Consider the following 57671-nt stretch of genomic DNA (forward strand, 5'->3'; position numbering starts at 1 on the left):
CAAGACCATTTCCGACACCTACGCGCAACTGACGTATGAAAACTTCCTCACCGGCGTGATCGGCAAAGGCACCTACGTCAATGCCCGGACCGCAAAAGCATTGCCCAAGCAAAGCCATTCGCAATTGGCGAGCGCCGAAGTCATCGAGTCGTGGCGCAACCTGCCCGTGTTTTTGCGCCATCCGACACTGGAAGGCTCGCTGCGCTATGACTTCATCGGAGGAGCCACCAGCAAGGGCCAGTTTCCACAGGACGATTGGCGGCGCTGCACTTCCCACGCGCTGCGTAAGATGACCGGTTCCAAAGGCTTCTACAGTTTGCCAGAAGGCCTGCCGGCGCTGCGTAACGCGATCGCCCGGCACATCGCCTTTTCCCGTGGCGTGAACTGTCAGGACGAAGACGTGGTGGTGTGCAACGGCGCGCAACAGGCGCTGGACCTGATCTCCCGCGTGATGACTCGCCCCGGCAGCATCGTCGCCATGGAAGACCCCGGCTACCCGCCCGCGCGCCTGCTGTTTGGTACCCACGGCGCCACGGTGATCGGCGTGCCGGTCGACGCCGAAGGCCTTCAGGTCGACAAGATCCCGCTCGGTACGCAGCTGATTTATGTCACGCCGTCACATCAGTTTCCGCTGGGCATGCCGATGAGCCAGGCGCGGCGAGTGGCATTGCTGGAGCGCGCCTACGAGCTCGGCGCGATCATCATCGAGGACGATTACGATAGCGAATTCCGCTATGAAGGGCGGCCCACCGACTCCCTGCAAAGCATGGACGAGCGCGGAATCGTCGCCTACGTCGGGACCTTTTCGAAAACCTTGCTGCCGGAGTTGCGCCTCGGTTATGCGATCTTGCCGCCAGCGATTCTCGAAGCCGTGATCCAGGCCAAGCAACTCACCGACCGGCATACCTCCACCCTGCCCCAGTGGGCGCTGGCCAAGTTCATCGCCGAAGGCTGCCTGCTCAAGCATATTCGCCGGTGCCATACGATCTACGCCGGGCGTCGCGAGCGAATCCTGACGCGTGTGGCAGGTGACCTGTCCCCTTGGTTCGAAGCCATCCAAAGCACCGCCGGGTTTCACATGGTGCTTATGTGCAAAGTGCCTATCGATATGCCGTTGGTGATCGAACTGGCGAAAAAGGTTGAAGTGGGACTGTATTCCATCGAGGACTTCTACTACCAACAAGCGCCACGGGCCGGGCTTCTCATGGGCTTTGGCGCCATTGAAACCCTCGACATCGACACCGCCCTGGACCGTCTGCGGGACATTTTGCAGCAAGTCGCCTGACAGATTGGTCTGGGTTTTTATCCGGCGATTGGCTATTGGCGGTCCCAAGGTGCGGGCCTATCCTGCATAAGCGTTATCCCTCAATGAGCAGGATTCGTCCGGCCTGATTCAGGAGTGTGAGCAATGTCCAACGAAGTGATCAATACCGTAAAGGTGCAGGCCGCCGCCGGCCGCTCGGACGAACTGGGCAGGCAACTGCAAAAGATTGTCGAAACCCTGCGTGAACAACCGGGCTGCGAATCCTATATGGTCGACCGCTGCCCCGAAGACAGCAACCGCTGGCACGTCAGCGCCCGCTGGCAATCGGAAGCGGCCATGCAGATGCATTTCAACTGCCCTGAAGTCCAAGGCTTCATCGGTCTGATCGACAGCCGACTGGCCAACGCCGTCGACTTCAACAGCTTTCCTATCGTCTAGAGAGTCAGGTCCCGGCTTACGGTCATTCCTGCAGGGCAATGGGTACCCCTGCAAGAGCAGCCGCAAGCCGGGATCTTCACGTATCAAAGCCCGCAATTGGTCCCCTGTCCTTCTCGCAAATTGGCTGTTTGATTGCCGTCACTGCCGGACTAACGTTGTGCCTGACAACTAACCACCGCAGGTGATGAATCATGAGAGTTTTGCGTTTACTTGCTGCCCCGCTTGCCGTCTTCGCCCTGACCGTATCTGCCTCGACATTCGCCCACGACCCCTCGGAAAAAGTCACGATCCTGCAGGACGAAGTCCTCAAGAACGTCCCGGGCAAAAAGGCGCTGATGATCGAGGTCGATTACAAACCCGGCCAATCCTCCATCGCCCACAAACACGAAGGTACCGCCATGGCGTACGTGCTTTCGGGATCGATCGTTTCGCAGGTGAAAGGCGAGCAAGCGAAAACCTTCAAGGCCGGCGAGTATTGGTATGAACCGGCCGGGTCGGAGCATCTGGTCTCGAAAAATGCCAGCGCGACCAAGCCGGCCAAACTCCTGGTATTCATGGTGTTGTCCCCCGACGAGAAAGTGTTGATCCCCTTGGAAAACTGATAGCTGAGCGTACAGCCATAAATAAACAGGCCCGAATCTGACGTTCGGGCCTTTTTATTTCTCTACGCAATTAAACGAAACGATTTAAACCAAATAAAAACTATTGGCCACCTGATAAGTGCGGTTATTGGCTATTTCATTAAGTACCGACAGGTTTAGTCTGAAAACACCGCCGACTCGCTCGGCAACTTACACTTGGCGACTCAAGTTGTTTCACTGGAGAAACACCCATGAAACTTGCACTTGTCAGTACCTTGACGATCACCGCTGTTTTAACCGGATGTTCAATTCCCACCGCGCCAACCGCCGTTTCTTCACTCGACGGTGTCTTCACCGACCCCGTCAGCCGCAGCAGCGCCACCCATGTCGCCAGCGGCAGTCATGTATCGCTGGGCATCGTTTACAGCCGCAACACTCAGACCAACCGTGCCTATCTTCAGGACTACCAGGCGAATGCCGGCACCGGTTTCGGCCAGAGTCTGCTGGTGCAACCGATTCATGATGCCTACGTTGCCACCTCCAGGCCCGACATGGCGGTGGATTGGGTCAAGGCATCCTTGCAACGTCAGTTCGGTTCGGTAACCGTGTACCCGGACATGCAAAGCCTCAAGGTCGCGAAACCGGACATGGTGGCGATTGTCGACACCCGCAGCCAATTGATCACCTCGCGCAGTTCCGACGTCGAGGCCGATGTGAGTGCGGTTTTTTATGATGCCAACTTTAATTACATCGGGACTGCGCAAGGCCACGATGCCAAAGCATTGAGCCCGGTGTGGGCGGACTATAAACGCAGCGAAGAGATCGTGGCGGATATTAATGAACAGCAAAATGTGCAAGTTCGGGCATTGCAGAAGTTTGACCAGTCGCTCAGCAATTTATTGACCGGGCCGACAGATAAAGTATCGATGATTGATAATAATTCAAGTCGTAAGTTGTATTAAGGCTAATGGCCCCGTCGCGAGCAGGTTCGCTCCCACAATTTGAAATGCATTCCAATGTGGGAGCGAACCTGCTCGCGATGGGGCCTTATCAAACACCACAAAACCCAAAGCAGAAAAAAAGCCCCGCATCTCTCAATGCGGGGCTTTTTCATTCAGCGACTGATCAGGCCGCGGGCTCCAGTTCTGCACTGACAGTGGCAGCAACAGGCACTACCGCCTGCCCGCTCAACGCCAGATCCAGCAGTTCACGGTTGGCCACCGCGTACATGGCGTAATCAGTGCCGCTCGCGGCACGGATTTCCACCAGCATGGCGCGCCAGCGATCGATCATGCCGACGTGCTCTTCCATCCACAGCGCCAGTCGAGTTTCCACGTCCTGAGTGCCGTCGCCCTGTTGCAGGACGGAGATGGTGATCGCACGTTGCTGCCAGTCGACGTCATCGCGGAACGCTTCACGGGCCAGGGCCTGCCAGTTGTTTTCAACCGGCAGAGCGCTGATCTGTTGCAGGTACCAGGTGATGTCCAGCGCGCTGCCCACGGCGAAGTAGGCCTTGGCCACGTCCGCAGGGTTTTGGCCGGTCACGTCGGAGGCCTCGATGATCGGCAGCAGGGTGTACAGGTGCGAAGTGCCAGCCACCATGCGTGCGAGCAACTCCGGCACGCCGGCTTCGACGTACGCCTCGTAGCGGGCCTGCCAGTTCTCGTGGATCTCGCCGCTCAGCAGTTCGTCGAGCTTGAGCCCCAACTCTTTCAGATGCGGACCGAAATGCGCGACGTCACGGGCAGCGTTCTGCTCGTTGCGACGGGCACGCAGGAACCAGCGCGTAGCGCGACGGCCCAGGCGCATCAGTTCGTCCATCAGCTCCAGTTGAACGTCAGCGGAAACCTGGTAGTCCAGGGCTTCGATCTGACGGAACCAGTGCGGGAGATGGAAAATGTCACGCACGATCACGTAGGCACCGGCCACGTTCGCCGGGCTCATGCCGGTCGACTCTTTGAGTCGTTGAACGAAGGTGATGCCCATGTGGTTGACCAGATCGTTGGCGATCTGGGTGCTGACGATCTCACGCTTCAGACGGTGACGGCGCATGGCTTCGGAGAACTTGCTCACCAGGCTCGGTGGGAAAGCGGTTTCCATGTCGCGCGTCAGGTAGTCGTCGTCCGGCACACGGGAGTCCAACAACTGCGCCTTGAGGTCGATCTTGCTGTAGGAGATCAGCACCGACAGCTCGGCACGGGTCAGGCCATGGCCTTCCGCAAGACGCTCGTTGATCGCTTCTTCCGACGGCAGGAACTCGATGGCGCGATCCAGCTTGCCGCGGCCTTCCAGATCGTTCATCAGACGCTTGTATTCGGCAATCCGTACGAACGCACGGCGTGCCGCCAGGGACAGGGCCTGAGTCTGCTTGTAGTTGTTGCCCAGCACCAGGTTGCCGACTTCGTCGGTCATGCTCGCCAGCAACTGGTTACGTTGCTTGTCGGTCATGTCACCGGCCTGAACCACTTCGTTCAGCAGGATCTTGATGTTCACTTCGTGGTCGGAGCAGTCCACGCCACCGGCGTTGTCGATGAAGTCGGTGTTGGAACCGCCGCCATTGAGGCCGAATTCGACACGACCCAGCTGGGTCATGCCGAGGTTGCCGCCCTCGCCCACGACTTTGCAGCGCAGCTCGTTACCGTTCACGCGCAGCGCATCGTTGGCCTTGTCGCCGACATCGGCGTGGCTTTCGGTGCTGGCTTTGACGTAGGTGCCGATACCGCCGTTCCACAACAGGTCTACCGGCGCCTTGAGCAAGGCGTTCAGCAGTTCGGTCGGAGTCAGCTTGTCCGCTTGAATGTCGAAGCGCTCTTTCATCTGCGGGGAAATCGCGATGCTTTTCGCGCTACGGGAGAAGATCCCGCCGCCTTCGGACATGATGCTGGTGTCGTAATCCGACCATGCCGAACGCGGCAGATCGAACAGACGCTGACGCTCGGCGAAGCTGTTCGCAGGCTCAGGGTTCGGGTCGATGAAGATGTGCAGGTGGTTGAACGCAGCGACCAGTTGCAGCTTGTCGGACATCAGCAAGCCGTTACCGAACACGTCACCGGCCATGTCGCCGACGCCCACTACGGTGATGCTGTCTTCCTGGACATTGATGCCGCGTTCGCGGAAGTGACGTTGTACGCCCACCCACGCGCCCTTGGCGGTGATGCCCATTTTCTTGTGGTCGTAACCGGCAGAACCACCGGACGCGAACGCATCACCCAGCCAGAAGCCGTAGTCGATGGCGATGCCGTTGGCGATGTCGGAGAAGGTTGCAGTGCCCTTGTCCGCAGCGACCACCAGGTACGGGTCATCGTCGTCATGACGCACGACGTTGGCCGGCGGAACCAGCGCGCCGTCCTTCAGGTTGTCGGTGATGTCCAACAGGCCCGAAATGAAGATGCGGTAGCAGGCGATGCCCTCGGCCGCGATCTCGTCACGGCTGCCGCCCAGCGGCAGGCGACGCGGCAGGAAGCCGCCCTTCGCGCCCACTGGCACGATGACCGAGTTCTTCACTTGCTGGGCTTTTACCAGGCCCAGGACTTCGGTACGGAAGTCTTCTTCACGGTCGGACCAGCGCAGGCCACCGCGAGCGACGTTGCCGAAGCGCAGGTGCACGCCTTCGACGCGCGGCGAGTAAACGAAGATTTCGAACTTCGGAACCGGCTTCGGCAGTTCTGGAATCTGGTGCGGGTTGAACTTGAAGCTGAAGTAGGACTTGTTGTGCCCGTTTGCATCGGTCTGGTAGAAGTTGGTCCGCAGGGTCGCCTTGATCAGGTCCAGGTAGCGACGCAGGATACGGTCTTCGTTCAACACCTGGACGTCGTCCAGCGCGCTCAGGATCGCGTGTTCCAGGCGTTGCTGCTTGTCTTCCAGATCATCGCTGGTGAGCTTGCGCGCCAGGTAGAAACGGGTCTTGAACAACCGGGTCAGTTCGCGAGCGATGTCGGTGTGGTTGTTCAGGGTACTGGCGATGTAACCCAGGTCGAAGCCCAGACGAATCTGCTTCATGTAGCGGGCGTAGGCACGCAGCAGCGCCACATCACGCCATGGCAGGCCGGCGGTCAGCACCAGACGGTTGAACGCATCGTTCTCGGCATCGCCGCGCACGATGTGGACGAAAGCGTCCTGCAGGGTGTCGTTGAGTTGCTGGATGTCCAGTTCCAGGCCTTCGGCGGCGGTGAACGCGAAGTCGTGAATCCAGAACTCGCGGCCATTGGTGTGACGCAGGCGATACGGGAACTCACCCAGCACGCGCAGGCCGAGGTTTTCCAGGATCGGCAGCACGTCGGACAGTGCCAGCGGGGTATCGGCGTGGTACAGCTTGCAATGCAGCTCGCGCTGGCCGGATACCTGGCCCAGTGGCTGATAGAAGCTCATCACCAACGGGTTTTTTTCGCTCAGGCTCAGCAGGTGCTGCATGTCGACCACGGCCGAATGCGCAGCGAAACGCTCGCGGTAACCGGCCGGGAAGCCTTTCGGGAAATCCGCCAGCACGTTGGTACCGTGTGCTTCGCCGAAGCTTTCCACGACCAGGCTGGCGTAGTCGTCCTGCCAGCTGCGGCAGGCTTGTACCACTTCTTTTTCCAGCAGGACCGGGTCGATGTCCAGACGGTTTTTCGGATCGACGCGCAGAATCAGTTGCACGCGGGCCAGCACGGACTCGGAGAAGAATGTCCAGAACTCACAGTCCGAGGCTTTCAGGCGATCCATCAGCACTTGCTGGATCTTCTGGCGCACTTCGGTGGAGTAGATGTCACGCGGCACGTAGGCCAGGCAGTAGCAGAAACGACCGTACGGGTCTTTGCGCAGGAACACGCGGATCTTGTTCCGTTCCTGGATCTGCACGATCGACATCACAGTGCTGAACAGCTCGTCGACCGGGGTCTGGAACAGGTCATCACGGGGCAGCACTTCAACCACCTGCGCCAGTTCCTTGCCCAGGTGAGCCTTGGCCTGGAAGCCGGAGCGGCGTTCGATCTCTTCGACCTTGCGACGGATGTACGGGATGACCCGCACGCTCTCGCCATACACCGACGAGGTGTACAGGCCCATGAAACGGCATTCCTTGATGACCTTGCCGTCGGCGTCGATCTCGCGGATCGATACGTAATCCGGGTAAGCCGGACGGTGCACGCGGCTTGGGTGTGCAGCCTTGGCGAACGACAGCAGGGTCGGTTCGCGCAGGTAGTTCACGGCGTAGTCTTCGATGCGCAGGTCATCGTAGGTCAGGCCGGTGCGCAGCAGTTTGGTCAGGCCGAGGAAGGAATCCTGGTCGTAAACGATGTGGCCGCCGTCGGCTTCATCACGCACCACGAATTCTTCATAGCCCAGGAACGTGAAGTGGTTGCCCACCAGCCATTCCAGGAAGCTTTTGATTTCGGCTTTTTCTTCAGCGTCGACAGCGAACTGGCTGTTGTCCAGGCCGGTCAGGATTTCCTGGACCTTGGCTTTCATCGGCTCGAAATCGGCGACCGCGACGCGGACTTCACCGAGAACCTGCTCCAGCTCTTTGCTCAGGACGTTCAGTTCGGCCGTGTTCGCGCAACGGTCGATTTCCAGGTACATCAGGGATTCTTGCAGGATCCCTTCGCCCTGGGTGCCTTTCGGCAGGATTTCCAGCAATTCGCCCTTGCTGTCGCGACGCACGCTCAGCACTGTGGTTTGCAAGGTATGAATGCTGTAGCCGCGACGGTTCAGCTCGGTACGCACCGAGTCCACCAGGAATGGCAGGTCGTGGTGCAGCACTTCGACCGCGGTATGGGTCGACTGCCAGCCGTGGCGTTCGTAATCAGGGTTGTAGACGCGAACCTGTGGTTGCGCGTGATCGAAGCGCTCAAGCAGGCGCCACGCAGAAAGGGTACAGCCAGCGAGGTCGGACAGCCGACGCTGGGTCAACTCGTCCAGGGAAATGATGCCGAAGAATTGTTCAGCGAACAGCGCCACTTGTGGCAGTGCCTGTTCACTGATGTGCTGCGCCAGTGCCGCTTGCAGTTGGTGCTGGAAGTCGGCTTTGCTGGCTGCGGTGAAGAACGCCATCTGTGGTACTCCGCTTGGGCTTGTTATTGATGGAAGCGTCGCGTGCAAAACCCCTTTCGGGGCGATCCGTCACCCTGTTCCTGATTCTCGGGCAGAGGAAACAGGGTGACAGGTGGGTGAAGCTGGACGAGACACTCAGGTCACATTCACCTTCCATGAATGGGCATCTGCAAAAACGACTGGCGAACCTCTAGCGCAATGTCTTTACAGGTGCTCATCCGTTGCGCAGCTTAACGAGTGCGGCAAGGCCCGTGCTTGCAGCGCTGCGACATATTCGGTCATCGGCACGCAGCTCAAGGCCTGCGCATCGAACAACACTAGCAGCCGTGTAGGAAATTGGGCGTTTTATGCCCGGATTTGCGGCACATTCGTGCCAGAAATGACCAGCACCGCCCCGAATGTTCACGACACATTCTCTGACACTCGACCGAGCAGAAATTCCCGAGGGCTGGCAGAATTGCCTTTTGTTGTGTTCACAACGCTCGCCGAGCCAGGATTTCCCCATGCAAATGACCACCTCCCTGTTGATCGTCAACCCGTGTGACGAGGAAGAAGACAACATGGCCATGCTCGCCTGCCACAGCGATCAGGGTGAGATGTTCCTGATGAGCCGCTATCCCGACGAGGACGAGCTGGAGATCACCCTTGATGGCGAGCCTTCGACGCTGGACGGCGTGAAAGTGACGCTCAGCCCTACCCGGTTACTGATCGAAATCGCGGCGGCGGATGCGGATGCATTGAATGGCGATGATTCGCTGGAGATCATTCACAGTACCGATGCGAGTGATCTGGCTGAGGTGGAAGAAACGTTGCAGAACATTCTCAAAGGTACTGGCACCTATATCAGCCAGCTCTGAATTTCAGTAGCTGTACCGGCCTCGTCGCGAGCAGGCTCGCTTCCACAATCGATCGCGTTTTTTCCGACAGAACCCGGTCACTGTGACAGCGAGCCCGCTCGTGATGAGGCCCGAATCAACGACACCACTCCCCGACCCGCACAAATTTCCAACACTTTCACCCATCTATTCCCGCACTTTGCACAAAATGCCGTTAGTCGCCGCCCCCCGCGATGGATTAAAGTAACGCCCCCAGCCCTGGCGTTATTCGAACGTCTTCGGTCACCTTTCCAGGAACAGTCATCGATGGAACATCGTGAAGCGCTGCTCGCGCTGCGAACCTTTCTTTCAACGCAGATTCTCGGCCAGGAAAAACTCATCGAGCGCTTGCTCATCGCCTTGCTTGCCGACGGCCACATGCTGGTCGAGGGCGCGCCGGGCCTGGCCAAGACCAAAGCGATCAAAGAACTCGCCGAAGGCATCGAAGCCCAGTTCCATCGCATTCAGTTCACTCCCGACCTGTTGCCTGCCGACATCACCGGCACGGAAATCTATCGCCCGGAAACCGGCAGTTTCGTGTTCCAGCAAGGCCCGATCTTCCACAACCTGGTGTTGGCAGACGAAATCAACCGGGCCCCGGCCAAGGTTCAGTCGGCGCTGCTCGAAGCCATGGGCGAGCGGCAGGTCAGTGTCGGGCGCAGTACCTACGAGCTGTCGCCGCTGTTCCTGGTGATGGCCACGCAAAACCCGATCGAGCAGGAAGGCACCTATCCGCTGCCTGAAGCCCAGCTCGATCGCTTCCTGATGCATGTGAAAATCGGTTTCCCGGACGCGGCGGTCGAACGGCGCATCCTGCAACAAGCCCGTGGCGAAGCCTTGAACGGCGAGACCAAGCCCGAGCGCCGGGTCAGCCAGCAGGCCATTTTCGCCGCACGCAAGGAAATCCTCGGTCTGTACATGGCCGACGCCGTGGAGGAATACCTGGTGCAACTGGTCATGGCCACACGCACCCCGGCCAAGTTCGACCCGGAGATGGCCGAGTGGATCGCCTACGGCGCCAGCCCGCGTGGCTCGATTGCCCTCGACCGTTGTGCCCGGGCCCACGCCTGGCTGGCCGGTCGCGACTTCGTCAGCCCGGAAGACATTCAAGCCGTGCTGTTCGACGTGTTGCGCCACCGCATCATTCTTTCCTTTGAAGCCGAAGCCGCTGGCATCGACCAGGACCGGGTGGTCCAGCGGATTCTCGACGTTGTAGCCGTCGCTTGACCCCGATGAACGCCATCCTGCCGCCCGAGCCGGGCATCCGCGTCAGCCTCGCCGAGCTGATCGAGATGCGCCATCGTGTGCGTGAAGTGCAGTTGTTTTCCACGCCGAGCCAGCGCAGCCCGCTGATCGGCCTGCACCACTCCAAGCTGCGTGGCCGTGGCGTGGACTTCGACCAGGTGCGGGTCTATCAGGCCGGCGACGACGTACGCAGCATCGACTGGCGCGTCACCGCCCGCACACAGGAGCCGCACACCAAGCTGTTCCATGAAGAACGCGAGCGACCGATTTTCATTATGGTCGAGCAAAGCCGACGGCTGTTTTTCGGTTCAGGGCTGATGTTCAAATCGGTGCTCGCCGCCCAGGCCGCGAGCCTGATTGGCTGGGCTGCGCTCGGCCACAACGATCGCGTCGGCGGGCTGGTGTTCGGCGATACCGAACACTACGAAATCAAGCCCCGGCGCAGCAAACAGAGCCTGCTGCAATTTCTCAACCGACTGGTGCGTGTCAATCAGTCGTTGCACACCGAAAGCGAACAGAACCGCGATGCCCTCAACCTGGCCCTGCGTCGTGCCCGGGAGGTGCTGCGCCCCGGCAGCCTGGTAATCGTGATCTGCGACGAGCGCGCGTTGACCGAGGGCTCCGAACAGCAACTAAGCTTGCTGTCCCGCCATTGCGACCTGTTGCTGCTGCCGCTGTCCGATCCACTGGACCACGCCCTGCCCGCTGCCGGCCTTTTGCGGTTTGTCGAACGCGGCGCGCAGCTGGAACTCGACACGCTGAATTTCGACTTGCGCCAGACCTACCGCGCCCAGGCTGAAGCGCGCATCGCCCATTGGGAATTGCTCGCGCAAAAGCTTCGCGTATTGTTGATGCCCCTGAGCACCCAGAGCGAGATGGTCGAACAACTGCGCGAGTACCTGAACCCGCAGAAGCCGGGGAAACATCGATGAGCAGCCTCGATCAACTGCAACCGCTGATTTCCCCTCCTCCACCAGGCTTCTGGCCACCCGCGCCGGGCTGGTGGTTGTTGCTGCTGTTGCTGCCGCTGATCGGTTTCGGCCTGTGGAAGGCGCGGCGCTTCCTGCCCAACAAGCGCCCCATCGTGCGTGCCGAACAACCGCTGGACCCGGTACGCCTCGCCGCACTGGCGGAACTGGCGTTGATGCCCAAACCGTACGACGGCGCACCGGCCGGCGCCTGGCTGCAGCAGCTCAACGGCCTGCTCAAACGCCTGTGCCGCAACCATTACCCCTACAGCCAGAGCCACACCCTCAACGGGCGCAAATGGCTGGCATTCCTCGACAACCGCTGCCCGGCCGCCGGCCTGACGCGCTGGATGGTGTTGGTCGAAGGCGCTTACAAACCCGAATGCAAACTCGACGACAAGGCCATCGCCGGCCTGACGCAAGCCGTCGACACGTGGATTCGCAAACATGTTTGAGTTCGCCTGGCCTTGGATCTTCGCCCTGCTGCCGCTGCCCTGGTTAATGCGCATCGTGCTGCCGGTGGCCGACAGCGGCGAACCGGCGCTCAAAGTCAGTTTCCTCAGCGACCTCGAAGGCCTGGCCCGGCGTCGCGCTCGGGCCAATCTGCCGGCCTGGCGCCAGCAAGCGCCGTTCATGCTGCTGTGGCTGTTTTTGCTGATCGCCGCGGCGCGCCCGCAGTGGCTCGGCGAACCGTTACCCATTGCCGCCAGTGGCCGTGACCTGCTGGTGGCGGTGGACGTTTCCGGCTCCATGGACTTCCCCGACATGCAGTGGCGAGACGATGAAGTCAGCCGCCTGACGCTGGTGCAACATTTGCTCGGCGATTTTCTGGAGAGTCGCGAAGGCGACCGTGTCGGCCTGATCCTCTTCGGCAGCCGGGCGTATCTGCAGGCACCCCTGACGTTTGACCGGCGCACTGTGCGGGTCTGGCTCGACGAAGCGCGCATCGGTATCGCCGGCAAGAACACCGCCATCGGCGACGCTATCGGCCTCGCGATCAAACGCCTGCGCATGCGTCCGGCGCAAAGCCGCGTGCTGATTCTGGTGACGGACGGCGCCAATAACGGCGGCGAAATCGACCCGCTGACGGCAGCGCGGCTGGCGGCCAATGAAGGCGTGAAAATCTACCCGATCGGCATCGGCGCCGATCCCGAGGACAGCGGCACCGCAGCATTCCTCGGGATCAACCCGAGCCTGGACCTCGACGAACCTGCGTTGAAGGCCATCGCCACCGCCACGGGCGGCCAGTATTTCCGCGCTCGCGACGGCAAGGAGTTGCAAGCGATCAAGGAAACTCTCGATCAACTGGAGCCGGTGACTCAACAACCGACCCAGGCCCGTCCGGCCCAGACGTTGTATCACTGGCCGTTGGCGATAGCGCTGCTGTTGAGCATGCTGCTGGTCATCCGCGAACGCTGGCCGGACAACCCGTTGCAGCGTCTGTTTACCAGGGATCTGTTCTTGCAGACACCATTGCCTGACTGGCGCCAACGGCTCAAGCGCCTGCGCCTGCGGAGGCGCCGATGAGCGAACTGTGGCCTTACTGGTTCCGCCCTTGGTGGCTGCTGCTGTTGCCGCTGCTTGGCTGGTTGCTCTGGCAGCTCTGGCATCGGCAGAAGCGCGCCGGTCGCTGGCAGATGATTCTGCCACCCGCCTTTCATTCCGCGCTGCTCAGTGGCGGCAACGGACGCGAGAGCAAACTGCCGTGGGTCGCGCTCGGCGTAGCGTGGCTGTTAACGATACTGGCGCTGCTCGGACCGAGCTGGGAGCGTGTCGAGCAAACCAGTCAGAAACCGGCCGACCCGCTGGTGGTTATTCTGGAGCTGACCCCGGAAATGCTCGCCACCGACGTGACGCCTAACCGGCTGGAACAGGCCCGGCGCAAGCTGTTCGACCTGCTGCAGAATCGCAGCGACGCGCAGACCGCCATTGTTGTCTACGCAGGCAGCGCGCACACGCTGGTGCCGCTGTCGGATGACCTCTCCACCAGTCGTAATCTGCTGGATGCGCTCAAACCGTCGCTGATGCCCCTGGCCGGCCATCGCGCCGACCTTGCGGTGAACAAGGCCCTTGCGCTGTTGACTCAGAGTGCCTTGGGTGACGGCAGGATCCTGCTGGTCGGCTCGTCCTTGACCGACCTGGAACGCGAAGGGATTCAGCAGGCGCTGGACGGCAAGTCGACAGAATTCCTGATGCTCGGCATCGGCACCGCCGAAGGTGCGCCAATCACGCAGGAAGACGGCAGTTTCCTCAAGGACGATCAGGGCGCAATTCTGGTCCCGCACCTGGACGAGCCGAGCCTGAAAGCGTTCGTCAACGGCCTCGACGGGCGTTATCGCCATGGGGGGCTGGACGACGCCGACCTGCGCGCCCTCGGCCTGCTCGACGGTCCACGTCATCTGCGCAACGATGGCCAGACCTTGCGCCTCGATACCTGGGCCGATCAGGGTTACTGGCTGCTGTTGCCGTTGCTGCTGTTGGCAGCCTGCGCCGGTCGTCGCGGCTGGTTGTTCTGCCTGCCGTTGCTGTTCCTGTTTCCGCAACCGAGCTACGCCTTCGACTTTGAGGACTTGTGGCTGCGCCCGGATCAACAGGGGCTGCACCTGCTCAAGAAGAAGCGCCCCGCCGAAGCCGCGCAACACTTCGAAGATCGACAATGGCAAGGCGTCGCGCTCTATGAGTCCGGCGACTACAGCGGCGCCGCCCAGCGGTTCGCCGAAGGCAATGACGCCCACGCCCACTACAATCGTGGCAACGCGCTGGCAAAGAGCGGAGAGCTGGAAGCCGCGCTGGATGCTTACGAACAGGCGCTGGAACGTCAACCAGACCTGCGCCCGGCGCAGACCAACAAGGCCTTGGTGGAAAATCTGCTCAAACAGAAAAACACACCGCCCCCCGTCGAGCCGGACAAAACCGAAGGCGACGACACCGGAACCCCGCAGGAACCGCCGCCCGGCGCCGCCACCCAACCGTCGAACAGTGGCGAACCGAAGTCCGACGCCCAGACGGCTACACCCGATGCGGAACAGTCGGATACGACAGCCCCGCGCCCCGGCACCAATGAAGTGCCCGGCAGTGAGTTGGGCGACGAACAAAGCACCACCCCGCCATTGCGCCCGGCCGGCGATGCCATCGATGGCGAACAGCGTCAGGCGCTGGAGCAATGGCTGCGCAAGATTCCGGATGATCCGGGTGAATTGCTCAGACGCAAATTCTGGTACGAACAGCAACAACATCAGGATCAGGAAAAAACTCGATGACCCGCTTCACCGCTTTCTTGCTTGCCATGTTTCTCTGGACAGTTCAGGCCCAGGCTGCGGGGCTGGTCGCCAGTGTCGATCGCAGTCGCCTGAACTCCGGCGAGACGGTCGAGCTGACCCTGGAATCCAACGACGTGACGCAGTTCGGCAAGCCCGACCTGACGGCGCTGGAGCCGCTGTTCGACGTTCGCGGCACCCGCCAGGTCAACCAGTTGACCACCATTAACGGCGACAACCGCGCCACCACCCGCTGGATCATCACCCTGCTGCCGCGCCAGAACGGCAGCGTGGTGATTCCCACGTTGCAACTGGGCGACGCGCAAAGCCAGCCGATTACCCTGCAAGTGGTAGAAAGCGAAACCCAGGACAGCAAGAACAAGCTGGCGCCGGTGTTCATCGACGCCAGCCTCGATCAGAGCAGCGTGTACGTGCAGGCCCAGGCGATCCTGACCTTGCGCATCTACCATTCCGTTTCGCTGTACGACGACAGCAGCCTGACCCCGTTGCAGATTCCCGATGCGCGCATCGAGCAACTGGGTGAGTCGCGGACATACGAAAAAGACATCAACGGCCTGCGCCATGGCGTGATTGAACTGCGCTACGCGATCTACCCGCAACACAGCGGCCAGTTGATCATTCCGGCGCAGATTTTCAGCGCCACGCTGGTCGACGCCCAGCCGGCCCAGGACGCCGAATCCCAGGTGCCGAAGTCTGGCAAACTGATGCGCGTCAGCTCGGCCCAACTGCCGCTGACCGTCAAGGCAAAACCAGCCACCTATCCGGCTGACGTGCCTTGGTTACCGGCCCGCAGCCTGAGCTTGAGCGAGAGCTGGAACCCTGAGCCGGATCACGCGCAGGTGGGCGATTCGCTGACTCGCAGCCTGACCTTGAGGGCTGAAGGCCTGGCCAGTTCTCAACTGCCACCGTTGCCGGTGACCGATGTCAATGGCTTGCGCCGTTATCCGGATCAGCCGGTGCTGGTCAACCAGAACAGCGAGCGCGGCCTGATCGGCAGCCGTGAGGACCGTGAGGCGCTGGTGCCTGTTCGCGACGGTGACGTCGAGTTGCCGGCGGTGGAGGTCGTCTGGTGGAACACGTTCGAGGATCACCTGGAGCACACCAGCCTGCCGGCCCGGACCCTGCAAGTAGCGAACAATCCGGGATTGATGGTCGATAGCCCGGCGGGCATGCCGACGGTCATTTCCGCTGCCGACAACGAAGCACTCTGGTGGTGGAAACTCAGCACCGTGATGCTGGCCTGCACCACTCTGCTGGGCTTTGGCCTCTGGTGGCGCGCCCGCTGGCAACCGGCGATCCTGCGCGCGGCCCAGGCCGGCCCGAGCCCGCGCACCGTGCTCGACGACCTCAAGCGCGCCTGCCAAGCCAACGACCCCCACGCCACCCGTCAGGCCCTCGACGCCTGGGCCCGGCAACAACCGGAAACCCTGGCCGACATGGCGGCGCGATTTGTGCCGTTATCGGACGCGCTGGATGGTTTGAACGGGGCGCTGTACAGCGAAACTGGCCAGCATTGGCAGGGAGAAGAGTTGTGGCGCGCGATCAAGGCGATCCCGATTGCCGAGCGGGTTCATGATCCGGTCGGCGACAGTGGCCTGCCGCCGCTTTATCCGAAATAAACACTGCCCTGAGATGAAGAGAGCTTTTGTGGCGAGGGAGCTTGCTCCCGCTCGACTGCGCAGCAGTCGTAAATCAAGGCGACTCGGTGTATCAGAAAGATTGAAGGGGTCTGCTTCGCAGCCCAGCGGGAGCAAGCTCCCTCGCCACAGGTTTCGGCTTGATCAGATCCATCGAGCGATCAAATGTGTTTACCCGTAAACTCTCCCCCTTTTCGCCGCTGTCATTTTCCTCGCGGCTATTACCTCATTTCCTACGGAGCTCGCCTTGCGTCTGTTTCACACCTCCGACTGGCACCTTGGGCAGAGCCTGCACGGCCAGGACCGTGATTTCGAGCACGGTTGTTTCCTCGAGTGGCTGTTGCGCCAGTTGAAGCTGGACCAGCCCGATGTGCTGCTGATCGCCGGCGACATCTTCGACACGGTCAATCCACCGGTCAAAGCCCAGGAGCGCCTCTACGACTTCATCGTCAGCGCCCATGAACAACAACCGAAGCTGACCATCGTGATGATCGCCGGCAACCACGATTCAGGTTCGCGCATCGAACTGCCCGCACCGCTGATGCGTCGTTTGCGTACCCACGCTCTGGGTCGTGTGTTGTGGCTGGATGACGGGCAGCTCGACGCCGAGCGTTTGCTGCTGCCACTGCCGGACGCCAAGGGCAAAACTGTCGCCTGGTGCCTGGCGCTGCCGTTCCTGCGGCCTGCCGAAGTGACCGGCGCGCATCTGGGCGACAATTATCTGCGCGGGATCGGCCAGGTTCATGAATGGCTGATCGAAGCCGCCAACGCCAAGCGCAAGAAGGGCCAGGCGCTGATTGCCATCAGTCATGCGCACATGGCCGGCGGCTCGGTGTCGGAAGACTCCGAGCGCAGTCTGATCATCGGCAATGCTGAAGCGCTGCCTGCCAGCCTGTTCGGCCCGAGCATCAGCTACGTCGCCCTCGGTCATTTGCACAAGCCGCAGAAGGTCAACGGTGAAGAGCGCATTCGCTACAGCGGCTCGCCAATTCCATTGTCGTTCTCCGAAATCGGCTATCAGCATCAGATTCTCGATATCCAGCTCGACGGCGAAACCCTGGTCAGCGTGGAGCCGAAACTGATTCCCCGCGCCGTGAACCTGCAACGCGTCGGCCCCGCGCCCTTGGCCGAAATCCTCCTGCAACTCGCCGACCTGCCGAACATCGATCTGCTGGCGGATATTCAGCGTCAGCCATGGCTGGAAGTCCGGGTTCGCCTGGATGAGCCGCAACCCGATTTGCGCCACCAGGTGGAATCGGCCCTGCAAGGCAAAGCCGTGCGCCTGGTGCGCATCGCCGCTGAGTACGCGGGCAACGGCAGTCGCGATGGCGTCGATGACGGCGCCCCCCTGATCGAACTGGACCAACTCACCCCTCAGGAACTGTTCAGCCGCGCCTGGCTGGACAACTACGGCAGCGAGGTCGACGAGCAAACGCTGCAAGACTTTGCCGAGTTGTTGCAGGACGTGCAGATGGAGAGCGAACAGCCATGAAAATTCTCGCGATCCGCCTGAAAAACCTCGCCTCGTTGGCCGGGCCGTTTGAAATAGACTTCACCACCGAACCGCTGGCCAGCGCCGGTTTGTTCGCGATCACCGGGCCCACCGGCGCCGGCAAAAGCACCTTGCTCGATGCCTTGTGCCTGGCGCTGTTCGGCGCCGTGCCACGACTGAGCAACGCTCAAGCGTCGGCCAAGGCGCCGGACGCCGACGGCGAGATCAGCACCGGCGACCCTCGCACACTGCTGCGTCGCGGCACCGGTGAAGGCTATGCCGAGGTGGATTTCGTCGGCATCGATGGCCGCCGCTACCGCGCTCGCTGGGAAGCCAATCGCGCCCGGGAAAAGGCCGGCGGCAAGCTGCAAGCCAGCCGTCAGAGTTTGCGCGACATCGACCTGGATCAGCTGCTGGCCAGTCAGAAAGTCGAGTTCAAGGCCCAGCTCGAAGCCGTCCTTGGTTTGAACTTCGAGCAGTTCACCCGCGCCGTGTTGCTGGCCCAGAGTGAGTTCAGTGCGTTCCTCAAAGCCAATGACAACGAGCGCAGCGAACTGCTGGAAAAACTCACTGACACTGCGCTCTATACGCGCCTGGGTCGCCGCGCGTTCGACAAGACCAAAGAGGCCCGCGAAATCCACAAGCTGTTGCTGGATCAAGCCACCGGCGTCACACCGCTGGCGCCCGAAGCCCGTGCGGAGCTGGATGAACGCTTCAATGAGGCGCAGCAGCAACTCAAAAACCAACAGGCGCAACTCAAGCAATTAGAGCTGCAACACACGTGGCTGAAAGAGCTGCGCCAGTTGCAGGACGAACAGCTCAGCGCCACCGAACAACTGACCAGCGCCCAACAGGATTGGGAAAGCCTGGCCGGCGAACGCCTGAAGCTGACCCGCCTGGAACACCTGGCGCCCCAACGGCACCAGTTCGCCCGTCAGACCGAACTCAGTACCCGCCTCACGCCGCTGGCTGAGCAGATTCAGCAGCACACCCGGCAAGAACAGGAGTTGCAGGCGCGTCAGACGCAACTCGAACACAGTCTGGGCGCCGCGCAAACCGCGCTGGTCGAGGCGCAAAGCCAACACACATCAAGTGTGCCACTGCTGCGTCAGGCCTTTGAGGCGCAAAGCACCCTCGCCCGCCTGATCAAGGACACCGGCCTCAGTGCCGACCTCAAGCAGCAGGCAGAACTGGCCTGCTCTGAAGGCCAACAGACAATCCAAGGTTTGCTCGATCAGCAGAATCGGGTCGCCGAGCGCCTGCAACGGATTGCTGCCGAGCTTGAGCAAAGCACCCATCTTGCGCCGCTCAGCGACGCCTGGAACGCCTACCGCGACCGTCTTCAGCAGTTGATGCTGATCGGCAATCGCCTGAACAAGGGGCAGGCCGAACTGGCGTCACTGGAACTCAACGCCAGCCGTGCCGCCGAAGAATGGGCCACGCAAAAACAAAACCTGGAAGTGCTCTACAAAGAGGCCGGCGCCGAGCCGGAAGCGGTGGCCGAACAGATCCAGTTGCTGGGCAATCTGTTGCAAGACAATCGCAAGCAACTGCGCAGCTTTGAGGAACTGACGCGTCTGTGGGCCAGCCAGCAGGAGCTGGACAAGCGCATTGCGGAACTGCAGCAACGCCAAACCATTGCCCAGCAGGAACGTGACCGCCTGACCCAGGACGGGGTGAAAACCAAAAACGAACTGACCGTCGCCGAACAGACCCTGACGGTGACTCGCGAACTGCTGGAACGCCAGCGCCTGGCCCGCAGCGCCAGCGTGGAAGAACTGCGCGAGCAGTTGCAGGATGATCAGCCGTGCCCGGTTTGCGGCAGCCTGGACCATCCTTATCATCAGCCCGAGGCGCTATTGCAAAGCCTCGGTCGCCATGATGAAAGCGAACAGGCCAACGCACAGAAAGCGGTGGATTTGCTCAAGGAAAAACTCACCGACCTGCGCACCGAAGTCGGCGGTGTGATTGCGCAACAAAAGGAGTTGCTGCAGCAGCAGGAACAGCTCGTCGCACAGCAGCAGAACCTGGCCCCCAGCCTCGATGTGCACCCGCTGTCAGCGCAGTTGTTCTCTCAGGACAGCGCAAAACGCGATGCCTGGCTGAACCAGCAAAACAGCCAGTTGAACCAAAGCATCACCCAGGACGAACAGCGGCAAACCGCCCTGCTCACCCTGCAACAGGACGCCGCGCGCCTTCAACAGCAACTGCGCAGCGCTGAAACCGCGAGCCTGCAGGCAGCCCAGCATCTGGCCAATCAGCAACGCGAACTAAGCAATGATCGCCAGCGTCTGGACGAAGAACTGACCGCGTTCAGCACCCTGCTCCCGGCCGACACACTGGACGCCTTGCGCAATGAGCCTGCCGCTACCTTCATGCAGCTCGACCGGCAGATCGCCCAGCGCCTGGAACAACTCGATCAGCAACGCGACGAACTCAGCGAACAGCAACAACGCCAGCAGACGCTGGAGAAGGAACAGGATCGTCAACTGACCCGCGTCCAGCAGCTGGAAGCGGCCCAGCAACAATTCTCTGCCCTCGCCGAGCAGCAACAGGCCTGCCAGCAACAACTGACGCAATTGCTCGGCTCCCACAGCAGCGCCGAACAGTGGCAGCAGCAGCTGGATCAGGCTGTCGAACAGGCGCGCCATGCCGAAACGGCTGCGAATCAGGAACTGCAATCCGTACGCACACGGCTGGTGCAACTGGCGGCGGAACTGAAAGCGCAGCAAGACCGCCTGATCGCCCTGGAAGCCGAAGACCGCGAACTGAACACGAAGATCGCCGACTGGCGCGCCTTGCATCCGGAACTGGATGACGGCGGCCTGGAGCAGTTGCTGAGCGTCGACGACCAACAGGTCAGCGAATTGCGCCAACGGTTGCAGCACAACGAAAAAGCCATCGAACAAGCCAAGGTGTTGTTACAGGAGCGCGATAAACGCCTGACCCTTCACCAGGCGCAGCACAACGGCAATCTCGATGCCGAGCAACTGGCTACCGCCCTGAACGAACTGCAAGGCCAGTTTGCCGCCAGCGAGCACCGTTGCGCCGAACTGCGCGCTGAACAGGCCGAGGATCAGCGCCGACAGAACGCCAATCAGGCGTTGACCCAACAGATCGCCGATGCCTACACCGAGTACCAGCGTTGGGCGCGCCTGAATGCGTTGATCGGTTCCGCCAGCGGCGACACCTTCCGCAAGATCGCCCAGGCCTACAACCTCGACCTGCTGGTGCATCACGCCAACGTCCAGCTACGGCAACTGGTGCGGCGCTATCGCTTGAAGCGCGGCGGCAGCATGCTCGGGTTGCTGGTGATGGACACCGAGATGGGCGACGAACTGCGTTCGGTGCATTCGTTGTCCGGCGGCGAAACCTTCCTCGTCTCCCTGGCACTGGCATTGGGCCTGGCGTCGATGGCGTCGAGCACGCTGAAAATCGAATCGCTGTTCATCGACGAAGGCTTCGGCAGCCTTGACCCGGAATCCCTGCAACTGGCCATGGATGCCCTCGACGGTTTGCAGGCGCAGGGCCGCAAGGTCGCGGTGATTTCCCACGTTCAGGAAATGCACGAACGGATTCCGGTACAGATTCAGGTCCACCGCCAGGGCAACGGTCTGAGTACGCTGGAGGTGAAATGAATACGCTGTACTCCTTCCGCCGCTGCCCGTACGCGATGCGGGCGCGGATGGCCCTGCGTTACTCGGGGGTTGCGGTGAACATCGTCGAGGTCAGCCTGAAGGCCAAGCCTGCCGAGATGCTGGCGCTGTCGAGCAAAGGCACGGTGCCGGTGCTGAGTGTGGACGGTGGAGTGATCGATGAAAGCCTGTCGATCATGCGCTGGGCGCTGGCGCAGCACGATCCTCAGGATTGGTTGCTCACCGGGGATCCTGCGGCGCAAGCGCAGATCGCTGCGCTGATCGAAGAGAACGATCAGGCGTTCAAGGTGCATCTGAATCGCTACAAGTACGCCGAGCGTTACCCCGAGCAGCCGATGGAATTTTATCGCGCCGAGGGCGAGGTGTTCTTGCGCAAGCTGGATGAGTTGCTGGAGAGGCGCGACTATTTGTTGGCGAACCATCCGAGCCTCGCGGATGTGGCGCTGATGCCGTTCATTCGGCAATTCGCCCATGTGGATCGCGAGTGGTTCGGGCAGACGCCCTATCGGCGTTTGCAGGCGTGGTTGCAACGGTTTTTGGAGTCAGACCTGTTCTGCGCAATTATGGCCAAGTAGCAACCCCCTGTGGCGAGGGAGCCTGCTCCCGCTGGGCTGCGAAGCGGCCCTTCTATTCGTCAACCACATCGAGCTTCTGGATTTACGACTGCTTTGCAGCCGAGCGGGAGCAAGCTCCCTCGCCACAATCGACCGCGTCGGTTCGCGATTCAAGCAAACACCTCACACATCTGCAGCACCGAGCAATCAATCTGGAACGGCCCGAAGAAATCGCCTGGGCGTTTCATCGGCGGATTACCGGCCAGCAGGCCCAGAGCCTTGGCGGTCTGGATGTTGTGAGCCATGTTGTGATTGGCTTCGATCGACCGCGCGACAGAGCCTGCCGAGGCTTGCCCGATTCCCAACAGGGATGAGCCATTGGTCATGAACGCCAGCAAGGCGATGATCCAGAGTCTGACCCCTTTCATGCCCCTGCCACTCCCGCCACGTCTGCGTGATCGACCACGGCGTTTTGCACACGGTGTTCGAACTGAATGGCGGGATAAGCGACCTGAATCGGTGCTTCGAATTCGTGCTGCGACTGCGCGGTAATGCTGACGACCGACACCAGCGCCACGTAAAGACCGATGGCCAGGTAGGCGCCGTATTTGGCTGAAGTGAGGATTGTGCTGGCCATGATGTTCTCCGTGGGCATGTTTCAGTGCCCACAGAATCGATCAAAAAAGCCGTGACAACCACTCAAGGTTATCCATAGTAAGCATCAGCTTCGTTGATCATTAAGCCAGTCTATTTCAGCCTTCAATAAAACTAATCATGCGCTCACGCGCTGCGTCGGGCTCGCCTGGGATGGGCGTTGCTGCCGATAAAATGGGGGTCGAATAGAGGAACAGAAGTGCCACGGCCAGACGCATCGCCATGCTGTCGATCCTTTTTATTAGAGAAGGAGTCAATAAGTCAGCGTCAAATTTAAACTCATGGCTATGTGATATCAAGCAATGCATTGATAGCAATATGATGCTGTCGTAAACGCGTTATGCAGGAGCGACATCACTCAGGCGTTCTCGAAGCTTTTCAGCTTGATCGGCGCAAGTGACTTCGCTCCTGCATAAAGGGTGCAGGGCCAGGCTTTCAGGCTTGGGTTTTGTGATCCAGCGCGGCGTAGAAGTTGGCGCTCTGTTGCAGGTATTTCTGGGTGTAGCTTTGGGTGTGGGATTTTTTGTCGCTGATTTCAACGTTGGCGCTGGCAGGCAGAGCAACGGTGGCAGAAATAGCGGAAGCGGCGATTACAGAGAAAAGATTGAAGTTCATGGCGGTATTCCTCGAAGTCAGTTGGCTTGCTTGCCCGGTGGGGCCGTGAAGCAAACTTAACCGTCGAGGCTGGCGCCTTGAAATCTTTTGTAGCATTAGCAGATATCAGTGGCATTAATAGAAGGAGGCAGGCCCCATCAACCGGGGCCTGCGGCCTATTGACGCACCACGAACTTGAGGTCGCTCGGGGCATCCATCGGCAGTTTCTGCACGGTTTTACCCAGCAGACCGCTCTTGGCATCGCGTTCGACCACGACAATCTGGTTGCTCTTCTGATTACCGATCAGCACGAAGCCGCCACTCGGGTCGAGGCTGAACTCGCGCGGGTGATCACCTTCCACCGAACGGCGTTGCAGCTCCTTGAGGTGGCCGGTGGCTGGGTCGATGGCAAACACCAGCAGCTGATTGGCCGTTCCGCGATTGCTGACATAGAGGAACTTGCCATCCCTTGAGGCATGCAACGCCGCGGCCGCCTTGTCCGACGTCGGTTGCCCGGCCGCCAAATCGACCATCTGCGTTTGCTCGAGCATGCCGTTCCGGTAATCGAACACAGCGACCTGCGCACTCATTTCCATGGTCAGCCAGGCGTGCTTGCCGTCCGCGCTGAACAGCAAGTGCCGCGGCCCGCTGCCGGGCGGCAATTGGACCGACGCCGGTGTCGCCGGGGTCAACGGCAAGTCCGGGTTGCCCTTCGGATCGAAACGATAGACGAAGATCTTGTCCGCCCCCAAATCATTGGAGAACACAAACTTGCCATCTGGCGAGGACACCGTCGAATGCACATGTGCCGACATCTGCCGTTCGGGGTTGACCCGGCTGGACGGGTGACTGCTCATCTGAACGACGGTTTTGAGCTTGCCATCGGCGCCCACCGGCAACACCGCCAACGTGCCGCCCGGATCTTCAGCCACTGAGTAATTGCTGACGAACAAATGGCTGGCATCGCCGCTGAGGCTCGAATGGGTCGGCTCGTTGCCCAGGCTCTGCACCTGATTGATCAGGCTCAGTTCATGGGTCTTCGAATCGATCGCATAACTGCTGACGCGCCCGACCGGGTCTTTCTGGCCAGGGCCGTTTTCGTTGACCGCGAACAGATAGCGCTGATCGTTGGACAGGGTCAGCCAGGACGGGTTTTCACTCTTGACCACCTGCAGGGGCCTGGCGTCGATCTGCCCGGTGGCGCTGTCGAAACTCAGGCGGTAAATGCCCTGGCTCTGGCCGGCGGTGTACGACCCCACCAACAACTGATATTGATCGGCCGCTGCCGTCTGAACGCCCATGGCGCCGACGCTGCCAGCCATCAACAGTGGCCAGAGATTACGCATCCTCATTCACTTCATCCTCGTCATCATCACCGCGGAAAGCGGTCATGCACACCAGCCGATGCTCTCCGGAATCGCCGGTGATGACCCAGCTCTGCAAGGCAGGATCAAAGATCGCAGCCTGGATCTGCGCCGGGCTGAACTCCCAATGTTTTGCCGCACGGCCGTCCATGCATTCGATGTGCAGGTTGTCGTCTTCATCGAGGGAGAATTCAAAGGCATGCAGCCCGTCGATTTCCACCATGTCGCAGTGTTCGAGGGTGCTGAGCAAGGTGTCGGTTGAGGCAGTCATGGCAGTCAATCTTTGAAGGGGAAAGACGCAATGATAGCTTAATGTGGGGGTAGCCTGAGTCGGGCGCAGAATGCATGTACACCCCGAACAACTGTGGGAGCGAGCCTGCTCGCTCCCACAGGGATGGGTGTTTAGCCGTTAGAGGGCCTCACGCGAAGGCTGGCCATCCACCAACCGCTGAATGCGCAGCGGATTGCCATTCTTCAAAGCCTCCGGCAGCAAGCTGTCCGGGTAATTCTGGAAGCACACCGGCCGCAGGAAACGGTCAATCGCCAGCGTGCCCACCGACGTGCCACGCGCATCGGACGTCGCCGGGTACGGGCCGCCATGGACCATCGAATCACACACCTCGACGCCAGTCGGATAGCCGTTGAGCAGGATCCGTCCAACCTTCTGTTCCAGCAACGCCGTCAACTCACCGAACTGTATGAAATCGTCCAGCTCGCCAATGATCGTCGCCGTCAGTTGCCCGTGCAGCCCGTTCAACGCGGCGCTGAGTTGCGCCTGATCCGCCACTTCGACAAACACCGTGGTCGGGCCGAAGACTTCCTCTTGCAGCACCTCGTCGCCATTGATCAGCAGGCTGACATCAGCCTTGAACAGTTGCGGCCGGGCCTGGTTGCCCTGTTGCGCCTGGCCGGCCAGATGCTCGATGCCCGGATGCGCGAGGAGTTTTTGCAGGCCTTTGCCATAGCTGCTCAACGTCCCGGCATTGAGCATGGTTTGCGCCGGCTGATCGTTGATCAACCCCGCCACCTGCTGCACGAATGCACTGAACTGCGGCGAGCGAATGCCAATCACCAGGCCAGGGTTGGTGCAGAACTGGCCACAGCCTTGAACCACCGAAGCCGTCAGGTCACGGGCGACGGTTTCAGCCCGGGCTTCCAGCGCCTGCGGCAACACGATCACCGGGTTGATGCTCGACATCTCGGCGAACACCGGGATCGGCTGCGCACGGGCTGCAGCCATGTCGCACAAGGCTCGACCACCCTTGAGCGAACCGGTAAAACCGACGGCCTGGATCGCCGGATGCTTGACCAGCGCTTCACCGACCCCGCCGCCGTAAATCATGTTGAATACACCGGCCGGCATGCCGGTTTTTTCGGCGGCGCGGATGATCGCATCCGCAACCTGCTCGGCCGTCGCCATGTGACCACTGTGGGCCTTGAACACCACCGGGCAACCGGCGGCCAGGGCTGAAGCGGTGTCGCCACCGGCAGTGGAAAAGGCCAGGGGGAAATTGCTCGCGCCAAACACGGCAACCGGGCCGAGGCCGATGCGGTACTGACGCAGGTCGGGGCGTGGCAACGGCTTGCGATCCGGCAATGCCCGATCGATCCGCGCACCATAGAAATCACCGCGACGCAGGACCTTGGCGAACAGGCGCATCTGACCACTGGTGCGACCGCGTTCGCCTTGAATGCGCGCTGCGGGCAACGCGGTTTCGCGGCAAACCACGGCGACAAATTCATCGCCCAAGGCGTCGAGTTCGTCGGCAATGGCATCGAGAAATTGCGCACGGCGTTCGGCACTCAAGCTGCGAAACGCCGGGTAAGCGGCAGCGGCAGACGTGGCGGCGGCATCCACTTCTTCCGGCGTGGCCTGGAGGAAATCGTAAGGCAACGCTTCGCCAGTACTGGCGTCGATGCTCTGGAGTTTGACGGCGCCGGCGGCACTGCGCTGGCCGCCGATGTAGTTGTGACCAAGAATCCGGGTCATGCATGTCTCCTTAAAGAGTGCCGATGGTGCCGGGCTCGAACGCCGCTGCAACCGGTGCAATACCGTTGATCAACGGTGCGCCGAACTCGGCCTGACTGATTTCGAACACGTCACCCGGTCGGGTGCGGATGCCGTCGGCAAAGGACAGGGTCGCGGTGCCGAAGAAGTGAATGTGCACGTCCCCCGGACGCAGGAACTGGCTGTATTTGAAATGGTGGTACTCGAGGTTTTCCAGGCTGTGGCACATGTTGGCCTCGCCGCTGAGAAACTCGTTCTGCCACAGCACTTCGCCGTTACGCAAAATGCGGCTGGTGCCCGCCAGATGTTCCGGCAGTTCACCGACCCGCAATTCCGGGCCATAACTGCAACTGCGCAATTTCGAGTGGGCCAGGTACAGGTAATTCTTGCGTTCCATGACGTGGTCGGAGAACTCGTTGCCCACTGCGAACCCGAGGCGATACGGCTTGCCATCGTGGCCGATGACGTAGAGGCCGCTGAGCTCGGGCTCTTCGCCGGCGTCTTCAGCGAAGGGTGGCAGCGGGAACGGATGGCCGGGGCGCACGACGATGCTGCCGTCACCTTTATAGAACCACTCTGGTTGAACGCCGGCCTGCCCCGTTGCCGGTTTGCCACCCTCCACGCCCCATTTGAAAATGCGCATGGTGTCGGTCATCGCCGCTTCGTCGCCGGCCTGCTGATGCATCTTGTCCCGCGCCGAGGCGCTGCCCAAATGGGTCAGGCCGGTGCCGCTGACAAGCATGTGCGCAGGGTCCGGATGGTCCAGCGGTGGCAGGATGCGCAGTTCGGCCAGCAGTTGTGCATAGTCATGGCTGATGCCCAGGCCCTGGGTTCGTACCTGCTGCTCAAGATTGACGCCGGCCTCGATCGCCGCCAGTGCCACATCGCGCACCGTGCGCGCGTCTTGTACTTCACGGACCCGATCGTCCTCGACCACGCCGACGCGGCGCTCGCCGTTAATCAATTCGAATTGAACCAGACGCATGAGACTTCTCCTATTGTTCAGAACACCACGGCCCTATGGCAGCGGCGGTGATTGTTTCTTTCTTGTCAGGTGCGGGTGGCACCACGTGCGCTGGCAGCAAACTGGTCGGCCGGCAGCACATGCTTACGCTCCAGCAACCGATAAACCACGCCGGTCAACACCAACCCGAACACCATCACCCCCGAAAGGAAGTACAACCCCGACGCCAGGTTCCCGGTGTATTCCTTCAGCGCACCAATCACGAACGGGCCGATGTAGCCGCCGAGGTTGCCCACCGAGTTGATCAACGCAATCCCCGCCGCCGCGCTGGCGCCGGCAAAGAACCGGCCGGGCAAGGTCCAGAACACCGCCGTGCAGGAGAACAGAGCGAACGCCACCAGGCACAACGCCGCCAGTTGCAGCACCGGCACCGTCAGCCAGGCGCTGAGGAACAGGCCGATGGCACCCAGCACATAGAGCACCGCCAGGTGGCCGTAGCGATCATTCAAGCGATCGGAACTGCGCGGAATGATCAGCAAGCCGATGATCCCGAAAATGTACGGCACCGATGACACGAAACCGGTGACCAGGTCGGTGCCGCCGAACTGTTTGATCAGCGTCGGCAGCCACAGGCCGAGCCCATAAATGCTCAGGGTCACCGGCAGATAAAACAGCGCCAGCAGCAACACGCGTTTGTCCTTGAGCGCATGCAACGGATTGCCATGTCGGGTCTGGCCGTATTCTTCCAGGTCTTTTTTCAGCTCGCCGGCCAGCCAGTCTTTCTCGGGCTGATCCATCCACTTCACCTGTTGCGGACCATCCGGCAGCCAACGCAGCACCGGCCAGGTCAGCAGGATCGCCGGGGTGCCGATGACGATGAACAGCCACTGCCAGCCATGCAGACCAAGAATGCCGTCCATACCCAGCAGGCCGCCGGACACCGGGCCGGTGATCAGCATGGCGATCGGTTGGGACAGGATGAACAAGCCGAGGATCTTGCCTCTATGGCGAACCGGGAACCATTGGGTGATGTAGTACAGAACGCCCGGGAAGAACCCGGCTTCGGCGGCGCCCAGCAGAAAGCGCATCACATAAAAGCTGTGCGGTCCCTGGACGAACGCCATGCCGATGGTGATGGCACCCCAGGTGACCATGATCCGCGCAAACCAGCGCCGTGCGCCAAAGCGCTCGAGCATCAGGTTGCTGGGGATTTCCAGCAGGAAGTAACCAATGAAAAACAACCCGGCACCGAGGCCGTAAGCCGCGTCGCCGATACCGATGTCGGCGCCCATGTGCAGCTTGGCGAAGCCTACGGCGGAGCGATCCACATAGGCGATCAGGTACAGCAGGATCAGGAAGGGAATCAGTTTCAGCGTGATGCGACGTATAAGCCGCAGTTCCTGGCTCATGAGATCGGTCTCCGATTGTTGTTGTTATAGAACCTCGGGGGACACCTCTCGCGGAAAACCGCCAGGGCCATCCCTCCGTTGAGCCCGACTATATAGTAATACTATTTAAGCAAGCAACACTTCCAAAGCGGCGAAATTGCGCTTATGTTACGCCTCAGCTCGAACAATATAGTCATACAATAAGAGAATCGATCATGTCTGATAAGAAACCCACCCTGCGCTCCGCCCAATGGTTTGGCACGGCCGACAAGAACGGCTTCATGTACCGCAGCTGGATGAAGAATCAGGGCATCGCCGACCACCAGTTCCACGGCAAGCCGATCATCGGCATCTGCAACACCTGGTCGGAACTGACCCCGTGCAACGCGCATTTCCGCCAGATTGCGGAACACGTCAAACGCGGCGTGATCGAGGCCGGTGGTTTCCCGGTGGAATTCCCGGTGTTCTCCAACGGTGAATCGAACCTGCGCCCGACCGCCATGCTCACCCGCAACCTGGCGAGCATGGACGTTGAAGAAGCCATTCGCGGCAACCCCATCGATGGCGTGGTGCTGCTGACCGGCTGCGACAAAACCACCCCGGCCTTGTTGATGGGCGCCGCCAGTTGCGACGTGCCAGCGATCGTGGTCACCGGCGGGCCGATGCTCAACGGCAAACACAAGGGCCAGGACATTGGCTCGGGCACCGTGGTCTGGCAGCTCAGCGAACAGGTCAAGGCCGGCACCATCACCATCGATGACTTCCTCGCCGCCGAGGGTGGCATGTCCCGCTCCGCGGGCACCTGCAACACCATGGGCACCGCGTCGACCATGGCCTGCATGGCTGAAGCGCTCGGCACTTCCCTGCCCCACAACGCGGCGATACCGGCGGTGGATGCGCGCCGTTATGTACTGGCGCACATGTCCGGCATGCGTGCAGTGGAGATGGTTCGCGAAGACTTGCGGCTGTCGAAAATCCTCACCAAGGAAGCCTTCGAAAACGCCATTCGTGTGAACGCGGCCATTGGCGGTTCGACCAACGCGGTGATCCATTTGAAAGCCATCGCCGGGCGCATCGGCGTCGAACTGGACCTGGACGACTGGACCCGCATCGGTCGCGGCATGCCGACCATCGTCGACCTGCAACCGTCCGGGCGTTTCCTGATGGAAGAGTTCTACTACGCCGGCGGTTTGCCTGCGGTGCTGCGTCGCCTCGGCGAAGCCAACCTGATCCCCAATCCAAATGCCTTGACCGTCAACGGCAAGACCCTCGGCGAAAACACCAAGGACGCGCCGATCTACGGCCAGGACGAAGTGATCCGCACCCTCGACAACCCGATCCGCGCCGACGGCGGTATCTGCGTATTGCGCGGTAACCTTGCGCCGCTCGGTGCCGTACTCAAACCGTCCGCCGCCAGTGCCGAATTGATGCAGCACCGCGGGCGCGCGGTGGTGTTCGAAAACTTCGACATGTACAAGGCGCGGATCAACGACCCCGAGCTGGACGTCGATGCCAACTCGATTCTGGTGATGAAGAACTGCGGACCGAAGGGTTATCCGGGCATGGCCGAAGTCGGCAACATGGGCTTGCCGGCCAAACTGTTGGCGCAAGGCGTGACCGACATGGTGCGCATTTCCGATGCGCGCATGAGCGGCACGGCGTATGGCACGGTCGTTTTGCATGTGGCACCGGAAGCGGCGGCCGGCGGGCCTTTGGCGACAGTGAAGGAAGGCGACTGGATCGAGCTGGACTGCGCCAATGGCCGGCTGCACCTGGACATTCCGGATGCGGAACTGGCGGCGCGCATGGCCGATCTGCAACCGCCGCAAAACCTGATCGTCGGCGGGTATCGCCAGCTGTACATCGACCATGTGCTGCAGGCGGATCAGGGGTGTGACTTTGACTTCCTGGTCGGTTGCCGTGGCTCCGAGGTGCCACGCCACTCGCACTAACCCCCTGAGAACTCTGCAACCGCAACAGAACCTGTGGCGAGGGAGCTTGCTCCCGTTGGGCCGCGAAGCGGCCCCAATACTCACAGCTGCGTTTTCTCGGACAGGCTCCCTCGCCACAAGGCATTCGCAGATTTCGAATCTGATGAATGCCCGCCACGCCTGCTATCATGCGCGGCACCTCCATCGCACAGGATCGCGCCGTTCCCCATGGATTACCGCAAACCCTCCGACCGCAAAAGCATGCACTCGCGCATCGTCCAGGAACTGGGCATGCAGATTGTCTCGGGACGCTTCAAGCCGGACGACAAGTTGCCCGCCGAAGCCCTGTTGTGCGAGGAATACGCGGTCAGCCGGCCGGTGCTGCGCGAAGCCACTCGCGTGTTGGTCGCCAAAGGCCTGGTGTATTCCCGTCCGCGAGTGGGCACAGTGGTCAAGCAGCGCAAGGAATGGCACATGCTCGACCCGGACGTGCTGCACTGGCTGATGCAAAGCAGCCCGCAGAATCAGTTCTTCGATTTGCTGACCAGTGTGCGCAGCATCATCGAACCGGCAGCGGCGGCCCTCGCCGCGCAGTTCGCCACCGACGCAGACATCGCCTCCATCGGTGAAGCCTACCAACGCATGGAAGCCGCGCCGACGCCTGAAGCCCTGTTGCAACCGGACCTGGACTTCCACAGCCGCATCGCCGATGCCACCCACAACGACCTGTTGGCGAACCTGTGCAACATGCTGTCGGTGGCGATCGCCGAAGCATTGAAGCACTCCAACCAGCGTCCGAATCTGCATGAGCTTGCACTGCCACGGCACAAGGCGATTCTCACGGCCATCGAGAACCGCGATGCGCTGGGTGCACGGCACGCGACGCTGGTGCAATTGGATGATGCGCGCAGTGCGCTGAATGTGGTGTTGGGCGCCGATCCGTCATAAAACGCGATCCCCTTGCAGATTTCCAGATACAGAAAAGCCGCAACCCTGGTTGCGGCTTTTCTGTTTCTGGCCTGAACGCATGCTTCATGCCGATCGAATCGATCAATGTGCGGTAACCCGCTACCGCACATCCCTCTCGATTCGGTTTTACGTTGAGCAACCACTCATGCAAAGGATTGCATCATGCCCACACCTGCATCACCGCCCGCCACCGCAAGCAACACCGACATCATCGCGCGTGCGGTCCGCACCCGATTCAACACCCGGCCGACATTACGCTCGCAAACCGCCCGCATGCTCAAGGACGGTATTCTGGGAAAATACTCGCAACTGGCATTCGATCCTGACCGAACCAGGATTGCCCAACCGATCCCGGGTGGGGCCTGGCGGCTCACACCGCTTATTGACGTGGTGCTTGAGTTTCTGGCCAGCGGTACATTCCCCGATTTCAGCGAGCAATTCGGTCGCAGCTGCTTTTTGACCAACCGTGCCCCTGCACGACTCGCCGTCAACAACACGACATCGCGGCTGCCTGACCTGCAAGTGATCGCGGAAGTCATTCGCGAGTTACCCGACATTCTCTATATCGGCGCTCAGGAATCATTGACCGACTGCTGGAACGAAAAAGACCAGACCGGCGTCAGCCGCTGGCAATGGCTGGGGGATCTGCTCGCCGGCGTGTTGAAAACCTCCGCGACGCGTCTTGCGACGAATAATGCGTCGCAGGCCGAAATCCTCATGGAGTTGGCCCGCCAACCCGACAAACGTCAACGCCTTCAGCGACCCTGGGCCAAAGGTGCTATTGAAGCCTGCACGCTTCAAGTCACGTTGAGCAGAGGCGACGTGACTATCACGCTGCAGACCCCGGATATCCTGGTGATTTGCGGCGATACCCATTTGTTGTGCAGCGTGACCGGCGATATCGAGTCCTTCCCGACCCGGCAAGCCTTTGGCACGGCATGGAGCGCGCGGCTTCAGCAGGAATTCATGGCTGACGCCATCACGTGGAAGCGTTTTGCACCGGACGGCAACCTCTTTGATACCCAGGCGGCCCTGCTGCTGAACCGGCAACTGCAAGACCTGGAGTCGCTCAAACTGCCTGCACGCCGAAGCCTGGCTGACCTTGAAAAGCAGTTTGACGCGATCACCGATGTCGCCGCACGGTTTATCACCAGCGAGAACCACCCGACAAACCTTCAGCCCTTGCAAGCGACGATTCCCGAATGGTTGCGGGGCGCGGGCGACACAGGTCGTATGGCGTGGCGCAAACACACGTTATCAATGGCCAGCACCCAACAACAGACGCAGGGACGCTCGTTGCGCGACGGCGTCGTTGACCTTCGCACGTTCGCCAGAAATGCACTGCACGCGCAAATGCTCAAGGACCAGCCCCTTGCACCCGGCTACAAGTCCGATGAGCTGGAACTGACCTTTCATGTGCCCGTCGGCGACTTGGGCAGCGGCTACCTCGAACCCGTGCAAATGTCGCTGACCGATCTGGCAATCAACAATCTCGCCGGCAAACCCAGAGGCCGGATGACCATCCGCCACACCGGGAACCAACTGATTCAAGACTGGACCACCGAGGCCTATTTACTGGATCTGGTGAGTCGGGTCGATGTCGGAAAACACTACCCCGAGTACCTCGAAGCGCAACTGCTTGGGCAGAACCCCGAAGCCAGGGAGCGCCTGCGGCTTTTCGGCCTGGAACTGAGCCTGCATTTGCCGCTGCGTGCCCTGGAACACTCGATCAAGGGTGAGCACGGCTTCAGCCTCCTGGGTTATCGATATGTGGAAGCGTTGTTCCAACCGCTGGCTGCCGAGCGGATGGTTGGGGAGCAGTCGATTGTCATCAGGCCTTTGGCATTTCAACGCAGGACCGGCGGCGCCTGCGATGTCGTCAGCAACATGTTCATCATCGAGCCGAAAGACTTGAAGGCGGACGGCCCGCATATTCTTTTCCGACCGCTTTACCCCGACTCCCTGCACCAATACCCCAGCCGTCAGGACCTGCTCAGTGCCATTGCGCAAACCGGCCCGTTGCAAACCAGTGTGCTGACCTGGCTGCCGGATCGCGCACGGCCGGTCTACGACAACAACGGATTCACCGAACCCCACATTGTCCACTTCCATAATGGCGACGAGTTTTCACCTCCGGAAAAACCGGAACCGGCGATTCTCGCAGGCGACGAAGCAGTCGGTGACTGGTTCACCGCACTGGAAGAAGGTCGATTGCTGACCAGTCTGTTCGTCAGCAACGCACGTGCACTGATTGATCTGGCGGACCGGCAATCGGTGTCGAATGCCGAGAGTCGTTGGGCGATCATCCTCGAGGGAGGCTGGCTGGTATTCAACAACGTGATTCTGCCGCTGTTGCGCGGCCCCGCCATGGTCGTGGGCTGGATGCTGCAAATCGCCCACAGCCTGATCAATGATCTCCCGGCGCTTGACAGTGATGACCCGAAGGCGCGGAACCAGGCATGGATCGATGTGCTGTTGAACATTGGTCTGCTGGTGCTGCATGTGGCCCGAGAGCAAGGCGCCCCGGCACTATCCGACAGCGCGGCGACGGATTTTCCGAGCCCCCTCGCCTCCCTGCGCCGGCCTTCACAGACATTCACATGGCCCACCGAATCGACCATCATCGAGGACACCCCGGGTCTGCCTTCCGAGCCGCCGGGCAGTGGCAATACCTTGCTCGACTTCAACCTGTCGAGCGCTCGCGATTCGGCATCGGCCCGGTTGTTCGACACGTTACGAGAGGTCCAGGTGCCATGGCCGACACCTCTGCCTGTGCCTATTACAACTGGCGCCTTCAAAGGCTTGTACCGGATCGGCAACACATGGCACGCCACCGTCGCCGGCCTGTTGTTTCGCGTCAGTATCGTGCCCGGCTTCGGCGAAGCGTATCTGATACACCCCGAGCACCCGGATCATCCGGGAATCAAGCTCAAGACCGATGGCAATGGCCACTGGACCCTGGATCAAGGGTTGAAACTGCTCGGCGGCGGGCGCAATGCGCGAATCAACGCCCAGCGTGAAATGACGCAACAACGCATCAGTCTGCTGGAACTGAATCGCCAGGAGTTCGTGGACCAACAAGCCCGGGTGCAGAAGCGTGTCGACATTGCCGAGAACCTGATGCAGCTGAAAAAAAACGACCCTGCCAGCACCGAGCTCGATCGCGCAACGTATAGGCAACGCTTCGTTGATGAGCTGGACAAACAGACCGAAAGCTACGCCACGCTGTTGGCCGAGATCAGGGAGTTGAGCGAACTGACCAAATCAGATCCCGACCCTTTGCAATTGTGCAGCCTGTCTGAAAACCTCATCAACAACGCTCGCAAACGGGTCGTCATTACTGACTGGGAGCGCGAAGCTGTAGATCGCCAGTACGCAGACCTGAGAGGGGGTGTCAGGCATTTGCATGAAGCGATCACCCGCGAGGGTGACGGGATACTGGATCGCTACTTTGAGTTCATGCGCAAAACCGCCGAAATCAACGAGACCATGATCAAGCTTCTTGAACAGGTAGACAGTCGGCTGCTGGAACTCAAGCAGATCCCTCGCCTGGGCATGGAGTACTGGAAGCGGCTGACCGGCAACAGGCCCGAAGATGAAATGACGGCACTGCGAATCAAGAGCTACCAATTGAGCGTCTTACGCCTGCTCAGTCTCAAGGCCCTGGGAAGTAATACCATGAGTGTGCTCGAACGTACCCTCAGCCCCCTGCTGCTGTTGTCTCGCTCCCATGCCGAACTGCAAACGGAGCACACCTACATCAACAGTGACCGGATCGCCGTACTGGACAACCTGGTCGATCAGTACAACAAGGCCCAGGATGGTCTTGAGACGATTGGCATTTTCAGTACCGATGAACTGCAAACACACCCGTTCAATCGGCTGCGCGAGCTCATTGATCAGCTACGCGTGGATGCCGAGCGACGTCTGGCGGAAGCGCTTCAACTGCAGCCGCAATCGGAGGAGCCGTCCACTTCTGCATCCGGGCCCAGGCCGCCGGTGAAGCGTCCTTATTCATGGGCCAGCCGCAAGCGGGTTATCAATACCGCCAAGGGCGCGTTTATCGGAGATCTTCGCCAACGAGTCGCCAACCAGGGAGGAGACATTGTCGACATCAATGACCCTTTCGAGGAAAAGCCATTGGCCTCGTTTCATGAACACGAGCCCAATGTCTGGGTGGAAGTTGTCGATGTCAGGCCCCCGACACCCAAGGCGCCACGCCCCTATCAGCAGCTCAAGGGTGACGCGCGCAAAGCCTTGGCCGATACCGATAAACACGTGCAAAAGATCGAGGGTTACGCCCAACGCGCCAGTTCTCCCAAGGAAATCGAAGAACAACTGCAGCGCGAAGCACAAAAACTGATCGGGTACGCCGATAGCCTGGAACAGCACGAAAGTCCTCCGGCCAACCAGGCTCCCGACGTTTCGCTGATCGACGGCCTCCGGGAAAAGGCGCGCAACCTCGACACCAAGGCGAGCGAGCTTCGCACTCGCATGACCCTCGCCCGGCCGCCCAGTAGCGAGGGTGTGGAGTTTCTGCTGCGCAACAATGCGATGGTTGCGCGAATCATCGGCCAACGGGTTCAGCTGAAAACCGGACGCAAGGATTTCATGCAGGAGTACGTCTTGTTGAATAAAGAAAATCAACCTTGGTGGTACGCGCACTTCCACTATGCCGACGCAGAGGATGCCAAGGCTGACTACACCCAGGCGCACCTGAAAACCAGGGAGCAACGTTTCGAAACCTACGAATCGGCCATGGCCAAGGCAAAAGATCCGAAGCAACAAATCGCTATTCATCATGGGATCATCAGCAAGGAACTGGCCAGCCGCGATTTCTTGCCGCTGCAACCGCGCTGAGTTTTTCAACTGCCCATAAAAAAGCCGCAACCCGGGTTGCGGCTTCTTGTTTTCGCCTGAGGTCAGTGAGCGAACAACGAGTTGCCCTTCTGCCCTGCCAGTTTCTCCGGCTTGATCAGGAACCGTGCCAGCGCCGGCAGCAGCCACAACGCGCCGAACATGTTCCAGAGCAGCATGAAGGTCAGCATCAAGCCCATGTCGGCCTGGAACTTGATGGCCGAGAAAATCCAGGTGCAGACGCCGATCGCCAGGCACAGGCCGGTGAACAATACGGCTTTACCGGTGGACTTCAGCGTTTGGTAGTACGCCTCCTGCAACGGCAGTCCGGCACGCAGGAAGCTTTCCAGACGGCTGTAGATGTAAATGCCGTAGTCCACGCCAATCCCCACACCCAATGCCACCACCGGCAAGGTCGCGACTTTCACCCCGATGCCCATGAAGGCCATCAGGGCGTTGCCGAGTACCGAGGTCAGGACCAGCGGCAACACGATGCACAGGGTCGCCGCCCAGGACCGGAAGGTGATCATGCACATGGTCGCGACGCAGATGTAGACGAGGATCAGGATGGTCAGCTCGGATTCCTTGATCACTTCGTTGGTAGCCGCCTCGATACCGGCGTTACCCGCCGCGAGGATGAATTCCAGGCCTTCCTTGTTGTTCTCCTTGGCGAAGTCCTGAACGGCATGGACCGCACGATCCAGCGTTGCAGCCTTGTGATCGTTGAGGAACACCAGCACCGGCGCCAGGGAGCAACTGTTGTTGTACAAACCATCAGCCCGGGCGATGGAGTTGTTCAGCACGTCCGGGTTGCGCGACAGGGTTTCCCACTTCAGGTTGCCCTCGTTCATGCCCTTGATCATCTGCTTGGACACGGTCACCAGCGAGATCGCCGACTGCACGCCCTCGGTGTTCTGCATCTTCCACATCAGCTCGTCGATCGGCGCCATGGCTTCGTAGCGCGAGCAACCTTCGGACTTGGTCTTGACCATCACCACCAACACATCGGAACTGGTGGAGTAGTTGCTGATGATGAAGTTGTTGTCCTTGTTATAGCGCGAATCCGGACGCAGCTCTGGGGCACCTTGATCGAGGTCGCCGATTTTCAGGTTCTGGCTGTACCAGAGGCCGCCACCGAAGGCCAACAGGGCCAGGACAATCGACACCGGGGCGACTTTCGGGCTGGCAAAGTTCGACAGCAGGCGCCAGAACGGGTGTTCGCGGTGCGCGTCTTTCTTGCTGCGCTCGACAGCGCGCTTGCTGATGCCGGCGTAGGAAATCGCCACCGGAAGCAGGATCAGGTTGGTAAACACAATCACCGCCACGCCAATCGATGCGCCGATGGCCAGCTCGCGAATCACTCCGATGTCGATGATCAGCAGCGTAATGAAGCCCACCGCATCCGCAAGGATCGCGATCATCCCCGGCAGGAACAATTGGCGGAAGGTGCGCCGCGCCGCAGTCAACGCGTTGTCGGCTTCACTGGACTGCAACGCGATGCCGTTGATCTTCTGTACGCCGTGGGAAATACCAATGGCGAAGATCAGGAACGGCACCAGCATCGAGTACGGATCCAGCCCGAAGCCGAAGAAGTGCATCAGACCGAGCTGCCAGACCACCGCCACCAGCGTCGTGGTCAACACCGCCACGGTGCTGCGCATGCAGTTGGTGAACCAGTACAAGAGAATCAGGGTGATGACGAAGGCGACACCGAAGAACATCACCACCATCACCAGACCATCAATCAGATCGCCGACTTTCTTGGCGAAGCCGACGATGTGGATCTGCACGTTGGGGTTCTGTTTCTCGAACTTGTCGCGGATCTTCTCTTCCAGCTCATGGGAGAACTTGCGGTAGTCCAGGGCCAGTAACTTGCCCTGGTCCTGCGGATCCGGGTAGGACTCCAGCAGCGGGATATCGACGATGCTCGACTTAAAATCGTTGGCCACCAGACGCCCGACCTGCCCGGACTTGAGCACGTTGTTGCGCAGCAGATCGAGGCTTTCCTGGGAGCCGTTGTAGCTCTGCGGAATCACCTCACCACCGGCGAAGCCCTCCTCCGTCACCTCGGTCCAGCGTACGCTCGGACTCCACAGCGACTTGAGACCCGAACGATCGACGCCGGAGATATAGAAAACCTCGTCGTTGATCTGGCGCAGGGTCTCCATGTACTCCTTGGAGAAGATGTCGCCGTCGGTGGCTTCCACCGAGATCCGCACGGTATTGCCCAGGTTCGCCAGATCGTTGCGATGCTCCATCATCTTTTGAATGAACGGATGCTCGAGCGGAATCATTTTTTCGAAACTGGTGGACGGCCGGATCAGCGTCGCCTGCCAGAACAGGAAAATGCTCACCAGCAGGCAGATCACGATCACTGCCGGGCGGTTGTTGAAAATCAGGCGCTCAAGAAACGTCGCCTTGTCTTGGTGATGGCTGCTCAAGGATGTCATAGACCCGCCTTCTTATTATTTGCCCGGCTCATTTGGACGACCCGTTTTTTCCATTCTCGGCGCTGGCGCCGGTTGGCGAGGTGACGCGAACGCCGCCCTGTCCCGCCAGGATCAGATTGCCGTTGCCCGCTGCAGTCACCGCCGCGACGGATATGCGATCCGGGCGGTTGAACACGCTGAAGGTTTCGCCGTTATCTTCGCTGCGGATCACGCTGCCACCATTGCCGACGATCACGATGGAGCCGTCATCGAGCAAGGTTGCGCCGGACAGGCCGAACTCCAGTGCACCGCGGGCGGCTTTCAGCTCGACCGGTTCCCAGGTGCTGCCGAAGTCGGTGGAGCGGAACAGGTTGCCGCGCAGACCATAGGCCAGCAGCGTGTTGGCCTGAGCGGTGCCGATCACGCCGAAGAGCGAGCCTTCGTATGGGCCTTCAAGCTTTTCCCAGGTCTGGCCCCAGTCGGCGGAGCGGAACATGCTGCCCTGCTCACCGACGATGAACAGCCCGGCATCCTTGACTGCGGCAATGCCATTGAGGTGGTACTGGTCTTCGTTATCGAGGCGATCACTGGCGTCTTCCCAGTTCTTGCCGCCGTCGGTGGTGGCCAGCAGCGCGCCGTAAGCGCCCACGGCGAAGCCGATGCTGGCGTCCTGGAACCAGACGTCGAGCAGCGGCGATTCGCGTTTCATATCTTCAAACTGCTTGGTCCATGTGACGCCGCCGTCCTCGCTGGCGAGAATCTGTGCGTCATGGCCGACGGCCCAGCCGTGCTTGTCGTCGACAAAATAAACCGAGGTCAGCAGTTGCCGGGTCGGCACCTTGGCCTGGGTCCAGGTCGCGCCCTGGTCATCGGAATACAGGATGTGCCCGCGATCGCCGACCGCTACCAGGCGCTTGCCGGCGTGCACGACATCGAGCATCAGGCTTTTGCTGGCCTTGGCGGATTCAACGGAATAGACAACGTCAGATGCTGGCGCCGCGGCGGCCAGCACAGGTGCCGACAACATGGCACAGCCCAACAGCGAGAGCGCTGTAGCCAGCAACGCGAATTTGCGCAGTGCCGGCGGGCGGCAGGTACCCACACCCATGACAGGCTCACTCATAGACCTTCCCCCATTATTATTGTTAGGTCGTTCAACCTTTCAGGGCGCCGTTAGGGGTGCTCATCGGGATTGAATGGTTAGGAGCATAGTCCTGAAACCCGCAATCCAGAGCCCCTTCGGAAGCTGGCTTATCCTATCGGTGTTTGGAAAGGTCTGACAATCGACGCCACGTTATGTTTTGTTAACCTGGATGGGATGGGTTTGTTCTGAATGGTGGGGTATCAGGTTGGGTGATTGGGTTGGTGGTTGGTGTACATATCCGTTGCTGCGGTAACGGCGGCTATTGGTTCCGCTCTTACAGCGGGTCACTTGGAGAAGCGCCAAGTAACCAAACGCTTTTGCCCCTTTCGTTCGGTGCCTCGCCAAGGCTCGGCATGCCCTCCTTCCGGTCCTGCTCCGTGGGCCCGCCGCCATCGGCCATCCATGGCCGGGGGCGGCTAACCCGGCATCCATGCCGGGTTGCCCACTGCGCAGAACCTCCACTCGGCCTAACGAGGGGGCGACCACCGCCACAGCACCGCGAGGCGGCCTACCGGCCGGCCTGTCATTTGAAGCGTACGCATTTCCCTGTGGGAGCAGGCTTGCCAGCAATGGTCGTTAACGATGACGCGTGCGGTCTGAATGAACGTGGTGTCTGGACCTCCATCGCTAGCAGGCTAGCCCACAGGGGACTCGCGGTAGCTTTTGCTTTTCACCACTCATCAGGCCGAGCGTTAGCTCGCCTGCAGCTCTTGATCTTGATCCACCCGCCCCTTCGGGAGGCTGAGTGGAGGTGTTCATCCGGGGAGTGGCGCGCAGCGCCGTTCGACGCAGTCGAACACGCTGCATGTAGGTCGTCGCGAAGCAGACCGGAGGGCAGTGTCCCCGGATGAATACCGGAGCGAAGGAACGCCGAGCCTCAGCGAGGGGCCGGACGCTCGGGGCGAGCCTTTTTTTGCTTGCTTTTTTTTGGCGTTTGAAAAAAAAGTGAGTCGCCGTAAGGGCGAAACCCTAAGCGGCCGTTACCGCAGGAATGGATATGTACACCATCAAAAAACTCGTCGCCTGATACCCCGTCATCGCAGTTCAAGCCAGCTCCCACAAGGTCCAGGGTGAACCCTGTGGGAACGAACCAGACTCAAGCCAGGCTTTTGCTGACCACTTCAAACACATCGCTGGACAGCTGACCCGAAGCGCGAATCCGCTCCAGCTCGCCTTTCATCAATGCCTGACGAGCGTCGTCGTATTTGCGCCAGCGCGTCAGCGGCGCCAGTTGGCGCGAAGCAATCTGCGGGTTGAAGCCGTTCAGTTCGATCACCAGATCCGCGAGGAAGCGATAACCCGACCCGTCCGCCGCATGAAAGTTGATCAGGTTCTGCCCCGCAAACGCACCAACCAAGGCTCGCACCTTGTTCGGGTTCTTGAGGTTGAACGCCGGATGCTGCATCAACGCCTTGACCCGCTCCAGCCCACCCGGCAAGGTGCTGCCCGCCTGAACGCTGAACCACTGGTCCATGACCAACGGGTTGTCCTTGAAGTGCTCGGCAAAACTCGCCAGCGCCCGCGCCTTGTCTTCTTCGAACGATGAGTTGACCAGCACGGCCAACGCTGTGAGGCGCTCGGTCATATTGTCGCTGGTCTCGAACTGCTCAAGCGTCGCCGCCAGGACTTCAGGCTTACCGCTCAACATCAGGTAAGACAGCGCGATATTCTGCAAGGCGCGACGAGCAAAGTGCTCGGCCTCGGCCACGTACGGGGTTTGTTTCGACAGATCACGGTTGGCCTGGTAACGCAGCCACAGCGCTTCGAACAAGCCGTCCGCCAATTGCTTGCGGGCAAACTCACGGGCGATGTGGATAGCATCGACGTCAGCCACTTCGCTGATCTCGGTCAGATACGCTTCACCCGGCAACGACAGCATTTCGGCAACCATCGCCTGATCCAGCGTTTCGTCCGACAGCACGGTGCGCAACGCACAAACCAGACGCTGATCCATGACCAGCGTCTCGCCCTTCTGTTGCTGAGCGATCAGTTCCTGCAGCACGTGAACCGAGAGTTGCTGACCGGCATCCCAGCGATTGAAGCCGTCGCTGTCATGCTGCATCAGGAACATCAGCTGATCACGGTTGTACGGGAAGCTCAGTTTCACCGGCGCCGAGAAGCCGCGCAGCAACGAAGGCAAAGGCTGTTCAGCGATGTCGAAGAACGTGAAGGTCTGCTCGGCTTCGGTCACCGATATAACCCGCGAAGTACCCTGTGCGCTGGCTTCGCCGGAAAGACGCAAGGCAATGGCCGCGCCTTTGGAGTCCAGCAGGCCCAACTCGACAGGAATCACGAACGGCAGTTTTTCAACCTTGTCCGGGGTTGGCGGGCAGCTCTGGCGGAAGGTCAGGCTGTAGGTCTTCGCGGCGGCGTCGTAGGACTCGCTCACTGCCAGACGCGGCGTGCCGGCCTGGCTGTACCAGCGTTTGAACTGGGTCAGGTCGACACCGTTGGCATCTTCCATGGCCTTGATGAAGTCGTCGCAGGTCACGGCCTGGCCGTCATGGCGCTCGAAGTACAGGTCGCTGCCTTTGCGGAACCCTTCGGCGCCGAGCAAGGTGTGGATCATGCCGACCACTTCCGAGCCCTTTTCATACACGGTCAGGGTGTAGAAGTTGGAGATCTCGATGAAGCTGTCCGGGCGAACGGCGTGAGCCATGGGACCGGCGTCTTCGGCGAACTGGTGGGTGCGCAGGTAAGCCACGTCCTGAATGCGTTTCACGGTTGCCGAGTTCATGTCGGCGGAGAAACCCGAATCACGGAACACCGTGAAGCCTTCCTTCAGCGACAACTGGAACCAGTCGCGGCAGGTCACGCGGTTGCCCGACCAGTTGTGGAAGTACTCGTGGGCCACGATCGCTTCCACGCGCTGGTGTGCGGCGTCGGTCGCCGTTTCGGCGCGAGCCAGCACGGCGCTGGAGTTGAAGATGTTGAGCCCCTTGTTCTCCATGGCGCCCATGTTGAAGTCGTTGACGGCAACGATCATGAAGATGTCCAGGTCGTACTCGCGACCGTAGACCTCTTCGTCCCAGCGCATGGACTTCTTCAGGCTGTTCATCGCGTGCTGGCACTTGTCGATGTTTTCTGGCTCGACATAGATACGCAGCGCCACGGAGCGCTCGGTCATGGTGGTGAAGGTGTCTTCGACGCACCACAAATCACCGGCCACCAGCGCAAACAGGTAGGCCGGTTTCATGAACGGGTCTTCCCACGTGGCCCAATGACGGCCGTCTTCGCCCGGACCGCTGGCAATCGGGTTGCCGTTGGACAGCAGCACCGGATAGCTGTGCTGCTCGGCGACCACCGTGGTGGTGAACTTGCTCATCACGTCCGGGCGGTCGAGGTAATAGGTGATCTTGCGAAAACCTTCGGCCTCGCACTGAGTGCAGAACATCGTGCCGGACTTGTACAGGCCTTCCAGCGCGGTGTTGGTTTCCGGGTGGATCCTGACGCTGGTGTCGACGGTGAACGTGGTGCTGGTCGGCTGCAGGGTCAGGTGATTCTCGGTCAGTTGGTAATCGGCATCACTCAACTCGCGATCGGCCAGGGTCACCGACAACAACTCGAGTTGCTGACCATCGAGTACCAGGGGCGGTAGGCCCGGACCCCGCTCAGGATTGCGGCGCATCACCAGTTGCGCATGGACCAGGCTGTGGTCCTCGAACAACTCGAAGGTCAGGTGCGTTTCGTCGATCAGGTACTCGGGCGCCTGATAGTCTTTCAAATAGATCATCTTCGGTTGTTCGGTGCGCATGCTGGAGTCCTTACTGATGCACGGCGAGCTGATAAGCCGTGTACTTACGAATATTGATCACGCCGGTGTCGAAAATCAGGTACTGGCCCTTGATCCCCAGCAGCGTGCCTTCGGCAATCGGGTTTTTGTCCAGGTTGAAACTGACGATTTTGGCCGGGTATTGCTCAACCGGGTAGCGGATTTCGAGCGGCTCTATGTCGGCAATAGTCTGGATTGCCTGTAGGCCGAATCGTTCCTGTAAACCTTGCAAACCTTCGGCGCAGCTATCAAACAGCTGATCGCGAACCTCGGCCAGATCCACCGAAATCGCCTCGCCCTTGAGTAAAGCACGCCAGTTGGTCTTGTCCGCCACCTGACTGCGAAACAGGTCTTCGACAAAGCCCGACTGCTGGCGGGTCGAAACACGCATGATCGGCAACGCCTGACGGGCGCCCTGATCGATCCAGCGGGTCGGCAGCTGGGTGGCTCGGGTAATCCCGACTTTGATCCCGGACGAGTTCGACAGATACACGATGTGATCGGTCATGCAGAACTTCTCGCCCCACTCCGGTTCACGGCAGGTGCCGGCGTCGTAGTGGCAACGCTCCGGGCTCATGATGCAGAGGTCGCACTGCGCCAGTTTGGTCATGCACGGGTAGCAGTAACCCTGGCTGAAACTGGTTTTGGTCTTGCGCCCGCAATGGGAACAGGAGATCGCCCCCAGGTATTCCAGGCGAACCGTGCTGCCGATCAACGGATTGACCGGCACCTCGACCTCGCCCAGACGAAACGCGTACTGCACGTCGGACCCGTCCAGGCGAGCCGACATTTTACTGACTGCACCGCGGCCAATCTCGATCAATGGATGGCATCCGACTTGAACAGGATATTCGGTACGGTAATCGACTTGGAGCTGCACTCCTGCGGGCCCATGTAGCCAGTGCGCTCGTCTTCCGGCAGGTTCTGGATTTCCCAGGCGATCATCGCTTGCAGCGACAGTTCACGTTGCTCGGCGGTGAGTTTGCCACCGTCCGACCATTTACCGATTTCCACCGCCAGTTTCAGGCTCTGGTAGATATCCGGGGTGATGTTTTTGATCATTTCGTTAAAAGAGGACATCAAGGTCTCCGCGCTCTTTGATTCACATACGATTCTGGACGGCCAGTTTACGGCGGTTGTACAAACCGCCCAACAAACCGGTAAGGCATCCGACGAGCAACCCGCCGACGTGGGCGGCGTTGGCAATTTCACCGAAGCCGATCATCGAGACCAGCCCGGACAGGCACAGCAGCAGCCATATCAGCATCATGACCAGTACGCCGCGCGGCAGGCGATAAGCCCGGTTCGGCGACAGAATCTGGAAGATCCAGCAATGCCCGAGCAGGCCGTACAGCACACCGGACAACCCGCCAAACAAGGTGGGGCCGCTGAAAACGAACTGGGCGTAATTGGACACGAGGGCAAACAGCAAGGTCAGGCCGATCAGGTTGATGCCGCCCTGGCGCGACTCGATGCGCCGTCCCAGCTCCCAATACCACATGCCGTTCATGGCCAGGTGCAGGAAACCGAAGTGGATCAGCATCGGCGTCACCAGACGCCACCACTGCCCCGCCGCCAGGCTGTCAGCCAGTGGCACAAAATGGATGTACTCGCCGACCACCCGGAAATCGAGGAAGGTCAGCCAGCGCAGGGTGTCGAGGTTTTCGCCCAGCAGCGTCACCGCGCCGACGATCAGGCTCAGCAACAGCACCAGTGCAGTTGCTTTGGCGTGACGCAATTGCTCGGTGAAACCGGGGCGCTTTGTGGTTTTCGTCACCGGAATGTCGAGTTGGTGATCGGGATCACCCGCCGGGAAACGCTCGTACAACGCACGAACGTCTTCACTGATACTGGCGGGCACCCACAGCACCTGCTCGCCCTGCTCTTCGCTGACCCTATGCGGCACCTGCATGCGTTGCAGCAGTATGACGAACCCGCTCAGATCCACCGCCAGCGGCAGGCGCAATACCGGAACGGCGCTCATCGCAAGGCCTCGGGGCGTTCGACATCGACCCAGACAAACTTGTGCGGATCGAGCCGGGTTTCCCCGTCCAGACGATAGGCAACCAGTTTGCCGTAGAGCACCGCGCTGTAATCCAGGCAGGCCAGGTTCGGGCGGATCGGCGCCGGTTTACCGCTGCGCCAGTAGTGGCCGACGAACAACAGGGGCTCGTCAATGCCATAGCGCAACAAGGTGTCTTTTTCGGTGGAGGACAGCGGCGTTCGGGCCACGGGTTCCGGCAAGGCGTCCGGCTGGAACACGATGTCGCCGTAGGTTTGCGGGTCGTCTTCCCAGAACTTGGTGCGGAAGAACGAGCGCGTCAGGCCATCGCCGCTGGTCATGGTCAAACCGTGAGGCAGGCGCATGTCGGTGCCGCGCAGCAGGCGGTCGAACACGGTGCAGGCAAAGCTGCCCGGCACGGCCGACGCCTGGAGGAAATGTTCATCGACGCAACCATCGGCAAACAGCGCGCGCAACGGTTCGATCAGGCCCGAATCCCAGCAGGCGTGTACCACGCGGAAGCGCCCGGCATCCAGAAACAGGGGTAATTCGTAGAACCATTGCTGGAAGTCATGCCAGTCGCCGGGGTGATCTTCAAACTGGGTCAGGGTTTCGCCCAGCAGGCGCGCATGACGCGGGGTGTGCTCACGAACGAACTGCTTGCCGCTGCCCGGAGGTGCCGGCGTGCTCCAGCCCAGTGCGTTGAATTCGTGGTTGCCCATGATGCACAACGCCTGCCCAGCCTCGACCATATCGTGGACGATGTGCAGCGCCTCGCGAATCCGCGGGCCACGGTCGATGATGTCACCAACGAACACCGCCATGCGCGACGCATGCCGCCAGACACCACCTTGTTTGTGATAACCGAGCCGGTCGAGCAAGTGCTCAAGGGTCAGAGCGCATCCGTGCACGTCACCGATCAGGTCGTAACTTCGTGCGGGATCGAGCATCAGTCGCCTCCACCCCCCAACTTGCTGCCCCAGCCGAGCTTGGTCCGGCAGACTTCGTAGTAGTTGTGGTCGAGCGGGTGAATCAGCCGCAGCTTCTGCGCTTTCTTGCTGATGGTGATGGTGTCACCCGGCGCGCAGGTGAAGTGGTTCTGCCCGTCACAGGAGACTTGCGGGTAGATCTGCATATCCTTGGACACGACGATTTTCAGCTCACTGTTGCCATCGACCACAATTGGCCTGCCTGACAAGGTATGGGGGTACATCGGCACAATCACAATAGCGTCGAGCTTGGGATGCATGATCGGGCCACCCGCCGACAGTGCGTAAGCGGTCGAACCGGTCGGCGTGGCGACGATCAGGCCGTCGGCCTTCTGGCTGCAGACGAACTGTCCATCAATGTACAGCTCGAACTCGATCATCCGCGTCGATTTGCCGGGGTGCAGCACCACATCGTTCAGTGCATCGCCCTGCCCGATGGCCTCGGCGTGACGGCGGACCTCAGCCTGCAGCAGGAAGCGGTTTTCCACCAGATAGTGGCCGTCGAGCACTTCGGCGACTTTGACTTCGAGTTCGTCCGGGCGGATATCGGTGAGGAAACCCAGGCTGCCCCGGTTGATGCCGAGCACCGGAATATTGTGCCGGGCCAGTGCGCGCGCAGCGCCGAGCAGGCTACCGTCACCACCGACAACAATCACCATGTCACAGACTTCACCGAGCATCTTGCGCGACGAGGTTTGCAGGCCATGACCCGGCAGCACTTCGGCGATAGTGTCTTCGAGGATCACGTGCAGGTGACGATCGAGCAGAAACCGTTTCAGTCGGCGGACGGTATCCAGCACCTGCGAACTGCCCAGGCGACCGATGATGCCGATATTACGAAATTGCTCCATGGGGCTCCTATTGGGACGCGGGGGCCTGCGACGGCGAAAAACACGATTATGGGCGAAAGCGCGGGATAGACAAAATCCTTTCAGCCACAAGGGTGTACTCATGTTTAGGGCTATGCTCGCAAGATGATCCTATTTCCCGATTTGCTGCAGTTACCCCACCAGTTGCGCCACCCGGAAGTGCGTGACCTGGCGTGGGTCATCCTTGCGCCGCCGATGCTGGAGGTTACGCCGTGGCCGCAACGCCATCCGCTGGCCGGCAGTGACTGGGTGCAGGCGCCGGAACGGCTGGAGCATTGGCTGCGGCAACTGGATCGCGACAGTTATGACTTGCTGCACTGGCTGGCCCAGGCCCGGACCCGGCGCCTGGGTCTGTACTATGAACGGCTGTGGCAATACGCCGTGCGGCATGCGCCGGGCATCGATCTGATTGCCGCCAATATGCCGATCCGCCGCGAGGGGCATACGCTGGGCGAGCTGGACATGCTGCTGCGTGATCGCGACGGCGTGCATCACCTGGAACTGGCAATCAAGCTTTACCTGGGCCCGCAAGACGGCGATGGGCACGACACGGCACATTGGCTGGGCCCGGGTTGCCACGATCGGCTGGACCGTAAACTGGCTCACCTGAGTCAGCATCAGTTGCCCATTTCCGCCCGGCCGGAGAGCCGTGAAGTGCTGGCGGCGCTGGACATTCAGCAGTTCAGTGCGCATTTGTGGCTGGGCGGGTATTTGTTGTATCCGTGGCCGGGGCAGTCCCAACCACCGGACGGCGCACATCCGCAACATTTACGCGGAAGCTGGCTGCATCAAAAGGACTGGAAGGATTTTGTCGCACAGCGTCCGCTCGGGCGCTGGCAACCCCTGCCCCGCCATGCCTGGCTGGCGCCGGCGCATTATCCGGTGGAGCAGACCTGGAACACGGAACAACTGGAGGCGTGGCTCAGCGAGCTGGAGCCGCTGGCGCCGGCGCAGTTGCTGGTGCGTTTGATCGAGAATGCCGAGGGCGATTGGGAAGAGGCAGAGCGGTTGTTTCTGGTGGCGGATCTTTGGCCGAATGTGCCGGGCAATGGTTGAGATTCATGGTGAATGGACGGGCCTCATCGCGGGCAAGCCCGCGACAGGGCCAACCCGGTTTAAACGGACAACCGCACGGCCAGCGCCGCCAACGTCAGCAGCAACACCGGCACCGTCAACACAATCCCGACCCTGAAGTAATACCCCCATCCGATCCGGATACTCTTGCGCTCCAGCACATGCAGCCACAACAACGTCGCCAGGCTGCCGATCGGCGTAATCTTCGGCCCAAGGTCACTGCCGATGACGTTGGCGTAGATCATCGCTTCCTTCACCACGCCTGTTGCCTGGCTGGCATCAATCGACAGCAAACCAATCAGCACCGTCGGCAGATTGTTCATCATCGACGACAGGAGCGCGGTCAGCACACCGGTGCCCATCGCTGCGCCCCAAACGCCATAACCGGCAAAACCGTTCAGCCAGCCCGCCAGATACCCGGTGAGTCCGGCGTTGCGCAGCCCGTAGACCACCAGATACATGCCCAGCGAGAAAATCACGATCTGCCACGGTGCTTCTTTCATCACCTTGCGCGTGGAAATCTTGTGGCCCCGGGCCGCAATGGCCAGCAGCAACGCCGCGCACACCGCCGAAATGGCACTGATGGGAATGCCCAGCGGTTCCAGCGCAAAACAGCCAAGCAACAGGATCACCAAGACCACCCAACCCGCTAAAAAAGTCGCTTTGTCGTGGATGGCGCTGGCCGGATGCGCCAGTTGCTGCGGATCGTAATCCTTGGGAATGTCGCGTCGAAAGAACCACATCAGCACCGCCAGCGTCGCCGCGACGCTGACCAGATTGACCGGGATCATCACCGCCGCATAGCGATTGAAACTGATGTGAAAAAAGTCGGCGGAAACGATGTTCACCAGGTTCGACACCACCAATGGCAGGCTTGCGGTGTCGGCGATGAACCCGGCGCCCATCACGAACGCCAGCGTCGTTGCGGGTGAAAAACGCAACGCCAGTAACATGGAAATCACGATGGGCGTGAGGATCAGCGCCGCACCGTCATTGGCAAACAGCGCTGACACCAGCGCGCCGAGCAGCACCATGTAGGCAAACAGCTTGCGCCCACTGCCATGACCCCAGCGCGCGACATGCAACGCCGCCCAGGCAAAGAACCCTGCCTCGTCCAGCAACAGGCTGATGATGATCAGCGCGACAAAGGTGCCGGTGGCGTTCCAGATGATCTGCCACACCAGCGGGATATCGCTCAGGTGCACCACCCCGAAAATCAGCGCCAGCACCGCACCGAGTACCGCACTCCAGCCGACGCCGAGGCCTTTGGGTTGCCAGATCACCAGGGTAATGGTCAGCAGGAAAATCAACGACGCTATAAGCATGTAAAGCAGCCTTCAAAAGAAATCGGGGTTAGCAGCAGCGCACCGGGCGATCAGCCATGGCCTGCAAACGGGCGACATCAGCAGCGAGCCATTCGCCGTGATCCGCCAATGCGCCTTGCAACAGTGTGATTACCCACGGCGATAGTTGCGGGTGCAGGCGATAAAACACCCATTGCCCCTGACGACGATCCGACAGCAGCCCGTTGCTGCGCAATTGCGCCAGATGACGCGAGATCTTCGGTTGGCTGAGGTCCAGCCCGGCAGTCAACTCACACACGCACAACTCGCCTTCGCAGGCAATCAGCATGGCGATACGACTGCGCGTGTCATCGGCCAGGGCCTTGAAAACATCGACGGGACCACGGGAATAGGACATGTGGGAACACGCCTCCAGACAAACGAGGCGTGAATATATGGAATTTCGAATATTCGGTAAAGCGACGTTTCCGGCTACCGCATGTGGCGAGGGCTAGCTGTGATCTCTCGCCACTGGCAGCAGGCGTTGCCAACAACCCTGTAGGAGCGAGCGGTACGGCGACCCGACTTGTCTCGCTCCTACAGGGTTGCCGGGCATTTGTCAGACCTTCTTGTGCTGTTCGACCCACTTCCCATAGGCATCGATGAATTTTTGCAAGAACGGCTTGAGCGACTCGGACAACTTACCCGTCTCGTCGAACGCTGTGCCGGCACCGCCGATGTACGCTTCCGGTTGCTGCATGCACGGCACATCGAGAAACACCATGGACTGGCGCAGGTGATGGTTGGCGCCAAACCCACCGACCGCCCCCGGTGAAACGCTGATCACCGCCCCAGGCTTGCCACCCCAGGCGCTCTTGCCATAGGGCCGCGAACCGACGTCGATCGCATTCTTCAAGGGCGCCGGCACCGAACGGTTGTATTCCGGCGTGACGAACAGCAACGCGTCGGATGAACTCACTTGTTGCCGGAAAGTGCTGTAGGCTGCCGGCGGTGAAGCACCATCGATGTCTTCGTTGTACAGCGGCAGGTCGCCAATTTCGACGATGTTCAGTTTGAGATTTGCAGGAGCCAGATCGGCCAGGGCCAACGCGACCTTGCGATTGATCGATTCCTTTCTCAAGCTGCCGACCAGAACGGCGATCGTATAGACGTTGCTCATGGAAGATTCTCGACTGTCCGATGGAAGAGCTTGTAGTTATAGATGACGATTCACTCAGCGGACGACTGAAAATGCCGTCCCTGACTATTTTTTTCCTGTAGGAAAACTTACCTCGCCCAACCACGGTCTACAGAACCGCAAATTGAGTGATTTATCTCCAGAGGTTCTAAGCAGATGGCAGCAGTACTTGTCGGTCAGTTCCATGCAAGAGACGCAGAAGGCCGTGTCTATTCCGTGCATGAGTTCCAGGAATCCACCCCGTCGGCAGACGGTCTCGCCGGCTCCGTGCCTGTGACCACTTATAAGCTGGCCATTGGCGATCGCGTAAGAAAACTCGATGACAACCAGTTTTTGCTGGTGCAATCGGATGTCACCATCGTGCGTGAACCCGACACCTATGTCGACAAACTGCCGGAAACCAACGTAGCCTCATAACCTCGCGTTATGAGCAGAAGTCTTGTGCGCGGACTTGGGTTAGGATTCAGCCACTGACTCCCTCACCTGCTGAACATGGACTTCACGCATGCGTTTACGTCATATCGAAGTGATACAGGCGATTCTGCAGACCGGTCACCTGGGCACCGCCGCCGAATGGTTGCAGTTGCCAGTGGCCGAGGTCGAAAGCATTCTGCGTGACGCTGAGAGTCAGCTGGGTTTCATGTTGTTTTCCAGCGTGCGTGGACGCTTGCAAGCCACGCGCGAGGCGCGGGAGTTACAGGTCGAAATCGCCCACGTCTACGAGGCGCTCGAACCGGTCCAGCGTCTGGCCAGCAGCCTCAAGCAGTATCAGGCCCCACCCCTTCGCATCATTTGCACGCCGCCTCTGGCTCAACAGTTGCTGCCCCAGAGCATCGCGGCCCTGCGCCGGCGTCTGCCCGACGTGCCTTGCAGCCTGTTGAGCCAACCCACCCGCGACATCGTCCGAAGCCTGCTGCTGCGCGAAAGCGATCTGGGCCTGAGCCTGCACGACCCCGATCACGCGGATATTCATTGTCAGGTCATTGCCCAGGGCAAACTGCAGCTGTTGGCCCCCCACGGCTGGCTGCAACCGAAGCAGAAGTACATTTCGCTGCAGGATCTGGCGGGCCAGTCGATGGTCGGCCTGGAAGGTCATGATCCGCTGAGCCCGGCGCTCGACAACAAACTGCACGGGCTACGCCCTGCCCCCGTCGTCCACACCCGGGTTCAGACACACCAGATGATGCGCAGCATGGTCGAGGCCGGTGAGGGTCTGGCGATTGTCGATCCGTTCACCGCACTCGGGGCGAAATCCGCGGGCCTGGACGCCTGCCCGCTGGCGCCCGCCGTACCGATCAGCGTCTACGCCCTGACCTTGAAGAACGGCGAGCCTTCACCGGCCGCTCAGGCCTTGCTGGATATCGTCACGGAACAAGCCGTGGCGATGTTGGCGAGCTGATCGGGTTTTCCAGCGGATTATCGAACAATCGATACCAGAACAACGCGATCTCGGCGGTGTTGGGGTCGATGCCGCGATAGCGCAGATGATCGATACCGCCAATCACATACCCGCATCGCTCATAGAGCCGGCAAGCCCCCAGGTTGTTGTTCTGGGTTTCGAGCATGATGCCCGGCAGTTTTTTCTTGCGACTCCAGAACTGCGCCACATCCAGCAACGCCTTGGCCACGCCATGGCGCCGCGCCGGCGCATGCACCGCCAGCTCGTCGATGTGGGCAAAGCCGTTCCAGTTGGTGCTGACCACCAGGTGGCCCACGGGCTCATCATCGAGATACGCCATGAAAATCGCACTGTCGGCGGCATCGCGGAAACTGCTGAATTCCTCGGGATCTATGCCATAGCACTTGCGGTAAGGGGTGATCGGTGTCACCGGCCACTGCTCCACCGGCTTGCCGATTTCGGCTGCGCCATAGGCCGCGACTTCAAAGCTGAAATCACTGCCCCAGATATAAGCGGCGAAACCATCGTCGGCAACGCGCACTGACAGCCCTGGGTATTTCGGATTCATGACCGGTTGCATACTGGGAAAGGTCCTCACTCCTTGATGCAATCGACGGTGTAATGCCGCCCATTGCCCTCGTCTTCGTGTTGCAAGCCGTGCACATCGGCGACAAACCCCGGGAAACTACTGTCGAACGTGCGGGCAAACGCCAGGTAATCGATGATCGAGCGGGTTGATTCGGTGAAACGTTCACCGGGCATGATCAACGGGATCCCCGGCGGGTACGGCACCAGCATGACGGCGGCGATGCGGCCGTCCAGCGCATCGATCGACACGGCCTCCACCTCGCCTCGCACCAGTTGATCATAGGCGTCGGCCGGTTTCAGGGCGATTTCCGGTAGCACCGTGTACATGCGCTTGAGATGTTTGGCGGTGGCATTGCTGCGGTAGCAGGCGTGCAATTGATCGCATAGATCGCGCAATCCCATGCCCTTATAGCGCGCACCGTCCTGCTGCGCCACGCACGGCAGGCAGGTCGAAAGGCTGACGTTGCCGTCATAGCTGCGCTTGAACTCCAGCAACTCGGTCAACAGCGTGCTCCATTTGCCCTTGGTGATACCCATGGAAAACAGCACCAGGAACGAATACAAACCGGTCTTCTCGACGACCAGCCCGCGCTCCCAGAGAAACTTGCTGACCACCGCCGCCGGAATCCCCCGCTCGCTTAACGCGCCGCCCGCCGTCAGGCCCGGCATCACCAGCGTGACTTTGATCGGATCGAGCAGCACATAGTCGTCGGTCACGCCGCCAAATCCGTGCCAGTCGGCATCTGGTTGCAACAGCCAGTCTTCAGTGACCACACGTTCGATGCCTTCCACGGATGGCGGCTGCCAAATGGAAAACCACCAGTCATCGGCAGCAATGTGTTGCCGCAGGTTCGCCAGTGCCCGGCGAAAACTCAAGGCTTCGTCGAACATTTCCTGTAACAGGGAACGACCGGCCGGGCCTTCCATCATGGCCGATGCCACGTCCAGCGAAGCAATGATGCTGTACTGCGGCGACGTGGAGATGTGCATCATGAACGCTTCGTTGAAGCGGTCGCGGTCCAGTTGCCGGGCGCCGCCATCCTGAACATGAATCATCGAGGCCTGACTGAACGCCGCCAACAGTTTGTGCGTGGAATGGGTGGTGAACACCAGCGGGCTGTCTTCGCTGCGGGAAGTGCCCATGCCGTAACGCCCGGCGAAGAACTCGTGAAACGCCGCATAGGCATACCAGGCCTCATCAAAATGCAGCACTTCGACGCTGTTGCCCAGGCTTTGCTTGATCAGTTCGGCGTTGTAACACAGGCCGTCGTAGGTGGAGTTGGTCACCACCGCCAGTTTGACCTTGGGTGCGCGGCCCTTGGTCAGCGGGCTGGCGTCGATCTTGGCCTGGATCGACTCGCGGCTGAATTCGCTCAGCGGAATCGGGCCGATGATCCCCAGCTCGTTGCGCTCCGGGCACAGGTACAGCGGAATCGCGCCGGTCATGATGATCGAGTGCAGCACCGACTTGTGGCAATTGCGGTCCACCAGCACCAGGTCATCGCGGGCAACCATGGAATGCCAGACGATCTTGTTGGCGGTCGAGGTGCCATTGATCACGAAAAAAGTGTGATCGGCGCCGAAGTTGCGCGCCGCTCGCGCTTCCGCCTCGGCGAGCGGGCCGGTGTGATCGAGCAGCGAACCCAGTTCGGGCACCGACACCGACAAATCAGAACGCAGGGTGTTTTCCCCGAAAAACTGGTGGAACGCCTGCCCCACCGGGCTCTTGTGATACGCCACGCCACCACCATGGCCGGGCGTATGCCAGGAATAATTGGAGTCGGCGGTATGTTGCACCAACGCCTTGAAGAATGGTGGCAACAGGCCGTCCAGGTATTTACGTGCGGCTCGCGCGACCTGCCGCGCCAGAAACGGCACGGTGTCTTCGAACAGATAAAGAATGCCGCGCAATTGATTGAGCTCGTCCATCGCATCGGCCGGGGCGTTTTCCAGCGTCACTTGCTCGCCCAGCGCGAAGATCGGCAAGTCCGGCGCACGCACCCGCGCCAGGCTGATCAGTTCGGCCATGTTCTGTAGCAGATGAGAGTTGGCGCTGGGATCTTCAGCGGCAATCAACATGCACGAGAGACCGTGATGGGTCGACGCGACCAGCCGCCCCTCGGCGTAATCCACCGCCGAGACAATGCTGAAGCCTTCCTGCTCCAGCTCCCGGGCGATGCCACGCACGCGATCACCGGCGACGGTGTCGGCCTTGATGTCGCGATGGACGATCAGGACCGGGAATTTCAGATCTTTGTACATGGGGCTCAGTGTCCTGAGGCGGCAGGCCCTGGCCTGCCAATACCCTCAGGGTAGAGGGTCGAGGCGGATGTGGCGAGTGCAATGCCCCGAAATGGGTCATCGTGGGCGGCAGGCTTTATCAAGATCTATTGGAAGGGCCTACGCCTGAGCTTCAGCTTCAGCCTCAGCCAGTTGCACCCACAGCGCCGGAGCGCCGGCAGATTTGGCAATGGCTTCCATCCGCGCCACGTGCCGGGCCAGGTCATCTTCGCTGGCGCGAATGATCCGGGTCCGCTGACGGTCAGCCGGCAAGCGGCGGATTTCGGTGGCGGAGTTGTCCGCGCCTTCGCCGGAACCATTGCCATCGGACGCGTTGCCGGCCAGCGACAGGCTGGTCTGGCCGCCGGTCATGGTCAGGTAGACGTCGGCGAGAATCTCGGAGTCGAGCAAGGCGCCGTGAAGTTCACGGCCGGAGTTGTCGACGCCATAACGTTTGCACAAGGCGTCGAGGCTGTTGCGCTGCCCCGGGTGACGTTCCCGGGCCATCATCAGGGTGTCGAGGATCGAACAGTGTTGCGTGATGTCAGCACGATCGTGCTGACCCATGAGGGCGAATTCGTTGTTGATGAAACCAACGTCGAACGCGGCGTTATGGATGATCAGCTGCGCACCCTTGATGAATTCGAAAAACTCATCGGCCACTTCAGTGAAGCGTGGCTTGCCCACCAGGAATTCGTTGGTAATGCCGTGGACGCCAATGGCGCCTTCGTCACTTTCGCGGTCCGGTTGCAGGTAAACGTGGAAATGCCGGCCCGTCAGGCGCCGACCGATCAACTCGACACAACCGATTTCGATAATCCGGTGGCCGTCGGTCACCGGCATGCCGGTGGTTTCGGTATCGAGTACAACGGATCTGGTGGCCATCAGTGCTCAGCTCTCAACGGGTCAATCGTGCAAAAGCGGCGATGTTAACACGCTCGCCGGTTGAGCTCGAATCAAGCCTGCTTGTACCCACGCACTTCATCCACGCCACGATTGGCGAGTTGGTCGGCCCGTTCGTTGCCGTGATGCCCGATGTGCCCGCGCACCCATTTCCAGGTGACGTTGTGACGGTTGACCTGCTCATCCAGCAGCTTCCACAGGTCAGCGTTTTTCACCGGTTCTTTCGCCGCCGTTTTCCAGCCGCGTTTCTTCCAGTTGGCCATCCACTCGTTGATGCCTTTCATTACGTACTGGGAGTCGGTCACCAGCAGCACATCACAGGAACGCTTGAGTTCCTCCAGCCCGCGGATCGCGCCCATCAGTTCCATGCGGTTGTTGGTGGTATTGGCTTCGCCGCCCCAGAGTTCTTTTTCAACGCCCTTGCACACCAGCAATGCGCCCCAGCCGCCAGGGCCAGGGTTGCCTTTGCAGGCGCCGTCGGTGAAGAGTTCTACGCTATCGCTCATGCCAATCTATCCAGAAAATGCGGTGGCTCGCCGATCAGCGATCGACGATGCCCGAGGCCGGGGCAAACCCGGCCGGGAATAAAAACAGGGGTTACGGTTCGATATTGCGTCGGTTGACCTTGGCCATCGGCAGGGGGATCAGCTTGCCCATCGGTTCGCGACGTTCCTGACGAAGCGGCCGCAGGCCCACCACAATCTTGCGCGCCACCAATAAATAGAAGCCGCCGCCAGACAATTGCCAATCACCGGCCTTGCGCTCCCAGCCGGCCAGACGGGCTTGCCAGGCGGGGGACGCCAGCGGCGGACGATAGCACCCGAAGCGGCGTTTCTCCAGCGCGAAGCCCAGCAGGTTCAACCAGTCGCCGACCCGTGACGGTGAAATGCAACGGGCCTTGCGCAAGGCGTCATGGGCGAACACGTGACGCAACCCCCACGTGCTCCAGGGGTTGATCCCGACAATCAGCAAATGCCCGCCCGGGCGAACGCTGCTC

At 60.5% G+C, this 57671-nt stretch carries 46 protein-coding genes (2 of these 46 only partly in view); 20 read left to right on the forward strand and 26 right to left on the reverse strand.

The window, feature by feature from the left end; all coding sequences use genetic code 11:
• The 4 genes from ACM1ZW_RS26300 to ACM1ZW_RS26315 form a co-directional block, all read left to right on the forward strand.
• Positions 1-1285: the 3' portion of a PLP-dependent aminotransferase family protein gene (locus ACM1ZW_RS26300; RefSeq protein WP_416739684.1), read on the forward strand. It extends 149 nt beyond the left edge of the window; only the last 1285 of its 1434 coding nucleotides appear in the window; its start codon lies beyond the left edge, outside the window; it ends in the stop codon at positions 1283-1285.
• A gap of 123 nt (positions 1286-1408) precedes the next feature.
• Positions 1409-1702 (forward strand): putative quinol monooxygenase, encoded by a 294-nt coding sequence (locus ACM1ZW_RS26305; RefSeq protein WP_414878247.1) that lies wholly within the window; start codon positions 1409-1411, stop codon positions 1700-1702.
• A gap of 191 nt (positions 1703-1893) precedes the next feature.
• Complete coding sequence (locus tag ACM1ZW_RS26310) at positions 1894-2304, forward strand: cupin domain-containing protein (RefSeq protein WP_414878248.1); 411 nt, start codon at positions 1894-1896, stop codon at positions 2302-2304.
• A 230-nt stretch (positions 2305-2534) separates the two neighbouring features.
• Entirely contained in the window at positions 2535-3245 is a 711-nt protein-coding gene (locus tag ACM1ZW_RS26315; RefSeq protein ID WP_017338465.1) for a hypothetical protein, read from the forward strand.
• 163 nt (positions 3246-3408) lie between these two features.
• Here ACM1ZW_RS26315 and ACM1ZW_RS26320 read toward each other — a convergent pair whose 3' ends face one another.
• Positions 3409-8310: an NAD-glutamate dehydrogenase gene (locus tag ACM1ZW_RS26320; protein ID WP_017338464.1), complete on the reverse strand. Its 4902-nt coding sequence runs from the start codon at positions 8308-8310 to the stop codon at positions 3409-3411.
• A gap of 503 nt (positions 8311-8813) precedes the next feature.
• Here ACM1ZW_RS26320 and ACM1ZW_RS26325 point away from each other — a divergent pair.
• The 10 genes from ACM1ZW_RS26325 to ACM1ZW_RS26370 all read left to right on the forward strand — a co-directional run bounded on the left by ACM1ZW_RS26325 (position 8814) and on the right by ACM1ZW_RS26370 (position 22036).
• Positions 8814-9167 (forward strand): hypothetical protein, encoded by a 354-nt coding sequence (locus ACM1ZW_RS26325; protein WP_017338463.1) that lies wholly within the window; start codon positions 8814-8816, stop codon positions 9165-9167.
• A 285-nt stretch (positions 9168-9452) separates the two neighbouring features.
• Positions 9453-10412: an AAA family ATPase gene (locus tag ACM1ZW_RS26330; RefSeq protein ID WP_008150800.1), complete on the forward strand. Its 960-nt coding sequence runs from the start codon at positions 9453-9455 to the stop codon at positions 10410-10412.
• 5 nt (positions 10413-10417) lie between these two features.
• The gene (locus ACM1ZW_RS26335) at positions 10418-11362 is read left to right on the forward strand and encodes a DUF58 domain-containing protein (protein WP_017338462.1); all 945 of its coding nucleotides are present in this window, start codon (positions 10418-10420) and stop codon (positions 11360-11362) included.
• Positions 11359-11853, forward strand: a complete 495-nt coding sequence (locus tag ACM1ZW_RS26340; RefSeq protein ID WP_017338461.1) for a DUF4381 domain-containing protein — start codon at positions 11359-11361, stop codon at positions 11851-11853. The genes ACM1ZW_RS26335 and ACM1ZW_RS26340 overlap by 4 nt, the downstream gene beginning before the upstream one ends.
• Complete coding sequence (locus tag ACM1ZW_RS26345) at positions 11846-12925, forward strand: vWA domain-containing protein (protein WP_414885197.1); 1080 nt, start codon at positions 11846-11848, stop codon at positions 12923-12925. Before ACM1ZW_RS26340 ends, ACM1ZW_RS26345 begins: the two co-directional genes overlap by 8 nt.
• Complete coding sequence (locus ACM1ZW_RS26350; protein ID WP_416739685.1) at positions 12922-14658, forward strand: tetratricopeptide repeat protein; 1737 nt, start codon at positions 12922-12924, stop codon at positions 14656-14658. Before ACM1ZW_RS26345 ends, ACM1ZW_RS26350 begins: the two co-directional genes overlap by 4 nt.
• Positions 14655-16295, forward strand: coding sequence for a BatD family protein (locus ACM1ZW_RS26355; RefSeq protein WP_017338458.1), 1641 nt, complete (start codon positions 14655-14657; stop codon positions 16293-16295). Before ACM1ZW_RS26350 ends, ACM1ZW_RS26355 begins: the two co-directional genes overlap by 4 nt.
• Positions 16296-16560: 265 nt before the next feature.
• Positions 16561-17805, forward strand: a complete 1245-nt coding sequence (locus ACM1ZW_RS26360) for an exonuclease SbcCD subunit D C-terminal domain-containing protein (RefSeq protein ID WP_416739686.1) — start codon at positions 16561-16563, stop codon at positions 17803-17805.
• A complete protein-coding gene (locus tag ACM1ZW_RS26365; RefSeq protein ID WP_416739687.1) occupies positions 17802-21443 on the forward strand; it encodes an AAA family ATPase in 3642 nt (1213 codons plus the stop codon). The genes ACM1ZW_RS26360 and ACM1ZW_RS26365 overlap by 4 nt, the downstream gene beginning before the upstream one ends.
• Entirely contained in the window at positions 21440-22036 is a 597-nt protein-coding gene (locus ACM1ZW_RS26370) for a glutathione S-transferase (protein WP_416739688.1), read from the forward strand. The genes ACM1ZW_RS26365 and ACM1ZW_RS26370 overlap by 4 nt, the downstream gene beginning before the upstream one ends.
• Positions 22037-22185: 149 nt before the next feature.
• Here the strand turns inward: ACM1ZW_RS26370 and ACM1ZW_RS26375 are convergent, their stop codons facing one another.
• The 9 genes from ACM1ZW_RS26375 to ACM1ZW_RS26415 all read right to left on the reverse strand — a co-directional run bounded on the left by ACM1ZW_RS26375 (position 22186) and on the right by ACM1ZW_RS26415 (position 29008).
• Entirely contained in the window at positions 22186-22443 is a 258-nt protein-coding gene (locus ACM1ZW_RS26375) for a hypothetical protein (protein ID WP_017338454.1), read from the reverse strand.
• The gene (locus ACM1ZW_RS26380) at positions 22440-22652 is read right to left on the reverse strand and encodes a hypothetical protein (RefSeq protein WP_017338453.1); all 213 of its coding nucleotides are present in this window, start codon (positions 22650-22652) and stop codon (positions 22440-22442) included. Before ACM1ZW_RS26380 ends, ACM1ZW_RS26375 begins: the two co-directional genes overlap by 4 nt.
• Positions 22653-22767: 115 nt before the next feature.
• Entirely contained in the window at positions 22768-22893 is a 126-nt protein-coding gene (locus ACM1ZW_RS26385; protein WP_017338452.1) for a hypothetical protein, read from the reverse strand.
• Positions 22894-23104: 211 nt separating this feature from the next.
• Entirely contained in the window at positions 23105-23284 is a 180-nt protein-coding gene (locus ACM1ZW_RS26390; protein WP_031318838.1) for a hypothetical protein, read from the reverse strand.
• Between the two features lie 155 nt (positions 23285-23439).
• Positions 23440-24609, reverse strand: a complete 1170-nt coding sequence (locus tag ACM1ZW_RS26395) for a lactonase family protein (protein WP_416740847.1) — start codon at positions 24607-24609, stop codon at positions 23440-23442.
• Entirely contained in the window at positions 24602-24898 is a 297-nt protein-coding gene (locus ACM1ZW_RS26400; protein WP_416739689.1) for a DUF5629 family protein, read from the reverse strand. Before ACM1ZW_RS26400 ends, ACM1ZW_RS26395 begins: the two co-directional genes overlap by 8 nt.
• A 138-nt stretch (positions 24899-25036) precedes the next feature.
• Complete coding sequence (locus ACM1ZW_RS26405) at positions 25037-26617, reverse strand: aldehyde dehydrogenase (NADP(+)) (RefSeq protein WP_017338448.1); 1581 nt, start codon at positions 26615-26617, stop codon at positions 25037-25039.
• 10 nt (positions 26618-26627) lie between these two features.
• Complete coding sequence (gene araD1, locus ACM1ZW_RS26410) at positions 26628-27620, reverse strand: AraD1 family protein (protein ID WP_414885201.1); 993 nt, start codon at positions 27618-27620, stop codon at positions 26628-26630.
• A 65-nt stretch (positions 27621-27685) separates the two neighbouring features.
• Entirely contained in the window at positions 27686-29008 is a 1323-nt protein-coding gene (locus tag ACM1ZW_RS26415; protein ID WP_017338446.1) for an MFS transporter, read from the reverse strand.
• A gap of 194 nt (positions 29009-29202) precedes the next feature.
• Here ACM1ZW_RS26415 and ACM1ZW_RS26420 point away from each other — a divergent pair, with 194 nt between their 5' ends.
• From ACM1ZW_RS26420 to ACM1ZW_RS26430, 3 genes are all read left to right on the forward strand, one after another.
• Positions 29203-30939 carry an IlvD/Edd family dehydratase gene (locus ACM1ZW_RS26420; RefSeq protein ID WP_017338445.1) on the forward strand — a complete coding sequence of 579 codons (1737 nt, stop codon included), beginning with the start codon at positions 29203-29205 and terminating at the stop codon, positions 30937-30939.
• A 207-nt stretch (positions 30940-31146) separates the two neighbouring features.
• Positions 31147-31866 (forward strand): FadR/GntR family transcriptional regulator, encoded by a 720-nt coding sequence (locus ACM1ZW_RS26425; RefSeq protein WP_414885202.1) that lies wholly within the window; start codon positions 31147-31149, stop codon positions 31864-31866.
• 183 nt (positions 31867-32049) lie between these two features.
• The gene (locus ACM1ZW_RS26430; protein WP_416739690.1) at positions 32050-36747 is read left to right on the forward strand and encodes a dermonecrotic toxin domain-containing protein; all 4698 of its coding nucleotides are present in this window, start codon (positions 32050-32052) and stop codon (positions 36745-36747) included.
• A gap of 62 nt (positions 36748-36809) precedes the next feature.
• Here ACM1ZW_RS26430 and ACM1ZW_RS26435 read toward each other — a convergent pair whose 3' ends face one another.
• The 8 genes from ACM1ZW_RS26435 to ACM1ZW_RS26470 form a co-directional block, all read right to left on the reverse strand.
• Positions 36810-39194, reverse strand: coding sequence for an efflux RND transporter permease subunit (locus ACM1ZW_RS26435; protein WP_017338442.1), 2385 nt, complete (start codon positions 39192-39194; stop codon positions 36810-36812).
• A 28-nt stretch (positions 39195-39222) separates the two neighbouring features.
• Positions 39223-40296: a WD40/YVTN/BNR-like repeat-containing protein gene (locus tag ACM1ZW_RS26440; RefSeq protein ID WP_031318832.1), complete on the reverse strand. Its 1074-nt coding sequence runs from the start codon at positions 40294-40296 to the stop codon at positions 39223-39225.
• Positions 40297-41413: 1117 nt separating this feature from the next.
• The gene (gene pepN / locus ACM1ZW_RS26445; RefSeq protein WP_416739691.1) at positions 41414-44071 is read right to left on the reverse strand and encodes an aminopeptidase N; all 2658 of its coding nucleotides are present in this window, start codon (positions 44069-44071) and stop codon (positions 41414-41416) included.
• A 10-nt stretch (positions 44072-44081) separates the two neighbouring features.
• Entirely contained in the window at positions 44082-44912 is an 831-nt protein-coding gene (locus ACM1ZW_RS26450) for a DUF2797 domain-containing protein (protein ID WP_416739692.1), read from the reverse strand.
• Positions 44909-45169 (reverse strand): YeaC family protein, encoded by a 261-nt coding sequence (locus ACM1ZW_RS26455; protein ID WP_214383742.1) that lies wholly within the window; start codon positions 45167-45169, stop codon positions 44909-44911. The genes ACM1ZW_RS26450 and ACM1ZW_RS26455 overlap by 4 nt, the downstream gene beginning before the upstream one ends.
• A 22-nt stretch (positions 45170-45191) precedes the next feature.
• Entirely contained in the window at positions 45192-46073 is an 882-nt protein-coding gene (locus ACM1ZW_RS26460; protein WP_017338277.1) for a rhomboid family intramembrane serine protease, read from the reverse strand.
• Positions 46070-47044 (reverse strand): metallophosphoesterase, encoded by a 975-nt coding sequence (locus ACM1ZW_RS26465; RefSeq protein WP_193393031.1) that lies wholly within the window; start codon positions 47042-47044, stop codon positions 46070-46072. The genes ACM1ZW_RS26460 and ACM1ZW_RS26465 overlap by 4 nt, the downstream gene beginning before the upstream one ends.
• On the reverse strand, positions 47041-47931 hold the full coding sequence (locus ACM1ZW_RS26470) for an NAD(+) kinase (protein WP_007906781.1): 891 nt from the start codon (positions 47929-47931) through the stop codon (positions 47041-47043). Before ACM1ZW_RS26470 ends, ACM1ZW_RS26465 begins: the two co-directional genes overlap by 4 nt.
• Before the next feature lie 123 nt (positions 47932-48054).
• Between ACM1ZW_RS26470 and ACM1ZW_RS26475 the strand changes: the two genes are divergently transcribed.
• A complete protein-coding gene (locus ACM1ZW_RS26475; protein WP_017338275.1) occupies positions 48055-49005 on the forward strand; it encodes a DUF1853 family protein in 951 nt (316 codons plus the stop codon).
• Positions 49006-49064: 59 nt separating this feature from the next.
• On the opposite strand, the gene ACM1ZW_RS26480 is transcribed toward ACM1ZW_RS26475, so the two are convergent.
• The 3 genes from ACM1ZW_RS26480 to ACM1ZW_RS26490 all read right to left on the reverse strand — a co-directional run bounded on the left by ACM1ZW_RS26480 (position 49065) and on the right by ACM1ZW_RS26490 (position 51486).
• The gene (locus tag ACM1ZW_RS26480; protein ID WP_414885208.1) at positions 49065-50348 is read right to left on the reverse strand and encodes an arsenic transporter; all 1284 of its coding nucleotides are present in this window, start codon (positions 50346-50348) and stop codon (positions 49065-49067) included.
• 28 nt (positions 50349-50376) lie between these two features.
• Positions 50377-50724, reverse strand: a complete 348-nt coding sequence (locus ACM1ZW_RS26485; RefSeq protein ID WP_017338273.1) for a metalloregulator ArsR/SmtB family transcription factor — start codon at positions 50722-50724, stop codon at positions 50377-50379.
• A gap of 201 nt (positions 50725-50925) precedes the next feature.
• Positions 50926-51486 (reverse strand): NADPH-dependent FMN reductase, encoded by a 561-nt coding sequence (locus ACM1ZW_RS26490; RefSeq protein ID WP_017338272.1) that lies wholly within the window; start codon positions 51484-51486, stop codon positions 50926-50928.
• 174 nt (positions 51487-51660) lie between these two features.
• On the opposite strand from ACM1ZW_RS26490, the gene ACM1ZW_RS26495 reads away from it, so the two are divergent.
• Both ACM1ZW_RS26495 and ACM1ZW_RS26500 read left to right on the forward strand, forming a co-directional pair.
• Positions 51661-51921 carry a hypothetical protein gene (locus tag ACM1ZW_RS26495; RefSeq protein ID WP_017338271.1) on the forward strand — a complete coding sequence of 87 codons (261 nt, stop codon included), beginning with the start codon at positions 51661-51663 and terminating at the stop codon, positions 51919-51921.
• 88 nt (positions 51922-52009) lie between these two features.
• On the forward strand, positions 52010-52903 hold the full coding sequence (locus tag ACM1ZW_RS26500; protein WP_416739693.1) for a LysR family transcriptional regulator: 894 nt from the start codon (positions 52010-52012) through the stop codon (positions 52901-52903).
• On the opposite strand, the gene ACM1ZW_RS26505 is transcribed toward ACM1ZW_RS26500, so the two are convergent.
• The 5 genes from ACM1ZW_RS26505 to ACM1ZW_RS26525 form a co-directional block, all read right to left on the reverse strand.
• On the reverse strand, positions 52869-53483 hold the full coding sequence (locus tag ACM1ZW_RS26505; RefSeq protein ID WP_017338269.1) for a GNAT family N-acetyltransferase: 615 nt from the start codon (positions 53481-53483) through the stop codon (positions 52869-52871). The two genes, ACM1ZW_RS26500 and ACM1ZW_RS26505, sit on opposite strands and share 35 nt — an antisense overlap.
• Positions 53484-53497: 14 nt before the next feature.
• Positions 53498-55753 (reverse strand): Orn/Lys/Arg decarboxylase N-terminal domain-containing protein, encoded by a 2256-nt coding sequence (locus ACM1ZW_RS26510; protein ID WP_414885210.1) that lies wholly within the window; start codon positions 55751-55753, stop codon positions 53498-53500.
• A gap of 138 nt (positions 55754-55891) precedes the next feature.
• Positions 55892-56656, reverse strand: coding sequence for a DNA polymerase III subunit epsilon (gene dnaQ / locus ACM1ZW_RS26515; RefSeq protein ID WP_017338267.1), 765 nt, complete (start codon positions 56654-56656; stop codon positions 55892-55894).
• Positions 56657-56727: 71 nt separating this feature from the next.
• The gene (gene rnhA, locus ACM1ZW_RS26520; RefSeq protein ID WP_003180633.1) at positions 56728-57180 is read right to left on the reverse strand and encodes a ribonuclease HI; all 453 of its coding nucleotides are present in this window, start codon (positions 57178-57180) and stop codon (positions 56728-56730) included.
• 91 nt (positions 57181-57271) lie between these two features.
• Positions 57272-57671: the 3' portion of a methyltransferase domain-containing protein gene (locus ACM1ZW_RS26525; protein WP_017338266.1), read on the reverse strand. It continues 359 nt past the right edge of the window; the window shows 400 of its 759 coding nt (coding positions 360-759); the start codon falls outside the window, past its right edge; its stop codon occupies positions 57272-57274.

The organism is Pseudomonas sp. NFX71 (assembly GCF_048079215.1).
Classification (GTDB): Bacteria; Pseudomonadota; Gammaproteobacteria; order Pseudomonadales; family Pseudomonadaceae; genus Aquipseudomonas; species Aquipseudomonas fluorescens_B.

Excerpts from the sequence above, each read along its gene's own strand:
- ACM1ZW_RS26305 (WP_414878247.1), top strand. The coding sequence starts at position 1,409 with ATGTCCAACGAAGTGATCAATACCGTAAAGGTGCAGGCCGCCGCCGGC.
- ACM1ZW_RS26310 (WP_414878248.1), top strand. The coding sequence starts at position 1,894 with ATGAGAGTTTTGCGTTTACTTGCTGCCCCGCTTGCCGTCTTCGCCCTG.
- ACM1ZW_RS26315 (WP_017338465.1), top strand. The coding sequence starts at position 2,535 with ATGAAACTTGCACTTGTCAGTACCTTGACGATCACCGCTGTTTTAACC.
- ACM1ZW_RS26320 (WP_017338464.1), bottom strand. The coding sequence starts at position 8,310 with ATGGCGTTCTTCACCGCAGCCAGCAAAGCCGACTTCCAGCACCAACTG.
- ACM1ZW_RS26325 (WP_017338463.1), top strand. The coding sequence starts at position 8,814 with ATGCAAATGACCACCTCCCTGTTGATCGTCAACCCGTGTGACGAGGAA.
- ACM1ZW_RS26330 (WP_008150800.1), top strand. The coding sequence starts at position 9,453 with ATGGAACATCGTGAAGCGCTGCTCGCGCTGCGAACCTTTCTTTCAACG.
- ACM1ZW_RS26335 (WP_017338462.1), top strand. The coding sequence starts at position 10,418 with ATGAACGCCATCCTGCCGCCCGAGCCGGGCATCCGCGTCAGCCTCGCC.
- ACM1ZW_RS26340 (WP_017338461.1), top strand. The coding sequence starts at position 11,359 with ATGAGCAGCCTCGATCAACTGCAACCGCTGATTTCCCCTCCTCCACCA.
- ACM1ZW_RS26345 (WP_414885197.1), top strand. The coding sequence starts at position 11,846 with ATGTTTGAGTTCGCCTGGCCTTGGATCTTCGCCCTGCTGCCGCTGCCC.
- ACM1ZW_RS26350 (WP_416739685.1), top strand. The coding sequence starts at position 12,922 with ATGAGCGAACTGTGGCCTTACTGGTTCCGCCCTTGGTGGCTGCTGCTG.
- ACM1ZW_RS26355 (WP_017338458.1), top strand. The coding sequence starts at position 14,655 with ATGACCCGCTTCACCGCTTTCTTGCTTGCCATGTTTCTCTGGACAGTT.
- ACM1ZW_RS26365 (WP_416739687.1), top strand. The coding sequence starts at position 17,802 with ATGAAAATTCTCGCGATCCGCCTGAAAAACCTCGCCTCGTTGGCCGGG.
- ACM1ZW_RS26370 (WP_416739688.1), top strand. The coding sequence starts at position 21,440 with ATGAATACGCTGTACTCCTTCCGCCGCTGCCCGTACGCGATGCGGGCG.
- ACM1ZW_RS26375 (WP_017338454.1), bottom strand. The coding sequence starts at position 22,443 with ATGAAAGGGGTCAGACTCTGGATCATCGCCTTGCTGGCGTTCATGACC.
- ACM1ZW_RS26380 (WP_017338453.1), bottom strand. The coding sequence starts at position 22,652 with ATGGCCAGCACAATCCTCACTTCAGCCAAATACGGCGCCTACCTGGCC.
- ACM1ZW_RS26385 (WP_017338452.1), bottom strand. The coding sequence starts at position 22,893 with ATGGCGATGCGTCTGGCCGTGGCACTTCTGTTCCTCTATTCGACCCCC.
- ACM1ZW_RS26390 (WP_031318838.1), bottom strand. The coding sequence starts at position 23,284 with ATGAACTTCAATCTTTTCTCTGTAATCGCCGCTTCCGCTATTTCTGCC.
- ACM1ZW_RS26395 (WP_416740847.1), bottom strand. The coding sequence starts at position 24,609 with ATGCGTAATCTCTGGCCACTGTTGATGGCTGGCAGCGTCGGCGCCATG.
- ACM1ZW_RS26400 (WP_416739689.1), bottom strand. The coding sequence starts at position 24,898 with ATGACTGCCTCAACCGACACCTTGCTCAGCACCCTCGAACACTGCGAC.
- ACM1ZW_RS26405 (WP_017338448.1), bottom strand. The coding sequence starts at position 26,617 with ATGACCCGGATTCTTGGTCACAACTACATCGGCGGCCAGCGCAGTGCC.
- araD1 (WP_414885201.1), bottom strand. The coding sequence starts at position 27,620 with ATGCGTCTGGTTCAATTCGAATTGATTAACGGCGAGCGCCGCGTCGGC.
- ACM1ZW_RS26415 (WP_017338446.1), bottom strand. The coding sequence starts at position 29,008 with ATGAGCCAGGAACTGCGGCTTATACGTCGCATCACGCTGAAACTGATT.
- ACM1ZW_RS26420 (WP_017338445.1), top strand. The coding sequence starts at position 29,203 with ATGTCTGATAAGAAACCCACCCTGCGCTCCGCCCAATGGTTTGGCACG.
- ACM1ZW_RS26425 (WP_414885202.1), top strand. The coding sequence starts at position 31,147 with ATGGATTACCGCAAACCCTCCGACCGCAAAAGCATGCACTCGCGCATC.
- ACM1ZW_RS26430 (WP_416739690.1), top strand. The coding sequence starts at position 32,050 with ATGCCCACACCTGCATCACCGCCCGCCACCGCAAGCAACACCGACATC.
- ACM1ZW_RS26435 (WP_017338442.1), bottom strand. The coding sequence starts at position 39,194 with ATGACATCCTTGAGCAGCCATCACCAAGACAAGGCGACGTTTCTTGAG.
- ACM1ZW_RS26440 (WP_031318832.1), bottom strand. The coding sequence starts at position 40,296 with ATGAGTGAGCCTGTCATGGGTGTGGGTACCTGCCGCCCGCCGGCACTG.
- pepN (WP_416739691.1), bottom strand. The coding sequence starts at position 44,071 with ATGCGCACCGAACAACCGAAGATGATCTATTTGAAAGACTATCAGGCG.
- ACM1ZW_RS26455 (WP_214383742.1), bottom strand. The coding sequence starts at position 45,169 with ATGTCCTCTTTTAACGAAATGATCAAAAACATCACCCCGGATATCTAC.
- ACM1ZW_RS26460 (WP_017338277.1), bottom strand. The coding sequence starts at position 46,073 with ATGAGCGCCGTTCCGGTATTGCGCCTGCCGCTGGCGGTGGATCTGAGC.
- ACM1ZW_RS26470 (WP_007906781.1), bottom strand. The coding sequence starts at position 47,931 with ATGGAGCAATTTCGTAATATCGGCATCATCGGTCGCCTGGGCAGTTCG.
- ACM1ZW_RS26475 (WP_017338275.1), top strand. The coding sequence starts at position 48,055 with ATGATCCTATTTCCCGATTTGCTGCAGTTACCCCACCAGTTGCGCCAC.
- ACM1ZW_RS26480 (WP_414885208.1), bottom strand. The coding sequence starts at position 50,348 with ATGCTTATAGCGTCGTTGATTTTCCTGCTGACCATTACCCTGGTGATC.
- ACM1ZW_RS26485 (WP_017338273.1), bottom strand. The coding sequence starts at position 50,724 with ATGTCCTATTCCCGTGGTCCCGTCGATGTTTTCAAGGCCCTGGCCGAT.
- ACM1ZW_RS26490 (WP_017338272.1), bottom strand. The coding sequence starts at position 51,486 with ATGAGCAACGTCTATACGATCGCCGTTCTGGTCGGCAGCTTGAGAAAG.
- ACM1ZW_RS26495 (WP_017338271.1), top strand. The coding sequence starts at position 51,661 with ATGGCAGCAGTACTTGTCGGTCAGTTCCATGCAAGAGACGCAGAAGGC.
- ACM1ZW_RS26500 (WP_416739693.1), top strand. The coding sequence starts at position 52,010 with ATGCGTTTACGTCATATCGAAGTGATACAGGCGATTCTGCAGACCGGT.
- ACM1ZW_RS26505 (WP_017338269.1), bottom strand. The coding sequence starts at position 53,483 with ATGCAACCGGTCATGAATCCGAAATACCCAGGGCTGTCAGTGCGCGTT.
- ACM1ZW_RS26510 (WP_414885210.1), bottom strand. The coding sequence starts at position 55,753 with ATGTACAAAGATCTGAAATTCCCGGTCCTGATCGTCCATCGCGACATC.
- dnaQ (WP_017338267.1), bottom strand. The coding sequence starts at position 56,656 with ATGGCCACCAGATCCGTTGTACTCGATACCGAAACCACCGGCATGCCG.
- rnhA (WP_003180633.1), bottom strand. The coding sequence starts at position 57,180 with ATGAGCGATAGCGTAGAACTCTTCACCGACGGCGCCTGCAAAGGCAAC.